Genomic DNA, 57671 nt, shown 5'->3' on the forward strand with positions numbered 1-57671 from the left:
TTGTGTTCTCATGGTTTGCTATAGTAGGTTTGTTGGTTTACTAAAATAAGGATGGATTGCCGCCCAGTTTTATTTTGCCTAAATGTTTATAAGCACTTTCTGTAGCCTCGCGCCCACGGGCAGTTCGCATCAAAAAGCCTTCCTGTATCAAAAAGGGTTCATATACTTCTTCAATAGTGCCTTCATCTTCACCTACCGCGGTAGCAATGGTTTTTAAGCCTACCGGGCCACCTTTAAACTTATCAATAATGGTGACAAGTATCTTATTGTCCATCTCATCCAGTCCGTGTTCATCCACATTAAGGGCGTTCAGGGCATATTGGGCTATGTCAGTATCAATGTTACCATTGCCTTTGATTTGGGCAAAATCACGTGTGCGGCGCAGCAAAGCATTTGCAATACGTGGGGTGCCGCGGCTACGGCGGGCTATTTCGTAAGCTCCTTCATCAGAAATGGGGGTTTTGAGGATAGATGCCGAGCGCAGCACAATAGTAGTAAGCAGCTTGGCATCATAATACTCCAATCGGGAATTAATACCAAAGCGGGCTCTTAAGGGCGCCGTAAGCAGACCGGAGCGCGTAGTAGCACCTACCAAAGTAAAAGGGTTAAGCGATATTTGCACCGAGCGGGCGTTGGGGCCGCTCTCCAGCATAATATCTATCTTAAAATCTTCCATGGCCGAGTATAAATACTCCTCCACCAGCGGACTTAAGCGATGTATTTCATCGATAAACAAAATGTCGCCAGTTTCCAGATTGGTAAGTAGACCGGCAAGATCGCCGGGTTTATCCAGCACCGGTCCTGAAGTGATCTTGATACCTACGCTCATTTCGTTAGCGATAATGTACGACAGGGTAGTTTTACCCAAACCGGGAGGGCCATGCAGTAAAACGTGATCAAGCGCCTCGCCACGTTGACGGGCGGCTTGCACAAAAACTTTTAAGTTGGCTAATATTTTATGCTGACCGGTAAAATCTTCAAATTGCTGCGGACGCAACACCTTTTCAATATCACGCTCAGTATTGGTCAATTTTTCTGCTCCGGGGTCAAGATGCTCGTTCATTGCCAACGAAATTAGCTTTTTTATTTCGGAATTCGGATTTTCGATTTCGGAATTAAAGAATTTTTATCGGGATTGTTACAGACTCGTTATATAGTCAGACTTGTAACAATTAGAGATCAAAATTGAGAACGGTACATCAAAATAAATCCGAAATCGAACATCCCAAATCCGAAATCAATATCATCCTTCCGGGTATTTCCTGAAAATACTGTTGATCTTCATTTGTATCACCCCGAAAAACGCTTCTTTGAATATCCCGGTTGACATTTTGGAGGTGCCAGCTGTTCTATCAGTAAAGATGATAGGTACTTCAACCAATTTAAAGCCGTGCTTGATACTGGTGTATTTCATCTCGATCTGGAAGGCATAACCCACAAATTTTATTTTATCAAGCCTTACGGTTTCCAGTACTTTACGTTTGTAACACATAAAACCTGCTGTAGAATCACGTACATCAATACCCGTAATGAACCTTACATATACCGATGCAAAATAGCTCATCAGCACGCGACTCATAGGCCAGTTTACCACATTTACGCCATTGCTGTATCGTGAACCAATAGCTGCATCGGCACCATCAATACAAGCCTGGCGAAGTTTAAGCAGATCATCAGGGTTATGCGAAAAATCGGCATCCATTTCAAAAATATAATCGTAATGGCGCGCAATGGCCCATTTAAAGCCATGTATATAGGCCGTGCCGAGGCCCTGTTTTCCCGCCCGCTCTTCCATAAAAAGGCGCTCTGGGTAGGTGTTCATCAATTCTTTAACGATGAGATTAGTGCCATCTGGCGATCCATCATCAATGATGAGTAGATGAAAATCATGAGGCAGGGAAAACACTTTGCGTATCATCCGCTCAATATTTTCCTTTTCATTATAGGTGGGTATTATAACAATGCTATCCGGCACTTAAAAAATATCAGGTAAACAAAAGGCAAAAATAATTGATTTAAACCCGGTTTTAAAATAAATAAAGCAGTTAAATAATATTGTTACTTAACTGCTTTATAATATCGTTGAACTTTATAAGTTAGTACTATCTGCAATAACTTGGTTATCTACGTAAGGATCAGTGATGTAGTTACGTTCTTTTAACCGTGGTGCAACAAAAAGAAATACCAGGATAAATACGCAAATAAAAATGACAAAGAACCACTCATAGTTTGCACCTTTAAGGTTACGTGTCCACCAGCCACCGTCTTCTATTAATCCATTAACAAGCGCGGTTATCAAATTACCGAAAGATACAACCAGGAACCAGATACCGGTCATGGTACTTTTCATTGATTTTGGGGAGTGTGTATAAGCGTACTCCAGGCCGGTGATAGATACAAGCACTTCGGCTGCTGAAAGTATCATAAACGCAAACACCTGCCACCAGATGGTAGGTTTACCGCCATGATCCAGACTGGTGTGTATTATGCCGATTACCACGAATGATAAAGCTGTTAAAATCAGGCCGACACCAAGTCTTCGCAACGGGGTTGTTTTTAGACCAATTTTGTCAAACCATGGATATACTACATAGTTGAAAAATGGAATGAATAAAAGAAGGAACACCGTATTAACAGTTGATAACTGACCAGGCAGCACTGTGAACGAGGTAAAACCAAGGTTAATTACACGATCCATTCTATCGGCATATAGGGTCCACTCAGACAAGCATTGATCCCAAACAGCCCAAAATGCCAGTGCGAAAAAGAATACCGACATAACCCGGTATACTGCTTTCACACCTTCAACACGTTCGGGGTCATACGAACCTTTGGCAACATCAAGCAAGGATTGGCCAGGTTTGCGTTGACCTGAATGAGTTAGGGCATACCAGGTTATAAATACCAGGTTATTGCGATTAACGCCTTGTGGAGGAACCTTTACGTATTTTTTACGGCCCGAAAAAAATATGATGGTAGCCAGCGCCATCAGTAAACCGGGAATACCAAAAGCCCACCTAGGGCCAAAGTGCTCATAAGTCCATGGAATAGCAACGGTTGAAATCATAGAGCCGGCATTGATACTGAAATAAAACCAGCCGTAAACTTTCGAAAGCAGATCCTGGTTGGTAGCATCAAACTGATCGCCCACATTAGCAGATACGCATGATTTAATGCCGCCGGCGCCAATTGCTACTACAAGTAATCCTAATTCAAAGCCACCAAGGCCACCATCGAACATGGCCAGCATTAAATGCCCAAAACAGTAAATTATCGATACATATAAAATAAGTTTGTATTTGCCTGTAAACCAATCGGCAATCATGCCGCCTACAAATGGCAAAGCGTAGGCCACCATCACAAATAGGTGGTGTAGCTTATTGGCTTTGGCATTGGCAACATCCGTTAAAGCAACAATATGATTGGGATTAAAAAACTGGTTTACCAAAAAAAGCGTCAATACAGAACGCATGCCATAAAAGCTGAAACGTTCAGCAGCTTCGTTGCCGATAATATAAGGGACACTCCTGGGGAATCTGGATTTTGAGGTAGCCTTTACGGCAGGATTTTCTTGCATTATTTAAAGTTTGTTAAAAATAGTATAATTCTTGTTATTCAGGGTCTTATACCAAAGGTGTTACAATTTATAAGTTTATTATTTTGATGTAGTAATTTTTGCAGGGTATAAACATTTAATTGGAATGTATCAGGCTCTTGTCTTTTACGGCCTGTTTTTTAGGGTCCACGTATTCAGCATCACTATTACTGGGGATGTTGCGCATATCCAGGTTTTCTATATATACCCAACGGCCATTCTTTAGCTTATAACCATCGTAGGTCAAATCAGGGCCAAATGTTTCGGGTTGATCCTTCATTTTTTTATCAGGCGGGGCCAAATGGTCAAATACAACCAGATTTTGGTCTGATATGTAACGCAGCAGCATGGATACCTGGCGGGTGTATTCAAATATTACCCGTTTGCGGCTTTTGCCGTTACCATCAAAAACAGGCATTCCGAAGGATGGCTTATCACCACTATTAAAAGACAGTATCTCTAATACTTTTTTGGTCGATTTTACAGTATTGCCCTTCCAACCAAGCAGCACATAATATGGCTTTTGCGCATAAACCGGGATGATTTTATAATACTGGGCCCCATACCATTTTCGGTTGTCGGTCACCGAATCTTCCGGGTTTTTGAGCAGGGGTGAATAATCTTCCAACGGGAACATTTTGAGAGGGCCGCCACTATTAAGCTGGATAGTACCATAAAAACGATAACTGCCATCTAGGTTCATCACATGCCAGCTCATGATGCGGAAACGGTTATCGGGCGAATTCAAAATGCTGATGCTTTTAACCGAATCAAAAGGAAAAAGGAACGAATTGTTGATTTTAAGAGCGCTTACCAGTGTTTTAATAAACTGATAGTTAGCATTTTTACGTTCCAGGTCGTTTTCATCATTCACTATTTTTTTTCCTAGCGAAGCAAGGCTATCCTGGTAAATATTTAATTGTTTTATGCGTGAGCTCTCGTCCGAGTGCTGACCAAAAGTCTGGCTGCAAATAAACAGAGAGATTACGAATAGAAACAAGCGCCTAGCTACCATACCGGGTAATTAAAAATTAACATAATGTTGCCGCTAAATTAATAATTTATCCTAATAGCCGTTGTAACTTGTAGTTCAGCAGCCAGTTTATTTAATTTAACGTAAATTTTCAATAACCATTGCGCTGGCGCCACCGCCGCCATTACAAATTCCAGCGGCGCCGTACTTGCCTTTATTTTGCTGTAAAACAGAGAGTAAGGTAACTATGATACGCGCTCCCGAAGCACCCAGCGGATGACCCAATGAAACAGCGCCCCCGTTAACGTTAACTTTAGCCGGATCGAGCTTTAAAAGCTGGTTGTTGGCTATAGATACTACAGAGAAGGCTTCGTTGATCTCAAAAAAGTCTATCTCATCTGCAGATAAACCTGCACGGTGTAGAGCCAATGGTATAGCTTTGGATGGGGCAGTAGTAAACCATTCCGGGGCCTGCTGCGCATCGGCATGGGATATTATTTGGGCTAATGGTTTAATACCCAGCTCATCTGCTTTTTCTTTGCTCATGAGTACCAGGGCCGCTGCACCATCATTTAAGGTAGATGCGTTGGCGGCTGTTACGGTACCATCCTTTTTAAATACGGGTTTTAAGGAAGGTATTTTCTCAAACTTTACTGCTTTGGGTTCTTCATCCTCGGCAAATAAAGTGACATCGCCTTTTTTATCTTTAAGTTCCACAGGGGTTATTTCGTCCTTGAATTTGCCTGCAGCCTGCGCTTTTTGAGCCCGGTTGTAGGATTCAATAGCGAAGGCATCCTGCTCCTCGCGACTGATATTACAGTCGGTAGCACATAATTCAGCGGCCGAGCCCATATGGTAGTCGTTATAAACATCCCAGAGGCCATCTTTTATCAGTCCGTCGATAATTTGACCGTTACCCAGACGGTAGCCATTGCGGGCCTTATCCAGGTAATAAGGTACATTACTCATGCTCTCCATACCACCAGCAACCACAATATCATTTTGACCTATGGCGATGCTTTGGGCAGCCAGCATAATGGCTTTCATACCCGAGGCACATACTTTATTTACGGTAGTGGCAGGCAAATAAGGCAGACCGGCAAATATAGCTGCCTGGGTAGCAGGTGCCTGCCCCAAATTGGCCGATAGCACATTGCCCATATAAACTTCCTGTATCTGGTCGGGTTTGAGGCCCGATTTTTCGATTGCTGATTTGATGGCTAAAGCACCCAGTTGTGTGGCGCTCAGGGCGGCTAAACTGCCTCCAAAGCTGCCGATAGGCGTGCGAGTGGCAGCCACTATTACTACTTCTTTCATGTGTCCCTCATTAAATTGGTGCGGCAAATTTAATTATTTTGCTGAAAGGAAAAAGCTATGCATGCATAATAATTACAATGGTGATTTTTTAGTTTTATTTTTTGGTATATACCACTTGGCAGGTCGGTTGTGGGGGAGTCTTTGCCAGCCTGTATTTAGCTGTAAAAAACTTTTTAAACCTTAAATTTTAACAAATTTCTGGTCGAATGGAGTGAAAATCACTCTAAAACTGCTTGAAAAAACCTCATTTTAACACTTTTTAACAAATTTTAACACGGTTTTAGGCAGTTTTTAAAACTTTAAAAAGTATTAAATTATTGATATTCAAATGATTGTATATAAAATGATGGTTTTTTGGCCTTGTTTTATCTTTAACAAAACAGCCCGGTTCATTTTATATAATGAACCGGGCTGGTGCTGATATAAATATACGAAATTAGCGGGAATATACAAAGTTGAACGCTGCGCCAGTTCAAGCGTCTGATCTTTATTTAAGTTAAGTTATCACATCATTTTAAACTTTGGATCCTCGATTTTTCGAAAAGCTTTACCCATCCTTTTTTGCCTAGCGAGAGTGTGGTGAGTATATAACGTTTATTGTCGGGATCGGGGTGGATTTCGAAAAAAAGACTGTTTTCACCCAGTAGATTATTCCGAAGCGGAACTATGGTAGTTTTACCCAACGTTACTTCATTGTCTTTAAAACTGTCATACAAACCTAATACGTATTTGTAAAAATCCGATTCTTCCTGAGCAGATGGGAAATCAAGTCTTTTCACAAAATTAGTAGTTGTATGATACTCCAGAAATTCAGAATTATCCTCCTCTATATGAAACAGACCAAATGTTACTGTTAATGCTACGCGCTTAGCGCCGATAAGGACAGGCGTCTTTTTTGCCTCATCGGCCTTTACCTGATCTTGCGTTTTGCCGACTTTAAATTGAGAAAATCCTTGTAACGAAAAAAACGTAAGAACCAGTGCTAAAGATAAGTTTTTCATGTCATGAAGTTTTAAATAAATTACATAAAGCTATATATAGTTTTTCAATTAAAAGATACCGATAGATAGGTATATATTGGGGTTTCTGGTCTATACAGGCACATCAATTTTTAACTGAATTTATACTGCTGGCTTTAATTATGTAATCTATGACATACTAATCTCGCAGACGGGCTGTCAACGAGGACACAAGCAACGGTGGAAGCACAAATGCTTGCTCCTTGTTCCCCAAATCCTTACTCCAAAGATCCCTTTTTCTTCTTCGTGGTTTTTTTTCGGGCAAGCAGGGCCTGTTGCAGCAGATATTCAATCTGGCCGTTGGTGCTTCGGAACTCCTCGGCACCCCAGGTCTCTATCTCCTTCAATACATCCGGATTAACACGTAATATAAATGCTTTCTTTTCGGCCATATCAACCTCCTGTTCTTCTCAACGTGGCGAAATTTTTTAGCTTATTCATGATCAATGATATAATGTTCCGGTATTCACTACAGGGTTTACGCTGCGGTCGCCACACAGTACCACCAGCAGGTTGCTTACCATGGCGGCTTTACGTTCCTCGTCAAGCTCTACAATGTTTTTTTCTGATAATTTATTCAGTGCCATTTCAACCATGCCTACGGCGCCTTCCACAATAAGCCTGCGGGCTGCTATAATGGCCGATGCCTGCTGAACCTGTAGCATAGAATGCGCTATCTCTGGTGCGTAGGCCAGGTGCGATATACGAGCCTCCAGTACTTCAATACCGGCACGGGCCAATCGTTCGTTCAACTCTTTTTCTAATAAAAGACTTACCTGTTCGGCACCGCCACGCAGGGTGATGGTGGCTGTTTCGTCCTCCAGATTATCATAGGGGAAGGAGTTGGCCAGGTGACGTACCGCGGCCTCACTTTGGATATTTACGTATTGGATATAGTTTTCAACTGCGAATACGGCAGCGGCAGTATCCTTGATCTGCCATACAATTACAGCGGCAATTTCAATGGGATTACCAATGCTATCATTTACCTTAAGCTGTTGCCCGTTAAGGTTAAAGGCGCGTAATGATACTTTCTTTTTTGCAGTAAATGGGTTAACCCAAAAATAGCCGTCTTTTTTTACCGTACCGGTATACTGGCCAAAAAGGGTGAGTACTCTTGACTCATTAGGATTTACAATGATACAGCCGGGTAGTATAAGCGTTGTGCCTAAAAAAAGCAGAATACCTGAAAGTGCTGGGATTGACACCAGGAAAATAGCAGCAACAACTATTGATGCCACGAATAATACCAGTGCGAAAAAGCCTGATGGCGGGTTGATAATTTTTTCGGTTTGCATAATAAATATGATTTTAAAATGATATCATAAAGATATCAAATTAAAATTGATAAATGCAAATGAAAATAGAATCAAGAGTCAAGAATCAAGATGAGAAGATGATCGAGAAAATAGGGTAGGGAACCAAACGTAAGAATCAAGAAAGTCTTGTTAAAATGCATTAGAGATCGGGCTCCTTACGATGAGCGTATTGGCATACCGCTTGTGAAAGCATAATTAACATACCGGGAATTAACCCGACGGTTAAGCCGTTATTGCCAAATTATAATGCACATGATTTGCCTTTGTATATGAAGCACTTTAACCAAGCATTGTCACTTTTAACGTACTGCACTGCAACGCCATTAAATTAAAGTAACCCATCTGCCGTGAATTTGCTTATAATGGCCTTTCGGCTTTTGCTAACAAGTTCATCGGTGTCGCCATAAGTACCGGTCGAGGTACTTATTTCGCTTTTCCAAACGGGCTTTTTGGAGGTAGCGTCTATCAAAGTTAATTCGAATGCATTGTCTATACCCGTAACCGTTTGCCGAATTAATAATATAGCTTCCGGATTGTAATTTTTGATTTCCTGGATTCTGCTTTCCTCGCTTTCTAAAGAAAGCTCATTGTATACATGTGATTCAGTTTCTACGGTTTTTGCTTTCAGATCCATTTTTAAGCCATTTATAAGGACTGTACAGTAGGCGTTCATTTCCTTTTTGCACCTCGCTTCAATGAATATTTTTTTCGGCTTTCGTGTATAACTGGTATCCTTATTGGAGGTCATGTTTACGGTAGCACATGATTGTAAAACCAAAATCAGCGTCATTAAAAGTAAAATCTTTTTCATTTAGTATGCTCTGGCGTTTGATATTGTGTTTATTTGAGTGTTGGTATTTATAAGCTGATCTTCCTGCATTTTATTGATAACTGTTTTAATAGCACTGTTCACCGTACTAACGTTCCAAAATGGCCCATAAACATCAAGATTGCCTTTCCACACAACTTTTTTTGCTTTTCCTTCAATTAAACTAAGTTCATAAACGGCACTTCCCGGTGCACCATTCATAATAGTTATTTTTGTCATTTTGACAAGCAGGAGTGCATCCGGATTAAAAGTATTTATATCGTTATCAATATCTTGTTCAGTTTTTAAAGAGAGTGGATCGCGTACAAAGCCATCACAAATTATATTTCTGGTTTTGAAATTTAGCGTTAAACCATTATATAGATCCTGACCAAACGCTTTACCATCTTTTGCATTCGTAATGATCATATATAACTTTTTCGGCTTTTGATTGTACCCAGCATCTTTGTTGGTCTCAATTTTTGTAGATACACAGGATTGCAGGATAAAAATGACCGCGATAACCGCTATGATGTGTAATTTTTTCATTAATTGTGAATAAGGTTAAACGGATACTGGCATTAAAATATAAAACAATGTATTAATTATCTCCGCAAAAGTAATGTAAATGCAGGTAAAAAATATGGTTATCTATCAGCTGCTAAATATAGTTAATTAGAATAAATGATCTTTTGACCATTGTTTTTGATTCATCCACATCTTTATAAGATTAACTTTGATTCCCAAAATAGATAATCCTTCTGGGTTGTCAACTTTTTAAAGGTTGGCCCTATTGAGATATATTAGACCTTCCATGTATTTTTGTCCTAACTCTTAGCTCTTGATTCTTGCCACATATAACAGAAACTTATATTATTTTTGAGCGGTTAATTAAATAAATGGCAAAACTATCCACTTCGCGCCAAAAGGCTTTATTGCGTAAATACTCGCGCAACGTTAAGTTTTTAATGATGTTGCTGAGCATTAGCATCATTGTGTTTTTTTTACCCAAGCAGGCTAAATTTGGCTATGAGTATGAAAAGGGCCGTATCTGGAATCAAAAAGACCTGATATCACCTTACAACTTCGCTATCCTGAAAACCCAACAGGAGATCAAAAACGACCAGAAAACAGCCAAAGAAAGTATAACCCCCATTTATCAGCTGGATGCTGCGGTCGAAAATCAACAGCTGGAAGGTTTTAAAAGCGATATTGAGATTAAATGGCATAATGCAGGTATTAATGACAGGCTTAAACCTAAATTCATTTCAACTGGTACCGATCTGCTGCAGGAAATATATGAAACCGGTATTTTAAAGCTGAACCCTCAATATCAGGTAAATTCCGAAAACTATCCCATCACCGTTTTAGACAAAAACGTAGCCACCGCCAAAAATACCAACGAACTGTTTACCAAAGAAAAGGCCCTGGCTTATTGCGACAAGATCCTGAGCAAACATACCGATCTGGATAAGGCTTTTTTGCTGGATATGCTGCAAAACAGGCTGCAAACCAATTTAAGCTATGATAATAACTTAACCTCGCGACTCATCAACGAGGCTATTGATGGTTTATCGATCACACGTGGTATGGTGCAGAAAGGGGAGGTGATTGTTTACAAAGGTTCGGTGATTAATGATGATGTTTATCAAAAGCTGGAATCATATAAACAGGCTTTTGAGGATAATGCCCGTACCAACGGTAACCGCAAACTGGTACTGTTGGGGCAGTTTTTCCTGGTAGGTATAGCTATATCCTTGCTGATGATATTCCTGCATCTTTTTCGTAAGGATATTTATGCCGATAACCGCCTGGTAAGTTTAATATTATTGGTAATGACGGCCATGCTGGCCACTTTGTCGCTGGCTATTAAACTGCAGTTCCCTACCAACCTGTATTATATACCGTACTGCATCGTGCCAATCATTATCCGTATTTTGTTTGATACGCGTTTGGCGCTTAACATACATTTGCTGGTAGTACTCATCGCCGGCTTTTTTGTACCCAACAGCTTTGAGTTTGCTTATTACGAGATCACGGCCGGTATGGTATCTATCTATAGTATCAAAAACTTGATCAGGCGCGAGCAGTTCCTGATTTCGGCGGTCATTATCATCTTTACGTATTTTGTGGCCTTTTTGGGTATCACCTTTATCCGCGAAGGCACCTTCCTGGATATCGACTGGATGGATTTTCTGCCTTTTGTGGTGAGCGTGCTGCTTACCCTGCTGGCTTATCCGCTTATTTACATCTTTGAAAAGATATTTGCCATCACGTCGGATATTACGCTCATCGAGCTCACCAATACCAATGCGCCTTTGCTGCGCGAACTGGCCTTTAACGCTCCGGGTACCTTTCAGCATTCGTTACAGGTAGCTAACCTGGCCGAAAACGCCATTTATACCATTGGCGGTAATGCCTTGCTGGTAAGGGCAGGGGCGTTGTACCATGATATTGGTAAAATGGAAAACCCGCTGTTTTTTATCGAAAACCAAAGCTCGGGCTTTAATCCGCATGATAAGCTGCCTTATGAAGAGAGTGCCCAGATCATCATCAGGCACGTAAGCAAGGGTATCGAAATGGCGCGTAAAGCCAACCTGCCCGAGGTGATTATCGATTTTATACGTACCCACCATGGTAATACCCGGGTGGATTATTTTTACCAGTCGTCATTAAAAAACTTTCCCGAAAAATTCATCAACGAGAACATTTTCCGATACCCGGGACCCATCCCTTTCACCAAAGAAGCGGGTGTTTTGATGCTTGCCGACTCGGTTGAGGCCGCTTCGCGCTCTTTAAAAGAGCCTGATGAAGAGTCGATCAGTATTTTGGTTGACCGGATAGTGAAGTACAAGTTGGATCAGAACCAGCTGAAAGACAGTAATATAACTTTAAAAGATATTGAAACTATCAAAACTATTTTTAAGCGGATGCTGATGAGTATTTATCATGTGCGGATAGATTATTAAAAATATAACTTTTTTTTTGACGGGAAACATGAATTACTATATTTGCAATCCCGAAAAACGGGGAACATATTGAAAAGAACACGGTGAGGTGCCTGAGAGGCCGAAAGGATCAGTTTGCTAAACTGACGTACGGGAAACTGTACCGAGGGTTCGAATCCCTCCCTCACCGCTGAACATGAAAAAAGCCTGGCAATCGCCGGGCTTTTTTCGTTTGGGGATGGTTGATGATGGCAGCGGACATGGGCTGATAAAGCATTAACTACCATTAAATAAAAAAAACATGGGAATTACCGAAAAAAGAATCCCTATTGTATTAAAGAAGTTTGGTTCGAGTAAAAGCGAAGGTCTTTATACAAAAATTATAACAGATAAAAATAGGCATGATTATAAAGAGTTGTTACATTACCTCGAAACAGATGAAATACCGCTGATTGTTTGCCGGTTCGACCCTTCAAACGGGACCTTGTTAACCACCAAACGTGTTCTTTCGATGAATTCGGAAGATTTGCGAATGATGAATCTCGCGGAACTCGTTTATAGTAATTTGGATATGCCGGGTGAAAGAGCGAGTGGCTCCAAAACACTGGCAGATTTTACTGAAATTATCTTGAGAGATGTAAACAATAAAACTTTCAGACTCACCATAGAAAAAGGCTATCCTTTTGGAGGATTTCTACAGGTACTAACCTCTATTCAAGGTTATTTCCCGAAAGGAAAATAAAGCTTGGCGGGTTTTCGTCCCCTCAGGGTCTCCCGAAAGGAACCTGAGGGGGCTTATAAATAGCAATGCCGTAACGGATAAGTCAGGTGAATTTTTAACTTAGTTTAATTGAAATTTATACATGGATAAGATTTTATCATATAATAAAGGTGTAATGTTTCTACTTGAAATATGTACAATTGTTTCATTGGTATATTGGGGCTTTCACAATCACAGGTCCATTATATTATCCTATTTGCTTGGGATCGGAACACCTTTATTAGCGGCAGGAATATGGAGTGTGTTAGCTGCTCCGCTTTCGGCACACCGGTTACCGATGCCATACCGGGAGATATTTTCAATAATATTTTTCTGGGGGTCAGCTATACTTTTATACCAATCAGGAGTTAAAATATATGCTATTGTATTTATGATTATTTCGTTGCTTTCGGTTATTGTAGCATCTTGTCTTGAAACATAAAAGACCTGACATGTAAGTACTGGTAAAATAGCTGTATAATAAAAACACAAAATATACGGTAGGGGGCCTTGTGCCATGTATAGGTAGGATTAATTGAAAATTAGATAATTTATTGATCTAATTGGCTCATAAAGTTTAGGGATCTGATTATATTTAGCTTAAAACAATATCCTATGGAATCGAAGTTATTTTCATATAAGGCAGAAGGTATCGTGCTCGAAGCGCTTAATGATCAAATTAAGGTCAGCCCGGTATTTGACCGTAAAGAGCTAGTTGAAAAAATTAAAGAAGCTCTGAAAGCAGACGGTTTTAAACCTGATGAACACAGCCTGCAATTTAAAATAGAAGAAGGCCAGTTATTTGTACAAGGCATAGCCGTTAAACAACAGGAAAGCCGCTCTATCGGATTTATGAATCAAAGCGTGAATGCTGGGTAACTATAAAAATAAAGGGCCCGGCAGTTTGCAATCGGCCCACAATTAAATTTGCATCTGTCACCTCCGTCCCCTCTGAGTCTTCTGAAGGGGACCTTGAGGGGCCTGTGAACAGCCTGTAACTCTTGGTTCTCTGCGAGAGGTCCTTATCGGACATTATATATCATTTCTCCACTACCACTTTACTATACTTATTTCTGTATTCAATGGGCGTAATTCCCGTAACCCTTTTGAATATATCCCGGAATGCTTTCATATCGCTATAGCCAACATCAAACATCACTTCCGATACATTTTTTCTGGAGCTTTCAAAACTACGTTTGGCGGCTTCAATTCTTACTCTTTGCATATATTCAACAGGCGTATTATTGGTAGCTAGTTTAAACCTTCTTTCAAAGCTCCTTTGACTAATGTCTACTTTATCTGCCAGGCTATTAATAGTTAGCTTATCCTGATAGCTTTTTTCGATGTAGTTTTGTGTTTGCAAGATCTCCTTATCATTGTGATCTTTTTGTCCGGTAAAGATTGTAAAAGCGCTCTGACTATTTCGATCTATATCTATTGCAAAATATTTAGCGGCTAAAATAGCGGTATTTCGATCGGTGTATTTTTCTAATAAATAAAGCAGCAAGTTCCATAACGAGTTTGCACCACCACTCGAATAAATTTTACCTTCATCAGTAATAACAGCGCCATCTACAATTTCTACTTCCGGATACATCTCCCGGAATTGATTAAAATAGGCCCAGTGTGTAGAACATTTTTTTCCATTTACCAAGCCGGTTTTTCCTAACAAAAAAGCACCATTACATAAACTTGCAACTTCACTACCATTGCCGTACATTTTTTTTATCCAGGGAATTGCATGCTCATTTGCTTTTATGGCCTCGTTGATATCGCCAAAAACGGCAGGTATGATGATCAGGTCAGTTTCCTTAATGTCTTTTATTTGCCGGTCTATTTTTACGGAGTATTCTCCGTCGTTGGTAGCTATGTAATCTTTTAAGCCAACATACTCCACATCAAATAAAGAATTTTTATCAAATGCTTTTAAAAAATCATTGGCTGTTTTAAATAAACGGTAGGCTGGGGTTACAGCCTCAATAGCTGCATTTTCGGGCACATAAACAGACACTTTTTTCATTATCGAATTTCCTTTTTATAAAGATAAATATGTTTTGGCGGAATTCACCCTCTAAGTTGTCGTTTTCGCACTGTGTTAAACCCCGAAGTAAATTCCAACTTTGTATTGTTAATAAATTTTAAACTAAACTAAATTTTAATATTCATCATGAAAAATTTACTCAAAACACTTAATCCTCTTAAATTAATACTGTTAATGGCCATCATTATGTTTGCAGCAGCTCAATCTAACGGGCAACAAATCAAGCCTTCCGGTAGTGGTTACATACCCGTTAATGGCATTAAAGTTTATTACGAAGTATATGGTGAGGGTAAACCTATCGTTTTACTGCACGGTGCTTTTATGACCATTGAGGGGAATTGGGGGCAATTAATACCCGAATTGTCAAAAACAAGAAAGGTAATTGCCATTGAAATGCAGGGACACGGGCACACACCATTTTCGGACAGAAAATTAGACTTAGCTACCCTGGCAAGTGATGTGGATGGAGTAATGAATTACTTAAAAGTTGACAGCGCCGATGTTGTAGGGTATAGCATGGGGGGCTCTGTTGCTTACCAGTTGATCATACAAAGCCCTAAACGGGTCAAAAAATTAGTGATCATTTCGTCTACCTATAAAAGCAGTGGTTGGCTGCCTCAAATAGCCAATGCGTTTAAAAATATGAAACCCGAAATGTTTGCGAATAGTCCTATGAAAACGGCATATGATGCAGTAGCACCCGACAAAACAAAATGGACAATGTTTATGGGACAGATGCTTGCTTTTGTTGGGCAGACATTTGACATGGGGGACAGTAATATTGCGAAAATTACTTCGCCAGTATTGATCATCTCTGGCGATAATGATGGTCTGGATAAAATTGAATTAGCAAAAACCTATCAATTACTGGGTGGTGGTGTCTCTGCCGATTTAGGACCGATGCCCAAGTCGCATTTGGCTATTGTTCCTTCGCAGAGCCATGTTGGCCTAATGACGCAGACGAAAACCATATTAGGCTATCTGGATGGCTTTTTAAAGTAAGCATAATCGTATTTGGTATTAAAAAGATGCTCGATAAATATTTTTGAACTATTGAATAAAAAATTAACAATTTCAATTAAACTAACATGAGAAAGATAATCGTTTTAACATTTATTACATTAGATGGAGTAATGCAGGCACCAGGCGGACCTGAGGAAGATACATCAGGTGGCTTTCAATATGGCGGTTGGTCCGCATCTTATGGTGACGAGGTTTTTAATAAGGTGTTACAAAAGCAGATGGAACCTGCGGATATTCTTCTGGGCAGAAAAACATTTGAGATTTTTGCTAATTTCTGGCCCGAACATGCGGAACACTGGCCGGGCATTAATGATGTCACGAAATACGTGATGTCCAACACCATGAAAGAGTCTGGTTGGGAAAACTCGGTGTTCCTTACAAGTGTGGCAGATATCCAAAAACTCAAAAATTCAGATGGGGCCGACATCAAAGTTTGGGGTAGCAGTGAGCTCGTTCAGCTATTACTGAAGCATGATTTAGCTGACGAACTCTGGCTCAAAATTTACCCGGTGCTTCTTGGCAAAGGAAAAAAGTTGTTTGACAACGAAGTGGTTCCGGCAGCATTTAAATTAACAGAGGGCTTTGTTACACCAAGTGGTGTTATTGTAGCGAATTACGCGCGAAGTGGAAATGTTAAAACAGGTACTATTGGCGCTTAAGAACATGTAATAATTTTTGTCCCCTCAGGGGCTCCTAAAAGAGCTCCTGAGGTTGCCGGTAGGCAATCATCTATAACTCTCCTTTGCAAGAGACCGCTTGACGCTTGATGCGTATCCCCTTTTTATTTTTTTTGCCTGTTTATTATCCTTACCTACTCTTCTATATCATAAATCGGCTAAGATTTCAGATGTATTTCTGAATACGCAAGATGATATGTTTAAAAAAAGATTGTTTATCTCGAAAAAGGCAAACCAGTTAAATTTATATTTAATAAAAAATTAATTATATATCATTATAGATTAAAATTATTAAAATTTGATAAGAAAAAGTTATTTTTTATAAAAAAAATTATACTTAACTATGAAATTTTATATAAATTTTATAATTTACTAAAAAATTTATAATTAGAATCTGTTGATTTGAGTAAATTTTAGTTTTTAATTAGTTATAATGAGGTATTCTGTATTAAATGCTTCTATTTGTTGATTATAGCTAATTCTTATTGATTATATTATCACCATGATATCTTATCTGTCATATCAATTGCCATTTCCTGCTATCTGTAACAGCCACACGTCCTGTTTTAAGGAACCTCATTGCTGTTTTGGCTATATCGAATCCCATAAATACACTTTTAAAGATCTTTAATTCACTTGTCCCATTAATCCTGTAACCCCCCCCCTCCGCAACATGAAATAATCATCAGCAAGATTCAAATCTGATCAGATCAGCGTTGTCTCAAATCCCTAGACAATTAATTATTAACTATTAACGACAATTTAACGATGAATCAAAAAATACTATACTTAGTATGGGTTATTGTATTGGTATGCACTCAAGCGTACGCGCAAACCCGCAAAATAACAGGCCATGTTACAGATACCAGTGATGGCAGCCCACTTCCGGGTGTGTCTGTTTCTATCAAAGGCACTACTATAGGTACCCAAACGGATGGCAATGGCGATTTCAGCATTAATGTACCTGCCGGAAAACAAAGCTTAACTTTTAATTTCATAGGGTATACTCCACAAACGGTTACCATAACCTCAAATAAACTTTCGGTCTCTCTGAGCGCTACGGCGAGCCAGCTATCTGAAGTGGTGATATCCGGTTATTCCAGAATAAGCAAAAAAGATTATACCGGTTCTGCAGTTAAGGTCACCTCAGCACAAATTGCCAATAAGCCGGTTCAAAGTTTTGACCAGGCACTGGCCGGTCAGGCCGCAGGTGTGAACATTATACAGCCAAACGGGGTATTGAATAATCCGCCGGTGTTCAGGATCAGGGGTTTCAACTCTATATCTTTGAGTTCATACCCTTTAATTATTGTTGATGGTGTCCCGGTATTTACTGGCAGTACCGGCAACAGCGCTTCTAACAATCCACTGGGAGACATTAACCCGAACGATATAGAATCAGTTGACATCTTAAAAGACGCTTCGGCTACGGCCATCTACGGATCAAGGGCTGCCAATGGAGTTGTGGTGATTACTACTAAAAAAGGAAAACTTGGTAAAACCCAGGTTAACTACGATGGTTGGGTAGGTATTAATAAAGCATTTAACTTACCTAAGCTGCTAAATGCCGATCAGTATGTAGAGTTGAAGAACGAAGCCCGTGCCAACGCAGGCCTGGCTCCGGGCTTTGCTATTCAAAAGGATGCCAATGGTAATGAAATTAATACAGACTGGTATAAAATTGTTTACCAGACCGGTTTATCGCATAATCATAACATGAACGTTTCGGGCGCTACAGAAAAGACATCCTATTTTGTGTCTACCGGCTACAGCAACCAGGAGAGCTTTATCAAAACTAATTCATTTGAACGAAAGATATTCCGCGGGAATTTGGATCATCATTTGTCGAAGGCTATTACTATAGGTACTAATTTTAGTTACAGCAGCACCCTCAATAAGGGGCCCAACAGCGGGTCGTTACCAGGACAGGCTTATAATACCGGCGGACTGGCCCGTTTACCTTTAGTATTAAACCCTAATGTGGCTCCCCGCAATCCCGATGGTTCTTATAACATCACCAGCACCGGAACCCTGGGTTTAGGCGCTAATACCATTGCCAATAACTATCCTAATGCACTGGTACTACTTGATTTGGATAAGTATACGTCAAGTAATACCAACGTGATTGGTAATCTGTATGGCGAATGGCAACTGGTTACCGGGCTGAAATTTAAAACCCAGTATAGTATCAACAAACTCAATACCGCCAATACCTCGTTCCAAAACCCGATAGCTGGCGACGGACAAAGCTCAAACGGGCTGGCTTTGAATACCTTTCAGGAGTATAACCGCAGGGATTGGACTAACACCTTGAACTACATTGTAGATTTAGGAAAAAATCATATCAATGCCCTGGCTGGTTATGAAGAATATCACACCACCAATTTGGGTACTGGAACGCAACGAACCAACTTAGGCGATTCGTACTTCAATAATTTCCAGGGAAATTTCCTGAATGTTTTAAGTGATGCCACAACCGGGAACTTTCAGTCTGAAAACGGTTTCAGGTCTTTCTTTGGAACGGCAAATTATGACTTTGATAAAAAGTATCTGCTAAGCGGAACCTTCAGACGTGACGGGTTTTCCGGTTTATCGGCCAATAATAAGTATGGTAATTTTGGTGGGGGTTCTATTGGTTGGAACATAGCTGAGGAAGGCTTCTTTAAAAGTTCAAAGCTGGGCCGGATCTTCGAAGATCTTAAACTGAAAGGAAGTTACGGTGTAGTAGGTAATGTGGGCGTTGGCGACTTTGCCTCTTTATCGTTGTATAACTCAGGCTTGTATGGCGGCGCGGCAACGGTTTATTTTAACCAGGCCGGTAACTCTAATCTGAAATGGGAAACCAGTAAAAAATCAGACGTAGGCCTTAGCTTTGGCTTATTTAAAGGACGCATACAGGCGGAGCTTGATTACTATAATAACAGTATCAACAACCTGATCTTGAATGCGCCTCAATCACCATCAAGAGGTATACCCGGCAATACCATTGCGGCCAACGTAGGCTCCATGTACAACCGTGGCTTTGAGTTGAATATTACTTCAAGAAATATCGTTAAAACCAACTTCAGCTGGACCACCAATTTTAATATCAGTACGCTCAGTAACAAGGTTACAGCACTGGCGCAGGGCAATTCAGATATTTACGGTGTAACCTCAAGCCTGGAAACCGCAAGTGTTACCCGGGTAGGGTATACGTTGGGATCTATTTTTGTGGTTCCTGTAGATGGTGTAAACCCGGCCAACGGTCAGCGTATATTTATAAATCGCTTTGGTAAGCAGGTGCAATATAACCAGGTTGGCACGCCATCTAAATGGACCTATCTTGATGGTACGGCTGCTCCGGCTATTGACGGCACACTGGATGGCCGCATTGTGGGCAGATCTATCCCTACCTATTATGGTGGCTTAAATAATACTGTTGCTTACAAAAACTTTGATTTAAACATTGGTATTACTTTTTCGGGAGGAAATAAAATATATAACGGAACACAGGCTACACTCCGCGATCAGCGATTCTGGAACAATGAAACCGGGATATTAAGACGCTGGACAACCCCGGGTCAAGTTACCGATATTCCTAAAGTAGTTTACGGCGATAACTATTCCAACGGGTCGGCCATACCCAATTCTTCCAATGTTCAAAACGGCGCTTACGCAAAACTCAAAAACGTGGCACTGGGATATAAATTCCCGTCGCGGTTGGTTAATGGAGCGGGCATTTCTTCATTGCGGATATATGTACAGGCTACAAATCTGGCTGTAGTTACTGGTTACAAAGGCTCAGACCCTGAAGTTTCATCCAACGGTAACTCCAACCTGGCACCGGGTATCGACCGTAATACCGTGCCTTCCAGCAGGATATTTACGTTTGGTTTAAATGTAGGATTTTAATTATTACGATCATGATAACAATAAAGAAATATAAATATGCCGTCAATGCCGCAGTGCTTGCATTGACCATGGTAATGGGCAGTTCCTGCACAAAGGATCTATTAACACCATCGCCAACCACAAGTATCATTGATTCTAAAGCATTTGACACGCCGGCCAGAATTTTAAGCCAGGTAAACGGATTATATGCAGGAGTTAAAAGCGGTCAGTTTTATGGAGGCCGCTATGTGATCTATAATGAGATAAGGGGTGAAGAGTTTATAGTAAATAAGCCCAATGGCGTTACTGGTTTAGATACCTGGAACCAGAATGTGAACTCAAACACTAATGAGGTAGTTAATCTCTGGAGTGCGGCCTATACGGCTATTAACCGGGTTAATGTTTTTTTGGTAGGGCTTAATGCCAACCTGTCAAAAGTTGATGCGGCTACAGCCAATCAGTATATCGGCGAGGCAGAATTTTTAAGGGCGCTTTCTTATTTTGCTTTGGTACAAACCTATGCCAAGCCTTATGTTTTTGATAGCGGAGCAAGCCCTGGTTTACCGTTACGACTACTGGCCGAAACAGACCTGACCGGGGCCGGAACAAATGACCTGGCCAGAAGCACGGTGGCGCAAGTATATACGCAGATATTAAAAGACCTTGACGATGCGGAAACCAAGCTTAGCGCAACTCAGGCTAATGGGGCTTTCAGGGCGTTTAAAAATACGGCCATAGCCTTAAAAGCAAGGGTGTATTTGGCTCAAGCTAATTATGCTAAGGTACTTACAGAAACAAATAAATTGATCAGCGCTACAGCTCCTTACCAGTCGCCAACAGGTGGCAGTAAACTGGAAAGCAGTATCGCTACTGTTTTTACCGGTTCGTATACCGGAGCCGAAGCTTTATTATTTTTACCGTTTACCACCAGTGATGCTCCGGGCACACAGAATCAGTTGGCTTATTACTTTACTTCGGGACCTGGTAACGGTGAATATTATCTGAACCCTACTGGTATTTATGCCAATACAGCATTAAGCGGAACCGCTTCAACGGATGCACGTAAGGGTTTTATTACTAAAGTAGGTACGGTTAATTATCTGACCAAATATAAAACACCTTCACCCTTTACCGATTATGTACCGGTGCTGAGATATAGTGAGGTACTGCTTAGCGCGGCCGAAGCTTATGCCCGTACGGGTGATCTGGTTAATGCAAGCGCTTTGTTAAACGCAGTAAGGCACCGCTCGGATCCAACCTTTACCTTTGATCCGGCAGATATAGGTTCACAAGCGAGTTTAATCAATACTATACTAACTGAACGACGGATTGAGTTATTGGGTGAAGGTTTCAGGCTGACAGACCTGTTCCGTACAGGCCAGGCGCTCCCTGCCAAATCCGGAGCTCAGGGGAATTCTCCGGCTGTAGCAGTCACGGCATCCAATTATATCTGGCCTATATCAGGCGTAGAACTTCAAACTAACAAGCTAATGCAACCAAATCCTTAACAAACTAAAAAGGTTCTTAAGAAAGCGGCTAATCAAACGATTGGCCGCTTTTTATTTACCTATTATTAGGCTAGGCGTCTGTTTAACGGTTAGTTTGTATTAAGCCACAAAGCATGTGTTGCATGTTTTATCAGTTGCATGGAGTTTTTTACCTCCATTTTTTCGAGCAGATGGCGCCTGTGTGTTTCAACGGTATTAACACTGATAAATAATTGCTCAGCGATATGCTTGGTAGAAAAACCCTCACCTATCAACGTAAGTACTTCCATTTCTCTTTTTGTAAATGTTCTAACTTTTTCTGTGTACATAAGCTTTCATTTAATAGCACAAAATCCTCTTTACCGTTTCCAATTCATTACACTGGCTTTGAGAAGTAATTGCACGGTAAATCCGTTAGGATAAAAATCCTTATTGAAAGTGGTGACTGAGTTTTCTTTATTTAATGTACTTCGATAATGAAGTTCGGGTTAGTTGGCAACGCCAATAATCACGTTATTTATTCCAAAATAAATAACAGGAAGTAAATACAATTATCTGGATTGGAATGTTAATAAACCTGCCTCTATTGTGATAGTATAACCATTTATCGCGTATTTCCTGCCAGTTTACAGGAAGGTTGTCCGGATTCCATGCATTCATTTCGGGGTTCATTCGTACATTGCTGGTGACGCCGATATAAATCGAGATCAATTGTAAAACTATAGCCAGGGGAATAAGCCAATAAGATAAAGATTCCCATTCCTTTCTGTTGAAGATTAAAAACAAAATCATAAACCCTATATAAGAAAGTACTAATACCGGCATTCTTTTGCCCATGTAAAAATCTATGGCTTTATGATATTCGGCAAAAGCTTTCCCTGAAACGTTATATTCCCATGGAGCAACCAGGCCCTGAACATACAGGCCGAAAAAATAAGAGGCATAAATAACCAGTATCAAAGAAATAATGCGTGCTGTCATCTTTTTAAATATTTTTTACAAACATAAGGTGCCAGTAATTGAAAGACTTAGTAAAAATCCGACATGTTTTAATAAATAATAGCATTTTCAAAATCAAAGTTGGTAGGTACTTCGTTGGTAAATTGTTTGAAATCTCTTAACAGATGATTGTGATCGAAATAACCACAATCATAGGCAACATGTAGCCAGCTTTGACCAGGAACATCAACCTTCCGTTTCATCGCTTGATTGAAGCGGGCAATACGACTGTAAAATTTGGGCGAAACCCCTGTTCGTTCCAGAAATTTCCGCTCAAACTGTCGTGAACTTAAACAGGCATCATATGCCAGCCGATCAAGCGAAAATTGATAAAAATTTGGCTGTTTCAGCACTTCATCAATAGGGTGTCGTTCTACTTTATATGATGTTATTTTTTTGAGCAGGTAAGCCTCGACTATTTCAACCATTTTTTCAAAAGTTGCAGCATTTTGAATTTGTTCATTAACCTCAATCATTTCGCTACCTAAAACCAAATTGGCTTCCTCATGTGAGTTTGTAAAAAGAGTCATGGGAACGCCAAATAACCGAAAGAAGCCCGCGGGTTGAAGTAGTACCTTGAACATGAGGTAATTATTAGGAATCAGCAAATTGTGACGTGAAGTAAACTGTCCGGTTATAATATTATCAGGAAAGTTTGATTCAAATTTGTCTTGAAAGCGGGCCTGCAATTTATCCTTTGGATAAAAGTACAAGCAATTTTCAGGAGCAGGTGTTATCGGTAGATCAAGCAGTTGTCCACGATGTGTTAATTGTAAATACCAGTAGGCCTTTACAAATGGTCTTAAAGCTGGATGTGGCTGGGCCGTCAGGAACATAATACCTACCTTTGCAATTCTTAAAAATACATCAAATTATCTAAGATTTAATTCTAACAGGTTTAAAATAGCTCAAACTCAGGGAGCTTCAAATTTCCAAAACTGGGGATCTGCACCGTTCCATGTCCATGACCGTACATCGACACCGGGCGTGGGGTCGCCATTAATAATATCCATTACATTATTGCCTGCTTTTGCCATAATGCGGTACCAGCCATCCCCTAAAGTTTCAATGCGCCACTGCTGGCAATCGTTAGGGAAAACATCCCAAACCTGGATATTTGCACCACGGTCAATTGTACAGGCATCCAGATCCAGTGATTTGTGGTTGGGCAATTCTGATATAATTTTATAAAAGCCATTGTTGAGATAAGTCAGATTCCACTTCTGACCGTCGCAAGTGGTGCGTGTCCAGGTTCGTACATCAGCGTTACCAGTAGCACATCCCGCAATATCAAGGTATAAACCTGCACCGGTTGTGGTATTTATCTTCGACCGGATAGCATACTGACCATCGGGTATCGGGTTGGGTATATAACACGGTGTTGTGCCCGGCGATTGTGTTACGCCCGAAGTAGTAATGTTGATGGGCATAATGTTACCTGCCGAATCAAAAAACAGTCTGTCAATAGCAACCTGACGCTCATCTACATTGGTGCTGGTGCGCCTGTGATAAACAAAAAAGTATTCATCGCTACAGCCCGGCTTTCTGAGTACTGCGTTATGCCCGGGCCCTTTTATGTTATTTATTGGCGATGTGATACGCCCTTTGTTGGTCCATGGACCCATTGGGTTTGATGAAGTAGCATATTCTACATGATAATCATCATTACGATAATCATTAATAGAGTACATCAGATAATAAGTGCTGTTTCGTTTAAGGATATATGGGGCTTCAAAATAATTAGATGGTTGATTGTGCCCCCTGGTACCTGTTAGCGATATCATATCGGTATTAAGCTGCTGGATATTGATGGTCGTGTTTCCCCAATACAGATAAGCCTGTCCATCAGTATCTATAAACGCCATCGGATCTATAGGGTCGGTACCATCTCCTGTTGCCAGGGCACTGCCTTTATCAACAAACGGACCGGTTGGACTGGTGCTTACTGCCACCCCTATCTTTTTAGCGGCAGTAAAGTAAAAATAGTAGTTACCATTACGCGCGCATACAGATGGCGCCCAGCCATCTGTATGCGCCCAGCTTACATTGGCCAGATCTAAAACAATGCCTTCATCGGTCCAGTTTAACAAATCGGTTGACGAGTAGGCATGAAACTGACTGGTGTTTGGGCCGGTAGCGGTTGTATAAATATAATATTTGCCATTGGCATAAATTATATCCGGATCGGCTGTTGCAACAGGTAAAACAGGGTTGCCACTCATTTGATCAATAGCATCTGTGTGCTTATCCCGGGAGCTTTTTAAACTGTCTGATTGTAACGCAGATGTGGTTGCTTTTTTAGCGCATCCGACAAAACTTAACGCTATAACTACAGCATAAGTCAATAGCCAGCGCGCTTTTGTAAATTGATTTCTCATAGGTTTTTAGGTTTATATTCATTAATGGTTATGGAGATGATGCTATTTAAAATGACAGCTTTTATGCCATGCATATGCACAAACAATAATCAGACATACGCTGCTGCATATCCAATATCTTGTTACATCAAGCGACCGGCTTATGAATCTATATTTTAAAAATATTAGGTTTTGTATCCAGAAAAGTGATCGGATACCATCTATAATTGTGTTACCAAAATACAGGTTCCTGTTCAATACTGCCTGCACAGATCTTATCATTGTTTAGTGGAATCGTCTCATTTTAGAGCGAAAAATGCTTTTTTAGATTTTCTCTGAGATATCCCTAATGAATACAAAAAGGCCCGCTGATCATTTTGTCCCTTTGCTGACGCACGCGTGCCACGTGCACTTCCAGCGGTTAACTATTCAATATACAGTAGGATAACACGCGACAAGCGTGTGCCAGCAGAAAGCCTCTGCCGAAAGGAACCTGAGGTTATGTGTGGATAATATCAATATTTAGCAGCGCCTATATCAAAAGCACTGATAGGAGGGCGTGCAGTGCTAAAATAATCAAAACTTACACCATAAGTTGTGGTGTTTTGTCCCGCCTTAATAAGGGGAGATGAGGATAATAAATGGAAATCTCCTCCATTATAATTTACATATTTTATATTATTTACATTGTCAGTTATGTAATTATTTAAAGCTGTAAGTTTAACACTGCTGCTCTTTCTGATTATGGCAAGGCTTGCTCCTCCAGATTGTACAATAACGTTATTGATAACGGTATTCATCGGTATAGTCTCGGAATTTAATTTTATACCACCCAATTCAGAATTGATGATGGCATTATTAATAAACTGAAAGTAGGGGCCCGGCGTATACCTGGAATCGGCAAAAATGCCATAGCTCTGTGAATTTAGAATATAGTTATTAAAGACCTGGTTGTTCCCGAGGCCAAGAACAATAATACCGTTACCGGGTGCATTAGCAATCAGATTATTATAACATCTGCCTCCGGTTCCTTCGCCTATTTGTATCCCGTTGTTCTGATATGCCGAAAAAGGGCTCATTCCGGGATTTATAACCATATTGTTATAAATCTCACACCCTGAAACAGCGCAGCCCACCTGAATTCCCTCAGCACCGGTAGAATCAACAAAGTTGGCGTATATTTTAGCGTTTACCACGTCGTGAGGCAAAACAGTGCCGCAGGAAAGCGATACCCCGTCGGCATAAAAAGAATTACCTATATACAAGCCTTCACCACCTGTTTTATGGACGTAATTGTTGTGAATAAATACATTTTTCATTGTAAAATGACCACGCCATGTTGCTGCATCACAGGATGGGTCTGTTTTTGCCATAATACCGGCAAAACCGCTGTTACAAACTTCAACCCCGGCAATCTCAAAATCTGAGCTCAGATCATCCATTGTCATACCGATGTTTCCACCATTTACAACCAACCCATTCTTAATTGACGTAGTCCCTCTGCCTATTACTTTAAAATAGCTACAGTTTTGTGTCTTAAATGCGTACGAAGCAGTAACGGATGTAGAGATGATTGCTTTACCGCTTTGATTAGTAATAGTAATAGGGGCTGCTGCCGTTCCTTTAAGGTTTTTAAACAACAAAGATCCTCGCGTTCCGGCAGGTATAAATATAGTAGCTCCTGCGGGTATGCTAGTGCCATCAACCATCCAGTCCGAAGCCTTAACTGTATAGGTAAAGGTAGAAACCGCTGCGGTTTGCACTTTTGCAGATGCAGTTTCTGTAGCCGTATTTGCTGGTTTTTCAATGTTGCTTTTAGTACACATTGCGAAGGATGATATAACCATTACACCGATGATTATACGGATCAGGTGATTTTTACTTTTCATGTTTAAATTTAAGAAGGGGATGTAAAATGTATTGGGTTCAAATCGTTATTATATATCAAGCTTCCAAGGCCTGGCAAGTTGTTTTTTATACGAGACTTTCGATATATTGTTACTTGCTCCGGGGAAGATTACTTCATGTTTTAAGCTTAATAAGCTTACTCATGGATAATGGGGTTTACCTAATTAATACAGCCCGGAGTTTACAAAAAACAAAAGAGCCTGCTGATCATTGATCAGCGGGCTCTTTTTATGTTTCTATGTCCACTTCTGTTGCTTAAATAAAAGTCAGGTATTATTGTTATTTCGACACTATTTCCATATATTTAAGCACTTAATAACCAAAGCCTTATCACGATGGAAAAGAAATTTAAATTAATCTTATGGGTCGCCATTATCAATTTAACTACATATTCAAATCTTATAGCCCAAACCCAGGTAATAGGAAAGTGGTATATTACCACATCAGAGTTAAGTGTTAAATCTTTACCTACGGGAAAAGATACAGCTATATCATACAGGGTAAGACCGGGAACCAAATTCACGATAACAGATATTAAAAACAATATCTATACTGTTTTATTTGGCTATTATTATGGTGACACTATCAAGAACAAAAAAAATAGAAATGCTGGCGCCACCAAAGCCGGGAATCCCTTGTTATTAAAAGATGTAAATTTTAGCAAAATCAAAAAAAGCGACTTAACCACCTATCCTCAGGATAATGCTTTTATAGGAAATTGGGCAAATTTCAAGCAGTTTACTATTTTGGCCGAAGATTTGAATAGAGCCCTTTTGTATAATACAGGCAATTTTGATTTTACATTTGGGGCATTAACCTTGCCATTAAAGATCCGGTTCGGAAATGGTGGAAATACTTATTCAGCATTTGAGGAAAATTTAAATTTAGGGCTAACATTCGGATTAAAATACACAGTACCAGGCACAAAAGAACAATCCATAAATATGTTAGGCCTAATAGGTGTAACAAGCGCTAATTTGGATAGTGTAGCTTTTAAAAACCCCAAATTTTATTCTTCAAAAATTACAAGCACAAGAGCAATTTCCGCTGGGGTTGGCTTAATGTATCAATATTCTGCTTTTCAAGTTGGTTTATTTGGAGGTATAGATCATATTTCCGGTGAACTGGGCAGGCAATGGAGACACCAGGACCGGTTTTGGATGGGCTTTGCTATCGGGGTTTCTTTATATTCTAAAGATTCAATAAACAAGAACCCGGATGAGAAGATAACTAATAAAGATTAGTAAAACCAATAATAGAATTATACTCCTAAAATAAAAGAGCCTGCTGGTCATTGATTAGCAGACTCTTTTATTTTCTTTTATCTCACTAAACCAGGGATCTGCGTTTTAGGGTAAGCACCGCGATCTCTGGCCAGATACCTATACGACCTTTTAAACCAAGAAAGCCAAAGCCCCGGTTTACATAGAGGTAAAGACCACTTTTTTGGTAAAGACCTGCCCATTGTTTATAAATGTATTTGATGGGACTCCACTTAAAGCCAAACAGTTCAAAGCCGAATTGCGCGCCATGGGTATGACCCGAAAGGGTGAGGTGGATGGACTGGTGGTGACCAAGCGTTACGGCATCCCAGTGCGATGGATCATGTGACATCAGGATCTTGAAGGCCTCGTTGGGTACACCGGCTGTTGCTTTTTTAAGGTCGCCATATTTATGAAAACCGCCCTTGCCCCAGTTTTCAACGCCGATGAGTGCGATGGCCTGGTTGTCTTTTTGAATAGGGGTGGCTTCGTTCAGCAGCAACTTGAACCCGATTTCCTGGTGCACCTCTTTCAGGCGGTTGAGGTTGGCCTGCTGATCGGCCTTGTTTTCCCATTGCATGTAATCGCCATAGTCATGATTGCCTAAAACCGAGTATTTGCCATAAGGGGCTGTCAGCCCGGCAAATGCCGGTATCCAGGGATCCATTTCGGTTGCCTGGTTATTAACCAGATCGCCGGTAAATAATATCATATCACTTCCCTGGGCGTTTACCAGGTCGAGTCCTTTCTGTACACCCCGGGCATCGCTGAAACTACCGGAATGAATGTCTGATAATTGCGTGATCGTAAAACCATCAAATCTTTCGGGCAGATCATCAAAAAAGAGCGTTTCCCGGCGTACTTTATAATAGTGCCGCCCACGCGTAATGCCAAATAATAACAGTCCGAAAAATACAGCTGCCACTACCAATGCAAACTCACTCACACCATAACTACGCGGCGGGAAGCCACGAAACAGGCGCGTAAAATCTTCCAGTACCAATACGATAGAGCTGACCAGCTTGGGTACAAAGGATAATAACATCAGGGCCATTAGCCAGGATACGAGTTTCATATTCCGGGTAAATGCACTGTATATAATGGTACCGGCCAGCAAAGCATCAATTAACCAATAAGTCAGGTATATGGATGTATTATTAGTAAGCGTTGCAACTGCCGAAAAAAAGTAAATATCAATAGTGAGCCATAAAAGTATAATGGCGGAGATTCGAGTTTTCATATACCGCTAAGACGACCAGGCCCTTAAAAGATTTTAAAAGGGTAAGTATGATGGCAATTGGATGACAAAAGGGAGGGAGTAACTAATTTAATCCTATAATTTCCGTTTAGCTTCGGGTTGTGCATCGCTTTTTTGGGGCAGTTCAATAGTTACTTTACCAAATTGTTCTGAAAGCGAACTATGCAGTGAACTTAATAATATGACATATAAATTGGGAAACCCCCAGGCCGCAGTATAGTAATTTAGCGTGGCTCCATAACCATTTTGCATTTGATAATTTTTTAAAGCTACATTAGTCCCATACTTTTTTTTCAAGGTTTCAAATATATTGTTAGCATCACCTGTGTAGATTATAAAATAAACAGCAATCAATTTGGAATCGCTAACACTTGCATCAAATGTTCCCGTAGGACACATGTCTTTTGAGGGGGCATCTGCCGGAGCAAATCGAACCCTAATCTCTCCATCCGTAAACGCTGGGAGTGGATCCAATTGATCGCTTTTTTTTACTGTATATTTATCGATGTCTATACGTTCAAAACAGGTACTGCTAACAGGAATGCCGGGTCCCGTTGTATATTTATAACCCTTAAAGTGCTTTGCATATAAGACTCCAGAGCCTGTAGTCGATTTAACAATCTGGCAGGGGCATTCAGGGATGGTTAATTTTTCACCTAATGCATATCCAAATGCCGTCATATCCGGCGTGGTTTGTGCGCGGCTTAGCAACGAATTAGCGGATAATAAAACGATGACTAAAATTACTCGGTACATATTTTTATTTTAAAAAGAATTGCAAATTTTTACTGTTGTATTTGCTTTAATTTAACCGTTACGGTTTCACCATCTTGTTTTATGGTTACCACTTTTTGGGCACTGGCAGTCATGAGCACGTTAAAGTAATGTGTAATGGTATTGGTATTAGTGCCTTGATATGCTCCATTGATATAAGTATCTGTATAGCCGGTAACTTCAGTTTGAGAAGCGCCATGCTTCATCGTAAATTGGGTTATCAGGAGATAATCGCCAGGCATCAGATTAGTGAACTCAAAATGCCCTTCATTATCAGCTATTTTTGTTGTTTTTATGCATTGGATTGCGGACATGGGCAGCGGTGCTGATTTTCCTGTTTTACTGGCCTTTTTATTTTGTTCATACCACTCTTTAAAAAAATCGGTATACGGGATCAATATCACGGCAGTGCCTTCTGATGCAACTTGTTTTTTATTAAGATTTAGTACAGCGATCCCTTTTATAGCAGCATCATTTTCCCGGGCAAAGGCTTGTCCTGAAATTACAGATTTGCCTTCCGTTATGAGTTTAAGGGTTTCTTTTTTGTCAAATGTGCTGTGATACGGGTTGTAATCATCCTCATTATTAACGGCCGAGAAAATCTTTTTGTCGCCTATTTCAACATCATAATGCCATAATCTGCGGGTATCTTTATCAAGATAATAAATGTATTTGCGCTGCTCGCCGCTTGGAGTAATAGCTGTCAGGCTAACTTTCCATACATTACGATTACCGGAATGGATACTTGCATAGGTATCATTTTCCACATCACCAATAGATGCTTTTGAAATACTGGATTGACCGTTTGGGTTGTAATTATAAACATTGAAATTTTTTTTGAATCCTGCCGAAAGCGGAAGTTTAGTGAACATATAGTCAAGCGAACTACCGTCAATTAATGACAGATTTACAGGGTCCTTTATCGTGGTGTTTTTTTGGTTTCGCTTATCAATATAATAGCCGGTAATTGCATTGTTACCAAAATGAAGCTCATATTTATGATCGGAGTTAACAGACGCATGGTAAATAGGGGCGAGTGTGGCAGCATCAATTATACTAGTATCAGCAACATCATTCTTTTTGGTAAGCGGGTTAATCATTGCCGTATAAACAGCCACCTTATTTTTGCCCGTATCGATTTCCACTGACTGAGTTAACGCGATGGTAGTTTTGCCTGCAAAAAAAATGGACATGCTATAATTAGTCATTTCCTTTAGAGATTGAGCAAATACTGTAACATTTATTCCCAACAGTGTAATTATAATAAAGAATGCTTTTTTCATTTTACGTTGTTTTGCATGAATTACCCATTTCGATCAGTGAAGCAATTCCTTTTCTTTTGGGCAATTCCATCCAGCTCATTTGTTGTTTTTGAAGGTATTATAAAATCTAACGACTAGTAATACCTAAAAACAGGTATTTTACCCACGTCTATCCATTGCAGGATACAATGGGGCTGATATCCGTCATAAAAGATCCATTGACTTGCCTGATATATTTAAAAAAAGTTCTGATAATCAAAGCTGCCATTTGTAAATCAATTTCAATAATCTTTTAGATCGTATTACTCTTATTTCCAACGGATACGGTTATTTATTCGACAATCTGATTCTTCAATCAACGGCCTGAATTTTTTGAGTAAATGATTTAGAATAGAGTAAGGTTTTTGTAACTCCCAAACGTGGCGTTTCTGCAAAAAAATAATAACAATCATGTAACGATTTTAGCGCAATCGATGTCTTGTAGGCATGAAGTTACCGTCCCTATCTTTTTTGACCTTATTTATACTATTTCTGTTCAATTTTGCTGATGCTCAAACAAAAGACGGCAGCATTTCCGGAGCTGTTTTAGATGATGCCCGGAAACCGCTCGACGGGGCAACCGTAATTTTATTAACCGCAAAAGACTCGGTGGTTTTAAGTACTAAACTAGCTAATCCGGATGGTAGCTTCGCCTTTCAAAACTTAAAAAATAACACCTATATCATCAAGGCTACTTATATAGGTTATAAAAATTACCGGAGTAATTTGGTAGAGGTTAGCGGACAAAAAGCGGTTAATCTACCGCCGTTTACTTTATCATCCATTGGGAAAAAGTTGAATGAAGTAACTGTAACCGCCCAAAAATCATACGTACAGCAAAAGATAGACCGCACAGTAGTTAATGTTGGGGCACTGATATCCAACACCGGCGCCAATGCTTTGGAAGTGCTGGCCAAGACCCCGGGTGTACAGGTTGATGCCGATGGCAATATTACCTTTAAGGGAAAAAGCGGCGTAATGGTGATGATTGATGATAAGCCAACCTACCTTTCGGCCGCGAATCTGGCCACATACCTGCGTTCTCTGCCATCTTCGGCGTTAGATCAGATAGAACTGATGGATAATCCGCCCGCTAAATATGATGCTGCAGGAAATGCAGGGGTAATCAACATCAAAACCAAAAAAAATACTACCAGGGGATTTAATGCCGTGGTATCGGCAAATTTGGCGCAGGGTTTTTATGGCCGGACAAATGAAAGTATCAACTTTAATTATCGTATAGATAAGATTAACTTTTTTGCCAATATTGCTTATAACAAGCAGAAGACTTTCAGAAGGCTTGAAATTGATCGGAATTATTTGGATGCAAATGGTGATCTTACTTCGTCCTTAAAGGACATTTCTTATTTCAGGCCCTCCAGTAACAACACCAATATTAAAGCCGGATTAGATTATTTTATATCGCCGAAGACGACCTGGGGAGTAGTACTCACCGGCAACATATCCCGCGATCATGACAGCAGTCCGGTTTACAGCTTACTATATGATAAAAGTGGTGGATTGGATTCTACCGTTAACTCCCTCAATACCTCCAAAAATAAGTTTGACAGTAAAGGGATCAACCTAAATTACACCCATAAATTTGATAGCACCGGCAGGACCCTTACGTTTGACCTGGATTATATCCGCGATGTATCAGGTAGTAATCAGTTGTTTGTAAATAATACTTTTTTGCCCGATGGTACTTTAACAAATTTGCAAACGATAACTGACAATTTGCCTTCAACCATTAATATTTACTCTGCAAAAGCCGATTACACTCATCCGCTGAAAGGCAAGGCAAAATTAGAGGCCGGCGTTAAGAGCAGCTATGTTAATACGGATAACGCTGCCAATTATTTTAATGTGATCGATGGCGTAAGCACCATCGACTATAACAATACCAACCGGTTTTTGTACAAAGAAAATATTAATGCAGCCTATATTAATTTCAATAAAAGCTTTGGACGATTTTCATTACAAACAGGTCTGCGGTTAGAGAACACCAATGGCGACGGGCACCAGTTGGGGAATGGACAAAAGGGTGATTCATCATTTGTTAAACATTATACCAATCTGTTCCCAACGGCGTATTTTTCCTATAATCTGGATACAGCCGGTCATAACATGTTAGTTGCTTCGTACGGCCGCAGGATTGGAAGGCCGAGCTATGGAAGTTTAAACCCTTTTACTTTTTTTGTAGACAAGTTTACTTACTTTTCCGGTAATCCTTTCCTCAAACCACAGTTTACGGATAACTATAAACTGGCCTATAGCTTCAAAAGCCTGTTTACTGTTGCGCTTGCTTATAATTATACAACAGATGTTCAAAATGAAACTATTCATAAAAGCGGTAATGTATTTATCAGTACTACGGGTAATATAGGGCAGCAGAAAACCTGGGATTTTTCGGTTAATAGCAATCTTCAGCCTACCAAATGGTGGTCGGTTAACTTATACGCCGAGGAGTATAATAATACTTACCAGGGACAATTTTACACAGGTTACCTCCATCAATCACAATATACTTTTAGTGCCAATGGAAATAATCAATTCACTTTATCAAAAACATGGAGCGCTGAGTTAAGCGGCTGGTATAATAGCGGGGGCACTTACGGGCAGTTTGTTTCTATCCCTACGGGTATGGTTAATGTGGCTGTTCAGAAAAAAATATTAAACAACAAGGGTTCAATCAAGCTTAATATGAGGGATGTCTTTAAATCATTTAGTCCAAGTGGTGCCATTACCAACATTGCAGATGCCACAGCAACCTACCACAACTTTGTAGACACACAGGTGGCAACCCTGGCATTTACTTACAGTTTCGGTAAATCAACCAATGTGCCGCATAAGCGTGACACCGGTGGTGCCGAAAGTGAGCAAGGCAGGGCGCATTGATTTGATAGTTATATAGTTTGATTTTATCCGTTCTTCCGAGCTTTTTCCTATAAAGATTGATATCAACGATAATGCAGGCAAATCGCAAATAATCGCAAATTATTGCGAAGTTTGTGGTAATGACGGAATTGAATGAATATGAGTGTGAAATGCTGGACGCGATGCTGGAGGCTTTTGGTATACCGGACAGTTTGACACGCACACAATTGCTCAAGCTTTTTGACGGGGATGAAGCCACTGCCTTTGCCATGGTGCAAATATTATCATGGGAGGGGCTCATCAAGGAGTCTGGCAATCATGGTGACTATGAACTGCCCGAGAAACTGATACTGAAGCCGAAGGGCGAAAAATTTCTTAAAGATGGCGGCTTTAGCCGGCGTTACCAGTTGGAGCAGCAAAAGCCCGTAGAGGTTGGCGGTACGCTGGTTAAATTGCAGCAGCAAAATATGCGCTTACAAACCGAAAAGCTGGCCAATCAGTCCGAAATATCCCGCCTTGAAAAACAAATCAATAGCTACCGCACCAGGCAATATATTTGGTGGGCGCTTATCGCTATTGCTTTAATCCTGGGTTACTGGCTGGGCCATCGGTAGTAGCGTTCACCCGGGAATTAATTTATTATTTAATTAACAGGCTCAACACCTTTCTCTGTATCGTCGTCATCCTCCCTTTCAACGGTGATGGTGCATTCGGTCACCAGGGCAGCCAGCGTACCTACGGCAGCGAATACTGGCGCCAGTATAACACCCAGCAAACCTACGCTTAAAGGAAAACTCATCAGTTCCTTACCGCTCTTGTCGTTAATCGTGATCCGGCTTACATTGCCTTCATGAACCAGCTCTTTTATTTTTCCCAGCAGGGCCCCGCCACTGATGGAAAATGATTCTTTTTTACCCATTTGCAGAAAATTTATGATTTGGTTATTGGATGGTCATCACCAGGTTTTGTTACAAGGCCTGGCCTTAACAAGTTTTAAATAAATAAGCTGTATGATTCGTCCGTTAAACATTCACGATCATTTTATGGTCAATAAGAAGATAAAATATTGCTACATGGAGGCAATTAAAGCTTGTACTTTCATTAATTTTACTATTTTCGCAATCGATTGTGAAAGTCTTTTAATGTGTTTTCAATTACCCCGTTGATATGATGCAGTTACTTTATAAAATTGATGGTTCAGGCACTACCGTCGAATGTTTTTACAGTTCATTCATCCTCATTTTGTCTATATCCCTAATTAATTCCTGATGAAAAAAACATTTATGCTGATCGCATTACTAGCTTTAGCAACCGGTCAATCTTTTGGCGCTTTACCTACTAAAGCAGATACGCCTTTATATAAAAACAGTAAGGCTTCGGTTAACGATCGCGTAGCAGATCTGTTATCGAGGATGACTTTACAGGAAAAGATCCAGCAATTGCAAAACCGGGCTTCGGGAAGGACTGCCGATATTGAAAATATTTTCAAAGGCAACAGCTACGGCTGTACTCACGAAATGAACAGGACCGCGGCCGAATGTGCCGATATGTATCAGAAATTGCAAACCTATATGCTCACCAAAACCCGGCTGGGCATACCTATTCTTACCGCAGCCGAAGGTATTGAAGGTGTATTGCAAAATAATTGTACCATTTACCCGCACGAATTAGCGCAAGGCAGCACTTTTAATCCGGCGCTTATTCGCCGAATGACGGAAAGCGCCGGGGCCGAAGCCAACGCTATAGGCATCCATCAGATACTTTCGCCAGTGTTGGATATTGCCCGGGAGTTAAGATGGGGACGAATTGAGGAAACCTTTGGCGAAGACCCGTATCTAATAGCCGAAATGGGCGTGGCCTTTGTTAATGGCTATCAAAAATACCCCATCACCTGTACTCCAAAACACTTTATGGCGCATGGCAGTCCTTCGGGCGGTTTAAACTGTGCCAACGTAAGCGGCGGCGAAAGGGAGTTGCGGAGCCTGTATATGTACCCTTTTAAACGGGTCATAGCAGAAACCAACCCTTTATCGGTGATGTCATGTTATAGCTCCTATGATGGTGTGGCACTTTCGGGCTCGCATTATTATATGACGGATATATTGCGCAACGAACTTGGCTTTAAAGGGTATGTCTACTCTGACTGGGGTTCGGTTGATCGTCTGCAGACTTTTCATCACGCGGTTGAAACCCAGGAAGACGCCGCCAAAATGGCTTTAATAGCTGGTATCGACCTGGATGTTGACGGTGCTTACGAAACGCTGGAAAAAATGGTGGGTAGCGGTAAATTAGACAAGAAATATATTGATCAGGCGGTGAGGAGAGTTTTAACGGTGAAGTTTACCCTGGGTTTGTTTGATCACCCTTACGGTGATCCGGCCAAGGTAAGTAAGGTGGTTCACAGCGCGGCGAATATCGCCATGTCAAAAGAGGTGGCAGACGAAAGCGCCATTCTGGTTAAGAACAGCAACAACATTTTGCCTTTGAACTTATCTAAATACAAATCAATAGCGGTGGTAGGCCCCAACAGTAATCAAACCATTTTTGGCGATTACTCCTGGACCACAAGAGATACCAAAGAGGGTGTAACCCTGCTGCGGGGACTTAAAAATGTTATCGGTAATAAAGTCATTATACGTAATGTAGAAGGCTGCGACTGGTGGAGCCAAAACAAAAGCAATATACAGGAAGCGGTAAAGGCCGTTGAGGCAAGCGACATCGCTATAGTAGCTATTGGAACGCGCAGCACGTATTTGGGTCGTAGCCCTAAATATTCTACCGCTGGCGAAGGGTTTGATCTTTCGTCATTGGAGTTGCCGGGCGTACAGGAAGATCTGCTGAAAGCGATAAAGGCTACCGGAAAACCAATGATTGTGGTATTTATATCGGGTAAGCCGCTGGCTATGCCCTGGGTAAAAGACAATGCCGATGCTGTGCTTGTTCAATGGTATGGCGGCGAACAGCAGGGCCGCACCCTGGCCGATATCCTGACCGGGGCTGTAAACCCATCGGGCAGATTGAATGTATCTTTCCCGAGAAGTACTGGGAATACCCCATGCTTCTATAATCATTATGTAACTGATAGGGAAGAGCCTTTTGACGGCCCGGGTACACCAGAAAGCCCTAATATGCACTACATTTTTGATAAGCCCGAGCCTTTATGGAACTTTGGTTATGGCTTAAGCTATACCAGTTTTAAATACGTAAGCTGTTCATTGGCCGATTCTGTTTTCTCGGTAGCAGGCGGAACAATTAAGGTTGAGGTAGAAGTGGAAAATACAGGCACTCGTGATGGTAAAGAAGTGGTTCAATTATATGTGCATGATAAATTCAGCTCTGTAGCTACACCGGTAAAACAACTTAAGGCATTTAAAAAGCAATTGATCAAAGTTGGCAAACGTGAAAAGATCATTCTTACCGTTCCTGTTTCAGAATTGGGTTTGTACAACGAAAGAATGCAGTACGTTGTTGAACCAGGCGAATTTGAGATCCAAATTGGCAGCTCATCAAATAATATTTATTTTAACAAAACCATTACGGTGAAATAGAGAGTTTATATTGCTTAAATGGTGATGGGCCTTATTGTTGCATTTTTACAAACGTTACATTTCTTGCTCTGCTAACAGAGATTTTAAACCCAGTGATTTTATTGCCGGCATCCCTTGTAAAATATACATCATCACCGTCGTAGCCTTTGAAGCCATCGTAATAAGTAGGGTTAATGGGTTCGTCGTTTACCGGGTCAATATGGAGGGTAAGTTTGCCGTTTTTGAGTATAACTATATACTTGCTTTCTGTTTCGGAAGAATAATATACACCGGTATAGGCTTTAAGGTAATCCTCGCCGTTGTCTGCAACTTTTACCGCGGCATAAACAGTGGTATCCTTGGTTTTTGAGATATGGATAAGACCCTTATCGTTGAATATTACTTGCTCTCCGTTTGCGGTAAATGAGTTACGCCCAACAGGCCTGAGTTTAAAGCGCGCTGTACGCAAAGTATCGTTTTTTATCATCAATTGCAGACCATTGCCGGTTTTTTGGTTGCGGTACCATCCCGTAAAAGCCTTGAGCTGATCGACTGACATTGGGTAAGCAGGAGGTGTTGCCTGTGCGGTGTGGACTTCCTTGTTTGGGACAAACAGATCCTCTACCCGGTGGATCATTCCAAAGTCGACATCCGAAACATTACTTAAAAAAGCGATAGATAGCTTTAGTTGCGGATAACACAACAGGAAGGATCGGTAACCCGCTGTTGCACCATCATGGTTAACATAATCCCAGCCTCGTCGCTTTTGTATAAATAAGCCCATTGCATAAGCGTTTTCTGTGCCGTTGTTCAGGTGATCAACGGCTATTTGCTGTGATAGCAGGGAAGGGCTGCCTAATTTACCGCTCCAATAATATTCGTTCCATTTTAATAGGTCTTCGGCGGTAGTCAGCAGGCCGCCATTGCCGTAGGCATATTCATTGGGCATATCGGTTTGATAACCTGTATCCAGTTTGTCATAAGCAATGGCCCGGTTTAAAACGATGTGTTTAAAATTGTCGCGCCATTGGGTATGTGTCATCCCGGCGGGTTCAAAAATGTATTTACGGGTAAATTCAGCCAATTCCATGCCGGTGATGCGTTTTACGATCAATGCCTGCATGTTAAAGTTTGAATTGCTGTAGATAAATTCATCACCGGGTTTATTATTCAAATCTTTTTGATGAGATACAATGTAAAGAACATCATCATTGCTGTACGTTTTGGTCGATCGCGGCCAGCCTGCAATGTCCATCACAGAACCCCAATCGCGCAGTCCGCTGGTATGATGAAGCAGGTTACTTATCCTGATCACCGAACCATAATCCGGTATTTCGGGGAGGTATTTACGAATATCATCCTGAAGAGAAAGCTTACCTTGCTGAGCCAGCAATAAAATAGCCGCCGCTGTAAATTGTTTGGACACTGATCCCGCTTCTGTTACAGATGCGGTGGTTAAACGCACCTGGTGTTCCAGATCAGCCATACCCCATGCTTTGGAATAAATAATCACTCCATTCCTGCTGATAGCCAGCTCACATCCCGGATTTTGCGGCTGGTAGGTGCTGAATATTTTATCTATTTGCGCCAGGGTGTCCTGCAAAGTTTGGGCATGGGCAAAGGAGGAGATTAATGCTAAAGCAATAAAAGCAACGATCTTTTTCATAGATAATGTTGAGTGATGCATAAAGGTATAGAATATTCAAACTTATTTGTAGACGCATCCATTATCAAATAGGTGACAAATAGGATAAGTATCCCCACAGGGTATCTGAAAAGGCCCCGTGGGAGATATAAAATAGTTATAACAAAGTGCCTTTTAACATAATAGCTGCGATGCTGAAATAGATTACCAATCCGGTTACGTCTACCAGCGTAGCTACAAACGGAGCCGAAGAGGTGGCTGGGTCCAATTTTAATCTTTTTAGCACCATCGGGATCATGGAACCGCTTAAAGTTCCCCATAATACGATACCTATCAGCGAGAAGAATATGGTGATGGCCATGAGTTGCCAATGTTGCCCGTAATTGTACCAATGCAAATATTGCCAGAGGGTAATGCGCAAAAAGCCGATAGCACCCAGGATAGTACCCAGGCATAACCCCGATAATATTTCCCGCTTCATCACATACCACCAATCTTTTACCGATAGTTCTTTTACCGCCATAGCCCTTATGATGAGCGTTGCCGCCTGCGATCCACTATTACCGCCACTGGAAATAACTAAGGGTACAAACAGAGCCAGCACCACCGCTTTGGCAATTTCAACCTCAAAATAGCCCATGGCGGTGGCCGTTAACATTTCACTCAAAAACAAGATGATAAGCCACCCCGCCCTCTTTTTGATTAACGAGAAGATGGGTGTATGTACATAAGGGTATTCCAAAGATTCTACACCACCAAAGCGCTGCATTTCGCGCGTGTCCCGCTGTTCTTCTACATCCAGCACATCATCAATACTTACCAGGCCCAGTAAAAGATCATCATTATTAACAACAGGCAGCACTGTGCGGTCATACTCTTTAAATTTAGCAATGGCCTCCTCCGTGCTTTCTTCCATGTGCAGCTGTAAACAAACCCCATCCATAATATCACCGATCAACTTATTGGGTTCATTTAATACCAGGCGCCTCACCGGGATATCGTCCAATAATTTACCCTGACCATCTACCACATAGATCACGTTGGCAATATCCGTATCGGCATGATTTTTTCGTAAGTATTCATTGGCTTCGGCAATGGTCATGTCTGCTGTTACGGTAGCAAAATCATTGTTAACCAGGCGCGCGATACTTTGCCGGGGATAACCCAGCGTATCCTGTGTTTCCTTTTTATGATCATCGTCCAGGTACTCCAGGTATTTCGAGCGTTCCAGCGTATTTAACGAAATGAAAAAGCTGTAGCGGTCGGTAGAGTTCAATTGGTTCAGGATCCTGGCCGACTCCACTCCTGGTAAACGTTGAATGATCTTTCGCTGTAAGAAATGGGTGATATAAGGAAATAAGGTTACCTTTTTCTTATCGGCGAAGGCCTCAAAAGAATTAAAAGCGATATCGGCAGGAAGCGAGTTTAATATTTTAGCCACATCCGTAGGGTGGATTTCGGTATTGGTTCCTTTATAAAACAACGATTTCAGATCGCCGCTGATGATTTTATCTTTAATTTCTGTTAAATTCATAGATGTTTGGGTAATAGCTAAACGAATATATCCAGTTATACCTAAATAAATACCTAACCACAAATCATTTTATTGAAATTTTAAATATCCATGGTTGTTGCTTCCTGATTTTATGATCACGCAAACGTTTGTTTAATAGTTATATATCCTACTGATAATATTGATATTAGAAAAGCCAAATGCGGGTTTATACAAGACCTGAAAACCTATTAAAATATGCAGAAGAAACCTATCCACCGTAGAGATTTTATTAAAAAAACTGGCCTGCTGACCGCTGGTTTAGCTGCTGTGCAGTTTCCGGCATGGAGCAGGTATGTGTTTGCGCCAGGCTATCCGTTGCATAACATACCCGAGCGGAAAAATATTGATCCTGCATGGATAAAGTCGCTATACGACAGGGGAGAAGCAACAGCATATTATAAAAGTAAAAACGAGCTTAAATATATCGGTATGCCCGTAGGAGGGCTGCATGCCGGAACTGTTTATGCCGGTGGCGACGGCAGGCTTTGGCTATGGCAAATTTATAATGAAACCTTTGAGGGCAGCCACGAAGGAATTGAATCCAAAGCCGTAAAATGGAACGACGGTACATCAGAACGAACTATACAGGCAAGGGATGGATCTGCCTATATAGAACCTGCTATAGCTAACAACCTGCGGGTATTGGAGCAGGGCTTCGCCGTAAAAGTAGTTGTTGATGGGAAAACGTTTATCAAAGAATTGAATGAGGATCAGTGGGACGAGATTATCTTTAAACCTGCATACCCCATAGCCACGGTAGAATACAAAAGCAAAGATTTTCCGGTAGCGGTGAGTTTAAAAATATACCCGCCGTTTATTCCGCTGGATGCAGAAAACTCAGCCTTGCCTGCTACCATTTTAAGGCTTACGGTAAACAATAGTACGAATAGTCCGATCCCGGTTTCGGTATTGGGCTGGATGGAGAACGGAGCCAACAAACTCTCCGGGAAAGAGGGTACAGGGAAACGGGTTAATACCGTGCAGAAAACAAGTGAAGCAACCAGCGTCTTTTCGTCATTTGATACGGCTAACGAAGCGTTAAAAAAGACGCAGGACTACGGTACCATGTGTTTCACCCTGCACAAGGATAACGCTAAAGGCATAGCAAATATATCGCCCTGGCCGGTTACAGAACAGCATTTTGAGCTGCCAGTTATGGAATCAGCGAGTGCAGATGCACCGGAAAAACTGGTAAGCGGTATATTCATAAAACAGGATCTTGCTCCAGGTAAATCATTCACCGCAGATTATTCCATCAGCTGGCATTTTAACAATCCGCATCCAAAACTGAAAAACTTGGTGAAAGACGCGGAAGGGGGCTTTCACTATGGCGCGCGCTTTAAAGATGCCCGTGAGGTGAGCCAGTACCTGGATACCAATTTTGAAAAGCTAGGCACCATAACAGAGCTATGGAGCGCCACATGGAATAACTCCACCCTGCCGCAATGGTTTCTGGAGCGCACGTTTGTCAATATTGGCACGCTGGCCACCGCCAATACCTATCGTTTTGCGGATGGCCGGTTTTGGAGTTGGGAAGGGGTGGGGGCTTGCCCCGGCACCTGTACACACGTATGGCAATATGCGCATTCGGTTGCCCGTATATTCCCGGAACTGGAAAGAGACCTCAGGCAGCGGGTTGACCTGGGTGTTGGTTTTAAGGAAGACACCGGTGCCATCCTTTTCCGAGGTGAGGACGAAACCCACCCGGCCATCGACGGACAAGCCGGAACCATACTCCGCTTTTATCGTGAACACCAGATGAGTGCCGATAATACCTTCCTGCAAGCCAACTGGCCCAAGATCAAGAAAGCAGTACAGTTTATGCTGACCCAGGATAAGAACGGCGACGGCATGACCGACAGCCCTATGGAAAATACCCTCGACGCGGTTTGGGAAGGGGAAATTGCCTGGATAGTTGGCCTTTGTATAGCCGCTGCCAGTGCCGCCCACGCTATGGCAGTTGAGATGAACGACCAGCCCTTTGCAAACGTTTGTGCACAGTATGTAGCCAAGGGTAGCAAAAATATGGAGCAGGAATTGTTTAACGGCGAGTATTTTATCCATCGACCGGATGCGGTTAAGGGGCGTAAAGAACTGGGATCATACAATACCTGTCATATCGACCAGGTTTACGGGCAAAGCTGGGCCTTCCAGGTAGGCTTGCCGCGGATCATCAGTAAGGAGAAATCAACATCGGCGCTTAAAGCTTTATGGAAATACAATTTTACTACAGATGTGGGACCTTATATCAAAACGCATACCGGCGGCAGGCCCTATGCTTTGCCCGGCGAAGGCGGGATGATCATGAACACCAATCCGCATAATGAGCCCAAACCTTACGGCGAAAATACCACCTGGCAGCTGGGCTATTTTCATGAATGTATGAGCGGCTTTGAACACCAGGTTGCTGCCCACCTCATGGCCGAGGGCATGGTAGACGAAAGCCTGATCCTCACCCGGGTTATTCATGAGCGTTACCACGCCGCCAAAAGAAATCCTTTTAATGAAATAGAATGTAGTGACCATTACGCCCGCGCCATGGCCAGTTACGGCACCTTTATTACCGCTTGTGGCTTTGAATATCATGGTCCGAAGGCTTATATCAGGTTTGCGCCCAAATGGAACAGCACCAATTTTAAAGCGCCCTTCACCACCGCCGAGGGCTGGGGTACTTACACCCAAAGGCTAAGTGGAGCAAAGCAAACCCATAATCTGGAATTAAAGTACGGCAAACTGGAGCTTAAAGATATTGTCCTTGAAAATATCGCTGGAGGCAAAGTCAGTTCGGTAGCGGTAACACTGGGCGCGGTCCATGTTCCTGCAAACCTGAAGCAGGAGAGTAATACCCTGCTATTATCTTTTAATAAAAAGATCACCATCACCAAGAATCAAACTTTAAATATCATTTTCTCCTGATTACCATCAACAGAAACATTAAACAATAGCATGTCCGTACTAAAACTATCACATCTTTCCAAGACTTTATTACCCGCAATCCTGTTCCTATCAGAGCTTGGCTTCGCTCAAACAAAAAACAAAACAGTTCCGGCCGTACCGGAAGTCCGCGCTATACAACGCGGTGATAAAAGGATCGTTGCTCCTCAGGCTCCCGAAGGATATCACCTGTTGTTTAAAGGCAGTGACCGTTCACCTATCATTGATAGTACAGGGGCAATTAATAGCCCTTTAGTGGACAGCAAAGTGAACCTGTATTTTCAACTGATCAGCAACCAAATGGATACGCTCAAATACGATGTTTCTAAACAGGTAACCGTTCCCGGGAAATTTGCTGGCAAGGGTATCAATTCCCAGCCCTTTATTATCCCCGCGCTGCGCGAGTGGCACGGCGGTCAGGGGAATTATGTGTTAACATCTTCCGACCGGATAGTACTACATACTGCAAACAGAAATGTACTGCAAAAAGTAGCCGCCATTTTAAAACGAGAGATCAAAGAACAAACAGGATTAAGTTTATCCATAGTAACCGGCAAGCCCGAAAAGGGAGATATCTTTTTAACCCTGCAGGAACCGGATAAAAGCATTGGCGAAGAGGGTTATTATTTTAAGGTTGGCGAATATGTTACCATTAGCTCTCTTAAATACGAGGGACTATTCTGGGGTACACGTACTTTGTTGCAGTTATTGGAGCATCAAACCAGCATCCCCAAAGGCATCGCCCGTGATTATCCCGAATTTAAAGTGAGGGGTTTTGTACTGGATGATGGCCGTAAGTTTTTTAGTCTGCAATTTTTACGCAACTATGTAAAACTGATGTCCTACTATAAAATGAACGATTTTCAGATCCATTTGAATGATAATGGCTTCAAAAAATACTTTAATAACAGCTGGGACAGCACCTATTCGGCTTTTCGCCTGGAGAACGCCACCTACCCCGGTCTTACCGCCAAAGATGGCTCGTACACCAAAAAGGAGTTCATTCAATTACAGCAATTAGCCAACGACTATGCCGTACGCATCATTCCCGAAATAGATGTGCCCGCGCATGCCCTCGCCTTCACCAAAGTAGTTCCTGAAACCGGCAGTAAACTGTACGGCATGGATCACCTTGATTTGCACAACCCGCTTACCTATACCGTTATTGAGAATATACTGAAGGAATATATAGGTGGCGATCATCCGGTATTTACAGGTAAAGAAGTCCATATTGGCACCGACGAATATGCCAAAAAAGACGCCGAAGCTTTCCGTGCCTTTACCGATCATTTTATCAAATACGTACAAGGTTTTGGAAAAAATGTAAGGGTTTGGGGAGCGCTGACCCATGCCGCGGGCACCACGCCCGTAACCGTTAAAAACGTCACCATGAATACCTGGTATAATGGTTATGCCAACCCTGTCGACATGAAAAAGTTGGGTTATCAACAGATCAGCACGCCCGACGGCTGGCTATACATTGTCCCCGCCGCAGGCTATTATTATGATTATCTGGATTATAAAAACATTTACGACAACTGGACACCATCCATGATTGGTGATGTGCACTTCCCGCCCGGCGACCCTACTATTATTGGCGGCTCTTTTGCCGAATGGAATGATATTGTAGGCAATGGCATCAGCGAAAAAGATGTGAACGATCGGGTATTTCCGGCGATGCAGGTTTTATCGCAAAAAATGTGGGATGGAAATCACACCGAAAACGCCTATCCCGATTTTGCCGTAGCCAGTAAACATATTGGCGAAGGTCCGGCTGTAAATATCAGGGGTAGGATAAGTAGAACAGATAGCACCTTTGTTACCCGTTTTACATTTGATAAAGCCGACCGCCGGTTACAGCTTCAGGGAGTTACCTATACTAAAGGCATAAAAGGGCAGGCTCTGGCCTTCTCGGGTGATAAAAGTATGGCTACGTTGCCATATCCGGAGATCGGTTATAATTATACCGTTTCCTTTTGGATCAATCCAGCCGATAACCTCTCAGATGATGTGACATTATTCAAAGGCCCCAACTCTGTAGTGAAATTAAAACAGGGCAACACCGGCAAATTAGGCTTCTCGCGGGACGGTTACAACTTCGATTTTGATTATGCCGTTCCCGGAAATGTTTGGACGCATGTGGTGATTTCCGGCACTAATAAAGGAACAAGCTTGTATATCAATGGTCAGCTGCAAAAGAAACTATATGACGATTGGATCCAGTTTACCGATAAAGAAAAAACAAAGATGCGCAAGGTAGAAACCCTGTTTTTCCCGCTGAGGGAGATAGGCGGTTTCCACGGTAAAATAGATGAGCTGCAAATATGGGGCAGGGCGCTATCCGACCAGGAAATCGCGAATGATAAATAGCCCTGAGTCATCAATAGAATTAAAAGAATATCATGATCAAAAGAATTACAATCCTCTTATTCCTACTTGGTGGCCTAACAAACCTCCAGGCGCAAAGTATCAAATTAGTCGACCCTTTAGAGCCCATCTACCCCGATACCAATCACGTAGAGCAATACACTGCTAACTACCGGGAGGATTTCCCCCTGAATACCAATGCCGATGTTCATGTGCTGATCGAAACTGACCCGGGAAGCAACATATCTGTATCCGCTGATATCAATAAACATCGGGTGCCGTTATCGGCCTGGAGCCAGCTATTGGATGTCCCCGTAGAGCGGAATACAGGCTTAACCGGCAGAACCGAGATCTATAATCATAAGATCAACCCTTATGTTATCCGCCGCGCGCCTTTTCGTATTTATGAAGCTATTCAGCCACTTAAGCAGGCTCAGGTAGTAAGCAGCAATAAATTCACCGCGTTAAGATTGAGTATCGACAGGTCGCTGATTTCCAAAGCCGGGGACTATACCTGTCATATTCTGGTTAAAGGAAAAGGTTGGCAGCGTAAGGCTTTGTTCACCATCAAAGTTTATCCTGTAAAACTGCCCTCGGTGGCCGATCAGCATTTTTTCTACACCAACTGGTTCAATATGGTGCAGATGGAAAAACGCCAGCATGTAGAGCGCTGGACAAAAGACTGGTTTGCCATGCTCGATAAGTACGCGAAGTTGATGGCGCATGGCCGTCAAAATTGTATCAATATTCCAGACGAGCTGTTGAGCTATCGTGATAACCACATCGCCCTGGACGAAAAACGGCTGCTGGATTTTATAGCTGTTTTCAGGAAATATGGTTTTAAATATTTTGAATCGCCCCACATCATGTATCGTGGTGATAATGACGATTGGAACGATCCGGAATTGAAAGTTTCCCTGACCAAGAGGCGATACCATACCCCGGAAGCCAAACAGGATGTGGATACCATGGTGCATTTAATTAAAAACTTTTGCGTTAAAAATAACCTGGAACATAGCTGGCTGCAGCATATCTCCGACGAGCCCAAGCAAGTACAGGCCAAGTGTTACCGGGAGGTAGTGGCACAAGTACGATCCATATATCCGGCTATAAAAATTATGGAGGCCACAAATGACAGGGACAGCCTGGCCGGCAGTGTGGACCTATGGTGCCCCACCATTGATGATTACCAGGAAAACCAGGCTTTTTTTGATGAGCGGAAAAAGCATAACGAAAACGTATTGGTGTATACCTGTTTAACACCCGGCGGCAAATGGCTCAACCGCACGCTTGATGAGGAAAGATTACGGCAGGTGTACTTTGGCTGGGCCGCTGCTAAATACAACACTTTAGGCTTTCTGCACTGGGGCCTAAATCAGTACCATGTTCCCGATCCTTTACAACAAAGCGTGGTACATCACTTTGCACCGGGCGCGGCAATCAACAACGAACTCCCGGCGGGCGATACCCATATTATTTATCCCGGTGCGGATGGGCCGTTATCATCCCAGCGTTTTGAATCACACCGCATTGGTATTGAGGATTATGAGTTGTTGAGATTATTGCAAAGTAAGGACAGCACGGCCGCGGCCGGTATTATCGCTCAGATTTTTACCAGCTATAATGATTACAACGTATCCGTAAAAAAATACCGTGAGGCAAAAGCCCAATTACTGAAGGCCTTATCTGTCAATTCAACTGGATCCATCTCTAAATAAATGATCACTATGATGATATCTTCCCTTAACCTGAAACAGGCACCTGCAGCCATCATCAGTTGTTTTATGCTGATAGGATCATGTTTCCCGGTTAACGTTCAAACCAAACCACAGGCCGACTGGTTGTTGAACCCAACACCTTATAAAGCAGTGATCAAACCCTCGGCTTCTGGCAAGGAGATCACGTTGAATAACGGTTTGGTTAAAAGGATATTCAAATTGAGTCCCAATTTGGTTTGTACCGATTATACCAATCTGGTTAACGGACAGCAGTTGCTACGGTCGGTTAAGCCCGAGGCCCGTTTAACCATCAACGGCAAAAATTATAATGTAGGTGGATTGATAGGGCAGAAGGAGAACGCCTATCTTTTACCCGAATGGATTGATAATTTCAGCGCCGGTAAAAAGGATTTCCAGTTAAAACGTTTTGAGATCAGGACACTTACACCCCGGTTGAACTGGAAAAGTAAATTCTGGGCTAGCAATCATCAACAACCCGGTGGTCAGCAGATTGATTTTTATTATCAGCCCGGCGCTACTGAGTTAGCCGGATTAGAGGTTACGATAAGTTATGAACTGTATGATGGACTCCCCTTGATCATTAAATCACTTAGCATAAAAAACAAAGGCGATCAATCATTTAAGATCAACCGGGTGGTTAGTGAAGTGTTGGGCATGGTGGAGGAGCAGAGCGCCGTGGTGGGTACGCCCGCCAATATGGCCAAACCACAGGGCATATACCTCGAAACAAATTATGCCTTTAATAATGCCATGCGGTATGACCTGAGCGATCAAACTACGCATTGGAAGGCTGATTCGACTTATACCTCGCAAGTAAATTATGATTATCAGACCCCATGCCTGCTGGAGATCTACCCGGATAAGGCCCCCGGTATCGATTTGCAAAAAGGAGAAATTTTTAATTCCGTACGTACCAACGAGCTGTTAATGGATAGTTACGATCGCGAACGGCGGGGACTGGCTATCCGTACGATGTACAACACCGTAGCACCCTGGACAACCGCGAATCCCATATTTATGCATCTGGTGAGCCGTAATGATGAGGAGGTGCGAACCGCGATAGATCAATGCGCGGCAACCGGCTACGAAGCGGTGATACTAAGTTTCGGCAGTCATTGCAATATGGAAGATACCTCTGCCGCAAATATTAAAAGGTGGAAACAGCTGGCTGCTTACGCGCATGGCAAAAAGGTGTTTATAGGTGGATACTCATTATTTAGCTCCCGCAGGATAAGTGATGAGGATGATGTGATCGACCCTAAAACGGGTAAACCGGGAGGCGCCTTCTTTGGTAATGCGCCTTGTTTCGGCAGTAAATGGGGACTGGCCTATCGTGATAAAATAAAAACTTTTTATGCGCAAACCAATTTTGATATATGGGAAAATGATGGCCCATATCCGGGTGACGTATGCGCATCCACAACGCATCCGGGGCACAAAGGCTTGGATGATTCGCAATGGCAGCAAATGGAGATCCAAAAGGAACTTTATCATTCCCTGCATTCAAAAGGGGTATATATCAATGCGCCCGATTGGTATTTTTTAGATGGAACCAACAAAATAGGCATCGGCTATCGCGAAGTGAATTTTTCGCTGCCGCGCGAAAACCAGATGATCCTGAACCGGCAAAATATTTTTGACGGCACCTGGGAAAAAACGGCCTCCATGAGCTGGGGATTTGTACCGCTCACCAAATACCAGGGCGGCGGCCCGGAAGCGTTACTGGAGCCATTGAAAGACCACCTGAAAGATTACGAACAATTGATGGCGCAGTATTACGGAGCAGGGGTACAAGCCTGTTATCGAGGTCCGCGGCTGTATGATACCGAAACCACTAAGCAAACGGTTATCAAAGTGATTAACTGGTATAAAAAATATCGCGATATCCTCAACTCGCAGATCATTCACCTGCGCCGTGCCGATGGCCGCGATTGGGACGGTATTTTACACGTTAACCCTAACCTACAAACCAAAGGAATGCTCATGCTGTATAACCCGTTGAAGCAAGCCATTACCCGTACCATCACTATCCCGTTGTATTATAACGGACTGACCAGCACAGCTACGGTTCAGGAACAGGAGGGCCCAGCGAAAAAGTATACGCTGAGCCGTGACTATAAAATAACCTGCACTTTTACCCTGAAACCAGAAAGCTATACCTGGGTTCAGATCAGGTGATGGCGAGATGGAGCAAGGATTTAAGGAGTAAGGAATAAGGACTTTTTTTGGAGCAAAGATCAAGGATAGAAGGAACGAAGAGTAAGGATAGAAGGGCAAGGAAAATCTTTGCTCCTTGTTGCCAAAAAATCTTTACTCCAAAAATCTCCCTAATATTTCGTATATTTATATCTATACCAGCCCGGTTCATATTTAATGATGAACCGGGCTGTTTGGTTAAAGGGAAAATAAGACCAAAAATTGATCGATTTGTATGTATATATTTGAATATCAATTATTTAATACTTTTTAAGCCTTGCAAAACCCATCAAAAATTTGTTAAAATGGCGTTAAAATTTAATTAAAGCGGGCAATTACTAAGCCTTTTCGCCCTGGTTTTGACTAAAAAAGTGTTAAAATTAAAGGTTTAAAAAGTTTTCTCTCACCGGATCAAAATAAGGATCATGGCCAGCAACGCGGGAACTGCCTGAATAAAGAATATCTTTTTGGTTACGGTAAGCGCACCGTAAATTCCTGCGACTGCCACACAGATCAGGAAAAATAAGGCAATATTAGTATGCCAATGGGCATCACTGATAAAAAATGTCCAGATTAAACCGGCTGCTAAAAAGCCATTATATAAACCCTGGTTGGCGGCCAAAACCTTGCTCTTTTCCAGTTCTGCCAGAGGTTTGTTAAAGGCTTTGGGGCCGCGGGTTGTCCAGGCGAACATTTCCAGCCATAGTATATAACAGTGAATAAGGGCTACCAGCCCAATGATTATTTTGATAATAAGATCCATAGGTTTAAATGATTTACATATAAATGTAATGAAATGTGCGTAATATATTGGGTCTGGATTTCTGTTATACCAATAAAGCCTTGCATTTGTTTAGTTCGACCTTCTCCACGTAAGATGAATATATAGCTTACCTTTTTGCTAAATAAGCTTAATTATTGCGAGTATTATAATTATCGTTAATAATTGTTGCAGTTTTTATTAGATAATATTATTTATATCAATCAAATTTGAAAATTATTTTATTTGTTCAAATACTTATTAAAAAAAATCAAAAAGATTGCTTAAAAATTTAGAATTAATTAATTATGTTTGGATAATAACCAATTATTTATGGAAGGTAGGCATAAGCAAATTAAAAGTGCCCAATTAAAGAGTGATATCTTAAAGCAATTGTATTTTAAAAAATCGCTTTTATATAGTGAATTAAGCGCGATTTATAATAAAAGTATTCCTGTAATAAATAAAATAATAAACCAGCTGATCAAAGAGGGGTTCGTGGCGGAAATTGGTTATGCCGCGTCAAGCGGGGGTAGAAGACCCTTGATGTATTCGGTAAAACCAGATGCTATGTACATCATGGCTATCGCGATGGATCAGTTTTCTACCCGTATGTTAATTACGGATATGCACAATAAACCGATAACGGAAGTTAAAATGATAGCGTTGTCATTAAATGATAATCCTGATGCTTTGCCACAACTGATAGAGCATATTAACAACTGTATTATAAATAGTGGCATAGATAAAACCAGGATATTGGGGATCGGTATTGGTATGCCGGGTTTCGTCAGCGTTTCTGACGGAATGAATTACTCATACCTGGATACAGGCGGTGAAAAACTAACGTCCTACATTAAAAATGCTATCGGGCTTCCGATATACATTGATAATGACTCAAGTTTAATTGCATTGGCCGAGCAAAAATTTGGTGCGGCGCGGTCAAAAGATCAGGCCATGGTCATTAACCTGGGTTGGGGAATTGGTTTAGGAATGATAGTTAACGGTACCATTTTCAGGGGAAGTGATGGTTTTGCCGGTGAATTTAGCCACATCCCTTTGTCTGAAGACGGTACGCTATGTCTCTGCGGTAAACAAGGTTGCCTGGAAGCCGAAGCATCGATGCTGGTGGTAACTAAAAGGGCGATAGAAGGTATTAAACAGGGCAAGCTATCATCCTTAAAGTCATTTATTAACGAGCCGTTGGAGGTAATCGCGAAAGCCATTTTTGATGCGATTGACATTGGCGATCAGTATGTGATAGATCTGCTTTCGGATGCAGGTTACAAAATAGGTAAAGCCCTGGCCATACTAATACATATTATGAACCCACGGGCTATAATTTTAAGTGGCAGGGGTACAAAAGCCGCTAAAATAATGCTGGCACCTATACAACAGGCGTTAAATAAATATTGTATTCCGCGTTTGGCGGCAAAAACCGAACTGCTTATTTCGTCTCTTGGTTTTGACGCCGAGCTTTTAGGCGCCGCTGCCCTGGTCATGGAATATTTAGACGATGATATTTTAACTATTCACTTTAATCAACAGCCTATGGATAAAACACGCTAAGAAAAAACAACTCAAAAAATTAAAAAATACTATAACCGCTTAATCATGAAAAAAACATTACTCGCATTAATTATGCCCTGTTTGGCTATTGGAGTCAACGCCCGCACAATGGCAGGCTTTAGGGTAGCAGATCATCTGCATTTCATTAAAAACAATGCCGGAACTTTAGCGGCAATTGACGCTATTAAAGGAACCGTGAAAGACGCCAGCGGACAACCGCTTATTGGTGTTAATATACAGGTAAAAGGAACTAGTCGGGGAACTCAGACCGATGTAAATGGTGCATTTACCGTACAAGCTAGTGCCGGGGAGGTGTTGGTTGTTAGCTATATAGGCTATGCCAAAAAAGAAGTTACCGTAGTTGGTCCGGCAGTAGCTCTTAATATTGTGCTTGCAGAAGATTCGAAAACACTGGGCGAAGTTGTGGTAACAGCTTTAGGCATTAAAAAGTCAGAAAAATCAATTACATATGCTTCGCAGCAAATAGGCGGCAGTGAGCTTACCCGTGTAAAAAGCGATAACCTGATGAACTCCCTGAATGGTAAAATTTCGGGTGTAACTATCTCGCCAAGTGCTTCCGGCGTAGGTGGTTCGGCTAAGGTTATCTTAAGGGGTAACAAATCGGCCGCAGGTAATAACCAGCCTTTATATGTAATTGATGGTATACCTATTTCAAACGGTTCCAATTCCAATGCTCAACCTACAAATACATTCGGAACGAGTGTTGGTCAGGGCGGTAGTGGTATGCCAAGTACGAATCAGGATGGTGGTGATGGTATATCAAACCTGAATCCTGATGATATCGAAAGCATTACTGTATTGAAAGGTGCGTCTGCTTCGGCATTATATGGTAGCCAGGCACAAAACGGTGTTATCCTGATCACGACCAAAAAAGGAAAAGCTGGAAAAACACAGATCAGCTTTACTTCTTCAGCGTCAATGGATCGCATTGCTTATAAACCTGAATTTCAAAATTCATATGGGCAAACCCCTAATGGAGCAGATAGCTGGGGCGATAAAATATCGAGCGGGCATGATAACCTGTCCGATTTTTATCAAACAGGAAGTAATTTTACTAATTCTATCAATCTTTCTGGTGGTTCTGACATTGCACAGACTTATTTTTCGTATGCAAATACAAATGCCAGAGGTGTTGAACCCGGCAATAAGCTGGTTCGTAATAACCTTAACTTTCGTGAAACAGGGCACTTTTTAGATAATAAGTTAACTGTTGACGGGAATATCACCTACGTTGATCAGAAGATTAATAACTCCCCAGGTTTAGGTTTGTATTTAAATCCCTTAACCGGTTTATACCTGTTCCCTCGTGGGCGTGATATTATTCCGTACAAAAATCAGTTTGAACTCCCACCGGTGCCAGTTACAGGAAACGGGGCGCCAACGCAAAACTGGCCATTTAACGAGGATATACAACAAAATCCATGGTGGGTAACCAACAGAAATCCCAATACCGCACAGCGTAACCGTATATTGATAAACGGTAGTGTTAAATATGATTTTACCAAATGGTTAAGTCTGCAGGTAAGAGGAAATCTTGATCGTTTTAATGACGTGTACCAGCAAGATCTTTTTGCAGGCACTAATCCCGTATTATCAAAATCTAATGGACAACTACTGTTGAGCAATCAAACAACAGAGCAAAAATATGGTGATGCCTTACTTACCTTTACTGTACCGAGTAAATCAGACTTTAAAGTAGATGGTGTGCTTGGTGCCAGTATAACAGATGCAAAAACATTAGGTAATGTCATTGGGCCAAACACCTCTAACGCCTATACAGGTACAGGGCTTTTGATACCCAATGTGTTCTTGCCCGAAAATTTAGTTTCTGCGGCAGGAGCTCCTCCTATTGTTACGCTTCCTGAAAACCACAATCAAATACAATCCCTATTTGCAAGTGCCAATTTAGCGTATAAAAACTGGGCTTTCCTTACGGTTACCGGTCGTAACGACTGGTCATCAAACCTGGCGTTTACACCTAATGGTTCGTACTTCTATCCTTCGGCTGGTTTGTCATTTATCTTAAACCAGATGTTTGAATTGCCTAAGGCTATTACGTATGCTAAAATCAGGGGTACCTATGCGCAAGTAGGTAACACTGTGCCTTCCTATGTAACTGATCCTTTTACTCATTTTGCTCCTGGTGGGGTTGTTTTAAATGGCAATGCTCCTTTTCATGAATTAAAACCAGAAAGGACCAAATCATTCGAATTAGGTTTCGATACCCGTTTTTTCGACGATGCTTTAACCGTTAATTTTACTTATTATAAATCAAACACGATTAATCAATTTATCCGGGTTACCCCATCAACGCTAACTACCTATACTCAGGGGTTTGTAAATGCGGGTAACGTTCAAAACTCGGGTTTTGAGTTTATGGTTGGTTATGATGTAATTAAAAATGGTTCTTTCTCCTGGAATACAGCCTTTAACGGATCTGCCAATAAAAACAAAGTAATTGATGTTGATTCAAAAGATGGTATTGATGATTTTGTATTAACACCAAACTTTAATAATACTTATGAGTCGAGGTTAACCAAGGGTGGTTCTTTTGGCGACATATATGGTGTTACAATAAAACATGATGCTCAAGGACGTATTATGCTTGGTGCCGATGGCAAGCCAATAACCGAAGATGGTTACAACTATATTGGCAATCCTAACCCAAAATTCCAATTAGGCTGGAGTAATACATTCAACTACCAAAAATTTACTTTTAGTTTCCTGGTTGACGGCAAATTTGGAGGACAGGTGTTGTCATTAACCCAGGCTGTAATGGATAAATATGGAGTTTCGAAAGTAACCGGCGATGCACGTAATGCAGGTGGTGTACCTGTTAACGCTGTTGACCCAACAGGTAAAGCAGTGAGCAGTATTGATCCTAAATTATGGTATACCACTATTGGTGGTCGTGATGGCATATCAAGTCAGTACATATATAGCGCTACCGTAGTGCGTTTGCGTGAAGTTTCATTAGGTTATACCGTTCCGCTTACCAGAAGCGTATTCAAAAGCCTGCGATTTGCAGTAACCGGCAGAAACTTGTTGTATTTCCACAAGAAAGCTCCTTATGATCCGGAGGTTACTATGTCAACAGGAAATGGCCTTTCGGGTGTAGATACCTTTAACCAGCCGGCAACACGCAATTTTGGTTTTAACCTTAATGTTACTTTGTAAATACTCACCTTTTAAAATGAAAGTAATGAAAACGCATTATAAATTAACAGGACCTGGCGGTTTTAATTATAAAATGGCCGGTCTGCTTGCAGTGGTAATACTTGCTTTTGCCAGCTGTACAAAAAACTTTGAAAAATTCAATACGGATAATACTGGTGTGCCTAAAAATTTCCCGGTAGGCTTGGTATTCCCGGGGCTACAGTATTCGGTTTTTGGTGAAGAGGGTGGTTACCAGCTTGATCAGAACTTAAACGGGGATTGTTATGCTGGTTATATGATGTCGCCAAATCCTTTCAGGGGGAATATCAATAACCTGAATTATAGCCTTGTTGACGGCTGGAATCAATCAGTTTTTGTCGATTCATATACAACATCATTCCTGGCAATCAATGGAATCGCAAATGCGGGTACTAAAGCAACTGTACCTGATTTTTGGGCTATTGCACTTATTTTAAAGGTCGAAATAATGGATCGGGTAACTGATAAGTTTGGGCCAATTGGTTACAGTAAAGTGGGTACAGTATTAAAGAATACCCCTTATGATAGTCAGCAAAATGTTTACAACCGGTTTTTTATGGAGCTGGATACAGCTACGGCTAACTTGAATACTTTTATTGCTGCTAATCCGGGTAAAACGCCCTTTCAATCTTATGATAGGGTATATGGTGGTGACTATACTAAATGGTTGAAATTTGCAAATTCGTTGAGGCTGCGTTTGGCTATGCACCTTACTAAGATTGATTTGGTTACTGCGCAGGCTCAGGCACAAAAAGCGCTGTCGGCTGCAGGTGGCTTACTAACTACCAGTGCTGATAATGCCGGTATCGCGGGAGACGGGTATCATAACCCGTTGAATGTAATTACCACCAGCTGGACCGATATTGCAGCCGGTGCTTCGATAGAATCATATATGGTTGGTTATAAGGATCCCCGGTTGCCCGTTTATTTATCGCCGGCTACTGATACTCGCTTTGCAGGACAATATAAAGGTATCCGCATCGGATCTGCGGTTTCGGCAAAACCAGGCTACAGCGGTTATTCCGTTTTAAACCCCAATACTATTGTTGCCTCTGGATCGCCAATGATGATGATGACAGCTGCAGAAGTTTGGTTTCTGAAGGCAGAGGCAGCACTGCGTAACTGGCCTGGTGCAGGTGATGCAAAAACAAATTATGAAACAGGGATCAATACCTCTATGGCTCAATGGAATGTTTCTGGAGCTAATTATATTGCGGATGCAGCCAGTAAGCCTATTGATTATGTTGACCCGTCAAATTCTGCCAACAACGCTAGTGCAGTCTCTACTATAACCATAGCCTGGGATGCAGGTGCTACAAACGAACAAAAATTGGAGCGTATCATAACTCAAAAATGGCTGGCCATGTTCCCGGAAGGTCAGGAGGCTTGGACTGAGTTTCGTCGTACCGGATATCCTAAACTATTTACAGTGGTAAATAATAACAGTAATGGAACCATTGACACTAAGATTCAGATACGCAGACTAGCTTTTCCGCAAATTGAGTACAATACCAATGGCACCGAAGTGCAAAAGGCTGTTACATTGCTGGGAGGTCCTGATAATGGTGGTACCCGTTTATGGTGGGATGT

43 protein-coding genes and 1 tRNA gene (2 of these 44 cut by a window edge) are annotated in these 57671 nt (G+C 41.5%); 20 read left to right on the forward strand and 24 right to left on the reverse strand.

The features are described from left to right. From BW976_RS18230 to BW976_RS18280, 11 genes are all read right to left on the reverse strand, one after another. Nucleotides 1–12: the 5' end (the start) of a Gfo/Idh/MocA family protein gene (locus BW976_RS18230; protein WP_217696276.1), read on the reverse strand. Its footprint begins 1167 nt before the window's first position; 12 of the gene's 1179 nt are visible here — the first part of the coding sequence; its start codon is at nt 10–12; its stop codon lies off the left edge, out of view. 28 nt (nt 13–40) lie between these two features. Beyond that, complete coding sequence (gene ruvB, locus BW976_RS18235) at nt 41–1063, reverse strand: Holliday junction branch migration DNA helicase RuvB (protein ID WP_076375075.1); 1023 nt, start codon at nt 1061–1063, stop codon at nt 41–43. A 180-nt stretch (nt 1064–1243) separates the two neighbouring features. Beyond that, nucleotides 1244–1975 (reverse strand): polyprenol monophosphomannose synthase, encoded by a 732-nt coding sequence (locus BW976_RS18240; RefSeq protein ID WP_076375077.1) that lies wholly within the window; start codon nt 1973–1975, stop codon nt 1244–1246. Nucleotides 1976–2089: 114 nt separating this feature from the next. Beyond that, nucleotides 2090–3577 (reverse strand): POT-type proton-dependent oligopeptide transporter, encoded by a 1488-nt coding sequence (locus BW976_RS18245; RefSeq protein WP_076375079.1) that lies wholly within the window; start codon nt 3575–3577, stop codon nt 2090–2092. Nucleotides 3578–3692: 115 nt separating this feature from the next. Further along, nucleotides 3693–4610, reverse strand: coding sequence for a hypothetical protein (locus BW976_RS18250; RefSeq protein ID WP_084192261.1), 918 nt, complete (start codon nt 4608–4610; stop codon nt 3693–3695). A 96-nt stretch (nt 4611–4706) separates the two neighbouring features. Further along, nucleotides 4707–5885 (reverse strand): acetyl-CoA C-acyltransferase, encoded by a 1179-nt coding sequence (locus BW976_RS18255; RefSeq protein ID WP_076375081.1) that lies wholly within the window; start codon nt 5883–5885, stop codon nt 4707–4709. A gap of 509 nt (nt 5886–6394) precedes the next feature. Continuing rightward, nucleotides 6395–6886 carry a hypothetical protein gene (locus BW976_RS18260; protein ID WP_076375083.1) on the reverse strand — a complete coding sequence of 164 codons (492 nt, stop codon included), beginning with the start codon at nt 6884–6886 and terminating at the stop codon, nt 6395–6397. 236 nt (nt 6887–7122) lie between these two features. Beyond that, complete coding sequence (locus BW976_RS18265; protein ID WP_076375085.1) at nt 7123–7296, reverse strand: type II toxin-antitoxin system antitoxin; 174 nt, start codon at nt 7294–7296, stop codon at nt 7123–7125. A gap of 51 nt (nt 7297–7347) precedes the next feature. After that, nucleotides 7348–8202, reverse strand: coding sequence for an SPFH domain-containing protein (locus BW976_RS18270; RefSeq protein ID WP_076375087.1), 855 nt, complete (start codon nt 8200–8202; stop codon nt 7348–7350). Between the two features lie 349 nt (nt 8203–8551). Next, entirely contained in the window at nt 8552–9034 is a 483-nt protein-coding gene (locus BW976_RS18275; protein WP_139332337.1) for a hypothetical protein, read from the reverse strand. Continuing rightward, nucleotides 9035–9580, reverse strand: a complete 546-nt coding sequence (locus BW976_RS18280; protein WP_076375091.1) for a hypothetical protein — start codon at nt 9578–9580, stop codon at nt 9035–9037. A 350-nt stretch (nt 9581–9930) separates the two neighbouring features. Between BW976_RS18280 and BW976_RS18285 the strand changes: the two genes are divergently transcribed. From BW976_RS18285 to BW976_RS18305, 5 genes are all read left to right on the forward strand, one after another. Beyond that, nucleotides 9931–12000, forward strand: a complete 2070-nt coding sequence (locus BW976_RS18285; RefSeq protein ID WP_076375093.1) for an HD family phosphohydrolase — start codon at nt 9931–9933, stop codon at nt 11998–12000. A gap of 82 nt (nt 12001–12082) precedes the next feature. Further along, nucleotides 12083–12169, forward strand: a tRNA-Ser gene (locus BW976_RS18290). 111 nt (nt 12170–12280) lie between these two features. Beyond that, nucleotides 12281–12721 (forward strand): hypothetical protein, encoded by a 441-nt coding sequence (locus BW976_RS18295; protein WP_076375095.1) that lies wholly within the window; start codon nt 12281–12283, stop codon nt 12719–12721. A gap of 154 nt (nt 12722–12875) precedes the next feature. Beyond that, on the forward strand, nt 12876–13181 hold the full coding sequence (locus tag BW976_RS30080; protein ID WP_394333028.1) for a YrdB family protein: 306 nt from the start codon (nt 12876–12878) through the stop codon (nt 13179–13181). A 173-nt stretch (nt 13182–13354) separates the two neighbouring features. Continuing rightward, nucleotides 13355–13618 (forward strand): hypothetical protein, encoded by a 264-nt coding sequence (locus BW976_RS18305; protein WP_076375099.1) that lies wholly within the window; start codon nt 13355–13357, stop codon nt 13616–13618. 160 nt (nt 13619–13778) lie between these two features. Here the strand turns inward: BW976_RS18305 and BW976_RS18310 are convergent, their stop codons facing one another. Continuing rightward, the gene (locus BW976_RS18310; RefSeq protein ID WP_076375101.1) at nt 13779–14759 is read right to left on the reverse strand and encodes a GlxA family transcriptional regulator; all 981 of its coding nucleotides are present in this window, start codon (nt 14757–14759) and stop codon (nt 13779–13781) included. 147 nt (nt 14760–14906) lie between these two features. Here BW976_RS18310 and BW976_RS18315 point away from each other — a divergent pair, with 147 nt between their 5' ends. The 4 genes from BW976_RS18315 (at nt 14907) to BW976_RS18335 (ending at nt 21858) form a co-directional block, all read left to right on the forward strand. Beyond that, the gene (locus BW976_RS18315; protein WP_076375103.1) at nt 14907–15782 is read left to right on the forward strand and encodes an alpha/beta fold hydrolase; all 876 of its coding nucleotides are present in this window, start codon (nt 14907–14909) and stop codon (nt 15780–15782) included. 86 nt (nt 15783–15868) lie between these two features. Continuing rightward, on the forward strand, nt 15869–16462 hold the full coding sequence (locus BW976_RS18320; protein ID WP_076375105.1) for a dihydrofolate reductase family protein: 594 nt from the start codon (nt 15869–15871) through the stop codon (nt 16460–16462). A 786-nt stretch (nt 16463–17248) separates the two neighbouring features. Further along, nucleotides 17249–20371, forward strand: a complete 3123-nt coding sequence (locus BW976_RS18330; RefSeq protein WP_076375109.1) for a SusC/RagA family TonB-linked outer membrane protein — start codon at nt 17249–17251, stop codon at nt 20369–20371. An 11-nt stretch (nt 20372–20382) separates the two neighbouring features. After that, the gene (locus BW976_RS18335) at nt 20383–21858 is read left to right on the forward strand and encodes a RagB/SusD family nutrient uptake outer membrane protein (protein ID WP_076375111.1); all 1476 of its coding nucleotides are present in this window, start codon (nt 20383–20385) and stop codon (nt 21856–21858) included. A gap of 89 nt (nt 21859–21947) precedes the next feature. On the opposite strand, the gene BW976_RS18340 is transcribed toward BW976_RS18335, so the two are convergent. The 5 genes from BW976_RS18340 to BW976_RS18360 form a co-directional block, all read right to left on the reverse strand. Beyond that, a complete protein-coding gene (locus BW976_RS18340) occupies nt 21948–22166 on the reverse strand; it encodes a response regulator transcription factor (protein ID WP_084192262.1) in 219 nt (72 codons plus the stop codon). A 184-nt stretch (nt 22167–22350) separates the two neighbouring features. Next, complete coding sequence (locus BW976_RS18345) at nt 22351–22818, reverse strand: hypothetical protein (protein WP_076375115.1); 468 nt, start codon at nt 22816–22818, stop codon at nt 22351–22353. 68 nt (nt 22819–22886) lie between these two features. After that, nucleotides 22887–23672, reverse strand: a complete 786-nt coding sequence (locus BW976_RS18350) for a helix-turn-helix domain-containing protein (RefSeq protein ID WP_076375117.1) — start codon at nt 23670–23672, stop codon at nt 22887–22889. A gap of 78 nt (nt 23673–23750) precedes the next feature. Then, a complete protein-coding gene (locus BW976_RS18355; RefSeq protein ID WP_076375119.1) occupies nt 23751–25214 on the reverse strand; it encodes a family 43 glycosylhydrolase in 1464 nt (487 codons plus the stop codon). Between the two features lie 494 nt (nt 25215–25708). Next, complete coding sequence (locus BW976_RS18360) at nt 25709–27082, reverse strand: right-handed parallel beta-helix repeat-containing protein (protein ID WP_076375121.1); 1374 nt, start codon at nt 27080–27082, stop codon at nt 25709–25711. 354 nt (nt 27083–27436) lie between these two features. Between BW976_RS18360 and BW976_RS18365 the strand changes: the two genes are divergently transcribed. After that, nucleotides 27437–28345 (forward strand): hypothetical protein, encoded by a 909-nt coding sequence (locus BW976_RS18365; protein WP_076375123.1) that lies wholly within the window; start codon nt 27437–27439, stop codon nt 28343–28345. A gap of 85 nt (nt 28346–28430) precedes the next feature. On the opposite strand, the gene BW976_RS18370 is transcribed toward BW976_RS18365, so the two are convergent. From BW976_RS18370 to BW976_RS18380, 3 genes are all read right to left on the reverse strand, one after another. Next, nucleotides 28431–29603, reverse strand: a complete 1173-nt coding sequence (locus tag BW976_RS18370) for a metallophosphoesterase (protein ID WP_076375125.1) — start codon at nt 29601–29603, stop codon at nt 28431–28433. A 93-nt stretch (nt 29604–29696) separates the two neighbouring features. Next, nucleotides 29697–30377 (reverse strand): hypothetical protein, encoded by a 681-nt coding sequence (locus BW976_RS18375; RefSeq protein WP_076375127.1) that lies wholly within the window; start codon nt 30375–30377, stop codon nt 29697–29699. A gap of 29 nt (nt 30378–30406) precedes the next feature. Then, on the reverse strand, nt 30407–31678 hold the full coding sequence (locus BW976_RS18380) for a DUF3108 domain-containing protein (protein ID WP_139332338.1): 1272 nt from the start codon (nt 31676–31678) through the stop codon (nt 30407–30409). A gap of 489 nt (nt 31679–32167) precedes the next feature. On the opposite strand from BW976_RS18380, the gene BW976_RS18385 reads away from it, so the two are divergent. Together BW976_RS18385 and BW976_RS18390 are read left to right on the forward strand one after the other, a co-directional pair. After that, complete coding sequence (locus BW976_RS18385) at nt 32168–34594, forward strand: TonB-dependent receptor (RefSeq protein WP_076375367.1); 2427 nt, start codon at nt 32168–32170, stop codon at nt 34592–34594. A 119-nt stretch (nt 34595–34713) separates the two neighbouring features. Further along, the gene (locus BW976_RS18390; RefSeq protein ID WP_139332339.1) at nt 34714–35187 is read left to right on the forward strand and encodes a hypothetical protein; all 474 of its coding nucleotides are present in this window, start codon (nt 34714–34716) and stop codon (nt 35185–35187) included. A 29-nt stretch (nt 35188–35216) separates the two neighbouring features. Here the strand turns inward: BW976_RS18390 and BW976_RS18395 are convergent, their stop codons facing one another. Continuing rightward, on the reverse strand, nt 35217–35492 hold the full coding sequence (locus BW976_RS18395) for a DUF4342 domain-containing protein (RefSeq protein ID WP_076375133.1): 276 nt from the start codon (nt 35490–35492) through the stop codon (nt 35217–35219). Between the two features lie 349 nt (nt 35493–35841). On the opposite strand from BW976_RS18395, the gene BW976_RS18400 reads away from it, so the two are divergent. Continuing rightward, complete coding sequence (locus BW976_RS18400) at nt 35842–38121, forward strand: glycoside hydrolase family 3 N-terminal domain-containing protein (protein ID WP_076375135.1); 2280 nt, start codon at nt 35842–35844, stop codon at nt 38119–38121. Nucleotides 38122–38152: 31 nt separating this feature from the next. Here the strand turns inward: BW976_RS18400 and BW976_RS18405 are convergent, their stop codons facing one another. Both BW976_RS18405 and mgtE read right to left on the reverse strand, forming a co-directional pair. Continuing rightward, complete coding sequence (locus BW976_RS18405) at nt 38153–39766, reverse strand: serine hydrolase domain-containing protein (protein WP_076375137.1); 1614 nt, start codon at nt 39764–39766, stop codon at nt 38153–38155. Between the two features lie 136 nt (nt 39767–39902). Next, nucleotides 39903–41279, reverse strand: coding sequence for a magnesium transporter (gene mgtE, locus BW976_RS18410; RefSeq protein ID WP_076375369.1), 1377 nt, complete (start codon nt 41277–41279; stop codon nt 39903–39905). 216 nt (nt 41280–41495) lie between these two features. Here mgtE and BW976_RS18415 point away from each other — a divergent pair, with 216 nt between their 5' ends. From BW976_RS18415 to BW976_RS18430, 4 genes are read left to right on the forward strand one after another with little or no spacing between them, the layout of a single operon-like run. Then, on the forward strand, nt 41496–44216 hold the full coding sequence (locus BW976_RS18415; RefSeq protein WP_076375139.1) for a GH116 family glycosyl hydrolase: 2721 nt from the start codon (nt 41496–41498) through the stop codon (nt 44214–44216). A gap of 30 nt (nt 44217–44246) precedes the next feature. Beyond that, nucleotides 44247–46604: a family 20 glycosylhydrolase gene (locus BW976_RS18420; RefSeq protein WP_217696277.1), complete on the forward strand. Its 2358-nt coding sequence runs from the start codon at nt 44247–44249 to the stop codon at nt 46602–46604. A gap of 32 nt (nt 46605–46636) precedes the next feature. Further along, a complete protein-coding gene (locus tag BW976_RS18425; protein ID WP_076375142.1) occupies nt 46637–48319 on the forward strand; it encodes a DUF4091 domain-containing protein in 1683 nt (560 codons plus the stop codon). A 9-nt stretch (nt 48320–48328) separates the two neighbouring features. Continuing rightward, nucleotides 48329–50518 carry an alpha-galactosidase gene (locus BW976_RS18430; RefSeq protein ID WP_217696278.1) on the forward strand — a complete coding sequence of 730 codons (2190 nt, stop codon included), beginning with the start codon at nt 48329–48331 and terminating at the stop codon, nt 50516–50518. A 421-nt stretch (nt 50519–50939) separates the two neighbouring features. Here BW976_RS18430 and BW976_RS18440 read toward each other — a convergent pair whose 3' ends face one another. Next, a complete protein-coding gene (locus BW976_RS18440; protein ID WP_076375146.1) occupies nt 50940–51299 on the reverse strand; it encodes a DUF1304 domain-containing protein in 360 nt (119 codons plus the stop codon). Nucleotides 51300–51629: 330 nt separating this feature from the next. On the opposite strand from BW976_RS18440, the gene BW976_RS18445 reads away from it, so the two are divergent. The 3 genes in view from BW976_RS18445 to BW976_RS18455 are tightly spaced (at most 45 nt apart) and all read left to right on the forward strand, a layout consistent with a single transcriptional unit that may run on beyond the window. Further along, nucleotides 51630–52865, forward strand: a complete 1236-nt coding sequence (locus tag BW976_RS18445) for an ROK family protein (RefSeq protein WP_076375148.1) — start codon at nt 51630–51632, stop codon at nt 52863–52865. A 45-nt stretch (nt 52866–52910) separates the two neighbouring features. Then, a complete protein-coding gene (locus BW976_RS18450) occupies nt 52911–56063 on the forward strand; it encodes a SusC/RagA family TonB-linked outer membrane protein (RefSeq protein WP_084192265.1) in 3153 nt (1050 codons plus the stop codon). 25 nt (nt 56064–56088) lie between these two features. Next, on the forward strand, nt 56089–57671 hold the 5' portion of the coding sequence (locus BW976_RS18455; RefSeq protein WP_076375375.1) for a SusD/RagB family nutrient-binding outer membrane lipoprotein. 19 nt of this gene lie beyond the right edge of the window; only the first 1583 of its 1602 coding nucleotides appear in the window; its start codon is at nt 56089–56091; its stop codon lies off the right edge, out of view.

Source organism: Mucilaginibacter lappiensis (genome assembly GCF_900155965.1).
In the GTDB taxonomy this organism is placed as follows: domain Bacteria; phylum Bacteroidota; class Bacteroidia; order Sphingobacteriales; family Sphingobacteriaceae; genus Mucilaginibacter; species Mucilaginibacter lappiensis.

Bases quoted from the DNA above. Each gene is read 5' to 3' on its own strand.
- ruvB (WP_076375075.1), bottom strand. From the start codon at position 1,063: ATGAACGAGCATCTTGACCCCGGAGCAGAAAAATTGACCAATACTGAG.
- BW976_RS18245 (WP_076375079.1), bottom strand. From the start codon at position 3,577: ATGCAAGAAAATCCTGCCGTAAAGGCTACCTCAAAATCCAGATTCCCC.
- BW976_RS18250 (WP_084192261.1), bottom strand. From the start codon at position 4,610: ATGGTAGCTAGGCGCTTGTTTCTATTCGTAATCTCTCTGTTTATTTGC.
- BW976_RS18255 (WP_076375081.1), bottom strand. From the start codon at position 5,885: ATGAAAGAAGTAGTAATAGTGGCTGCCACTCGCACGCCTATCGGCAGC.
- BW976_RS18260 (WP_076375083.1), bottom strand. From the start codon at position 6,886: ATGAAAAACTTATCTTTAGCACTGGTTCTTACGTTTTTTTCGTTACAA.
- BW976_RS18265 (WP_076375085.1), bottom strand. From the start codon at position 7,296: ATGGCCGAAAAGAAAGCATTTATATTACGTGTTAATCCGGATGTATTG.
- BW976_RS18270 (WP_076375087.1), bottom strand. From the start codon at position 8,202: ATGCAAACCGAAAAAATTATCAACCCGCCATCAGGCTTTTTCGCACTG.
- BW976_RS18275 (WP_139332337.1), bottom strand. From the start codon at position 9,034: ATGAAAAAGATTTTACTTTTAATGACGCTGATTTTGGTTTTACAATCA.
- BW976_RS18280 (WP_076375091.1), bottom strand. From the start codon at position 9,580: ATGAAAAAATTACACATCATAGCGGTTATCGCGGTCATTTTTATCCTG.
- BW976_RS18285 (WP_076375093.1), top strand. From the start codon at position 9,931: ATGGCAAAACTATCCACTTCGCGCCAAAAGGCTTTATTGCGTAAATAC.
- BW976_RS18295 (WP_076375095.1), top strand. From the start codon at position 12,281: ATGGGAATTACCGAAAAAAGAATCCCTATTGTATTAAAGAAGTTTGGT.
- BW976_RS30080 (WP_394333028.1), top strand. From the start codon at position 12,876: ATGTTTCTACTTGAAATATGTACAATTGTTTCATTGGTATATTGGGGC.
- BW976_RS18305 (WP_076375099.1), top strand. From the start codon at position 13,355: ATGGAATCGAAGTTATTTTCATATAAGGCAGAAGGTATCGTGCTCGAA.
- BW976_RS18310 (WP_076375101.1), bottom strand. From the start codon at position 14,759: ATGAAAAAAGTGTCTGTTTATGTGCCCGAAAATGCAGCTATTGAGGCT.
- BW976_RS18315 (WP_076375103.1), top strand. From the start codon at position 14,907: ATGAAAAATTTACTCAAAACACTTAATCCTCTTAAATTAATACTGTTA.
- BW976_RS18320 (WP_076375105.1), top strand. From the start codon at position 15,869: ATGAGAAAGATAATCGTTTTAACATTTATTACATTAGATGGAGTAATG.
- BW976_RS18330 (WP_076375109.1), top strand. From the start codon at position 17,249: ATGAATCAAAAAATACTATACTTAGTATGGGTTATTGTATTGGTATGC.
- BW976_RS18335 (WP_076375111.1), top strand. From the start codon at position 20,383: ATGATAACAATAAAGAAATATAAATATGCCGTCAATGCCGCAGTGCTT.
- BW976_RS18340 (WP_084192262.1), bottom strand. From the start codon at position 22,166: ATGTACACAGAAAAAGTTAGAACATTTACAAAAAGAGAAATGGAAGTA.
- BW976_RS18345 (WP_076375115.1), bottom strand. From the start codon at position 22,818: ATGACAGCACGCATTATTTCTTTGATACTGGTTATTTATGCCTCTTAT.
- BW976_RS18350 (WP_076375117.1), bottom strand. From the start codon at position 23,672: ATGTTCCTGACGGCCCAGCCACATCCAGCTTTAAGACCATTTGTAAAG.
- BW976_RS18355 (WP_076375119.1), bottom strand. From the start codon at position 25,214: ATGAGAAATCAATTTACAAAAGCGCGCTGGCTATTGACTTATGCTGTA.
- BW976_RS18360 (WP_076375121.1), bottom strand. From the start codon at position 27,082: ATGAAAAGTAAAAATCACCTGATCCGTATAATCATCGGTGTAATGGTT.
- BW976_RS18365 (WP_076375123.1), top strand. From the start codon at position 27,437: ATGGAAAAGAAATTTAAATTAATCTTATGGGTCGCCATTATCAATTTA.
- BW976_RS18370 (WP_076375125.1), bottom strand. From the start codon at position 29,603: ATGAAAACTCGAATCTCCGCCATTATACTTTTATGGCTCACTATTGAT.
- BW976_RS18375 (WP_076375127.1), bottom strand. From the start codon at position 30,377: ATGTACCGAGTAATTTTAGTCATCGTTTTATTATCCGCTAATTCGTTG.
- BW976_RS18380 (WP_139332338.1), bottom strand. From the start codon at position 31,678: ATGAAAAAAGCATTCTTTATTATAATTACACTGTTGGGAATAAATGTT.
- BW976_RS18390 (WP_139332339.1), top strand. From the start codon at position 34,714: ATGACGGAATTGAATGAATATGAGTGTGAAATGCTGGACGCGATGCTG.
- BW976_RS18395 (WP_076375133.1), bottom strand. From the start codon at position 35,492: ATGGGTAAAAAAGAATCATTTTCCATCAGTGGCGGGGCCCTGCTGGGA.
- BW976_RS18400 (WP_076375135.1), top strand. From the start codon at position 35,842: ATGAAAAAAACATTTATGCTGATCGCATTACTAGCTTTAGCAACCGGT.
- BW976_RS18405 (WP_076375137.1), bottom strand. From the start codon at position 39,766: ATGAAAAAGATCGTTGCTTTTATTGCTTTAGCATTAATCTCCTCCTTT.
- mgtE (WP_076375369.1), bottom strand. From the start codon at position 41,279: ATGAATTTAACAGAAATTAAAGATAAAATCATCAGCGGCGATCTGAAA.
- BW976_RS18415 (WP_076375139.1), top strand. From the start codon at position 41,496: ATGCAGAAGAAACCTATCCACCGTAGAGATTTTATTAAAAAAACTGGC.
- BW976_RS18420 (WP_217696277.1), top strand. From the start codon at position 44,247: ATGTCCGTACTAAAACTATCACATCTTTCCAAGACTTTATTACCCGCA.
- BW976_RS18425 (WP_076375142.1), top strand. From the start codon at position 46,637: ATGATCAAAAGAATTACAATCCTCTTATTCCTACTTGGTGGCCTAACA.
- BW976_RS18430 (WP_217696278.1), top strand. From the start codon at position 48,329: ATGATGATATCTTCCCTTAACCTGAAACAGGCACCTGCAGCCATCATC.
- BW976_RS18440 (WP_076375146.1), bottom strand. From the start codon at position 51,299: ATGGATCTTATTATCAAAATAATCATTGGGCTGGTAGCCCTTATTCAC.
- BW976_RS18445 (WP_076375148.1), top strand. From the start codon at position 51,630: ATGGAAGGTAGGCATAAGCAAATTAAAAGTGCCCAATTAAAGAGTGAT.
- BW976_RS18450 (WP_084192265.1), top strand. From the start codon at position 52,911: ATGAAAAAAACATTACTCGCATTAATTATGCCCTGTTTGGCTATTGGA.